We start from the raw sequence: 57,671 nt of genomic DNA, 5'->3' as shown, positions 1-57,671 counted from the left end.
AACAAACCGGATGCACCGGAACTTCAGGCGAAGCTTCAGGAGGTAATGAATCGTCCGGAACAGCCGAGGTGGCAGCACTATATAGCCGGTGTCATGGGCGGTGCCGGATTCGCCGTCTTCTTCAATACTAATTTTATGGACACCATCGTGGCCGTGCTGGCATCCCTGATTATCGTGGCACTGGGCGAAGTGCTGGGGAAATACGAGCACAATCCGCTGATTTTCAATGCGATTATCGCCTGCATCGTGGAAACCTTTATCATTCTGGCAGTGACATGCGGATTGGGCGAACACGTGAACTATATCACCATCGGAGTCGTGATGCTGCTGATTTCCGGAATCGGCTTCACCAACGGTATTCGAGACCTGCTGCACAGGGATACCCTGTCCGGTATTGTGAATATCTGGAATTCCGTGCTGGGTGCGACCGGTATTGCTTTGGGAATCGCATTGCCGATTCTGCTTCTGAAAGGAGTGATGTAAGATGTTGGTACTTGCTTCGAGTTTTACAACGCAGCTGATATCCTGCACAATCGCTTGCGTAGGATTCGCGTATTGGTTCAACGTAAAGGGCATTCAGGTGTTGTACTCCGGAATTGGAGCGTTCTTTACCTGGGCGGTATATTATGTATGTTTTGAAATGACCAACAGCAACTTCCAGTCAACATTGTTCGGCGCCATCTTTGTGGCCATCTTCGCCCAGATTATGGCCAGGGTGAACCGAGCGCCGGCAACGATTTTCCTGTGTGTCTGCGTATTTCCGCTGGTTCCGGGACCGAATCTGTATTACATGATGTACTATCTGGTACTGGAGAATTATAAGGTGGCCAAGGAAGAGGCGGTGACGCTGGTACTCACTTGCGTGGGCATTGCTCTGGGCTTCATCGTGGTGGACATCTTCAACAAGTATATCGTGATCATCTTCAAACGTTTGAAGGGCCAGCGGATATCGGAACACGGCGAACGGTATTAATCTCTTTTTGGGAGAGAAAAAATAAAGAATGCCTTTCGATTTGTTAAAAAAAGGACCGGCCGGAAGACTTGACAGAAATATTGTTAGCTTATACAATAAATACCATGGTTGGTTTATTGTATAAGCTAAATTTTTTTTAACATCTGAACTGTAAGGAAGGAATGGAGATGAAAAACAAGTACATTGCAAAACGCTATTGGAAGGACAGCTCGTCCCCGATGGGTGCAGTAAATGCAAAGGCAAAACAGTATGACGACGTGATTAACCTGAGCCTGGGCGATCCGGACCTTTTGACCGATAAGGGCGTAATCGAACAGGCTTACAAGGATACTCTGGCAGGTCACACCAAGTACACGGAGTTCCGAGGCGATCCGGAGCTGAGAGCTGAGATTTGCAAGTTCTATAAAGACGAATACGATATGGATGTAACGGATGATGAAATCATCATTACGGCAGCCGGCACGCTGGCAATGCATCTGGTAATGGAAACGATTCTGGACGACGGAGACGAAGTGATTCTTCAGGCACCGTACTTCACACCGTATCCGAAGCAGGTGGAGATGTCGAGAGGTATCCCGGTAGAGCTTCCGACCTACGAGGAAGAGGATTTCCAGGTTAACGTGGAGAGACTGGAGTCCCTGATTACCGAGAGAACCAAGGCTGTCGTTCTGAACACACCGAGCAATCCGACCGGCAGCTGCCTCACCGTGGAAACCATGGAGAAGATTGCAGCAATTGCGGAGAAATACGACCTGCTGGTGGTATGCGATGATATCTACACCGCATTCAGCTACCAGAACCCGTTCGTGCCGTTCGCATCCCTGCCGGGCATGAGAGAGCGCACGATTATCATCAACACCGTATCCAAGAACTTCACCATGACCGGATGGCGTGTGGGCAACATCATTGCTCCGGCGGACTTCATCAAGGTGATGACTGACGTGAACATGAGCGTTGCATTTACGGTAGCGGCACCGACTCAGAGAGCCGCACTGGCCGCATATCGAACCTACAAGGATTTCCAGCCGGCAATGGTAAAAGAATACAAGAAGAGAGTGTTCTACGCAGCGGAGAGAATTAATGCATTGAACAACATGCACGTGCTGTATCCGCCAAAGGGTGCGTTCTACCTCTTCATCAATATCAAGGATACCGGCCTGACTTCCATGGAAGTGGCTGAAAAGATTCTGGACGAAGCGCACGTTCTGACCCTTCCGGGCAACGCATTCGGCGACTGCGGCGAAGGTTTCCTGCGAATCGCATGTACCTGCGGCTGCGAGGAGCTGGGCAAGGCCTTCGATCGAATCGGCGCGATGGACCTTTTCAATCCGAACAAATAAGTATTAAAAAACGGTTCGTTACGAATATTTGTGGGATAGTTACCGGTAACTATCCCATTTTTTTTAATGGGGATGTTTTGAATTTTGAAATCGGAGTAAGGTTGAATGTGGAGCTGTTTTGCGGTATATTATTAGCAGTTATGGAGACGACAAAGAAGACAACAGTGAAGATTATCATAGCAAAAGATCCAAAGAAGCGGAAACCTCAATGGACAGGAGTCATAGTGTATGCACTCCTGCTTATTTTCGTGTTTAATTTTTTTGATTGGAACCGGCCCTATGACGGGTACACCCGCTATGAGGTGGAGGTCAACCGGGAAATTGTGGCCCGGGAACAGAAGGGGGATGTGGCCAAGATTGAGAAGGACATTTCCCTGGTGGATGCGAGTCTGAAGAACGGCGACTCCCTCAGTGGGAAGAGAGCTTGGTACATGGAGCGATTCCGGAACTGCGTGGTGGTGGGAGATTCTCTCACCGAGGGTTTGAGTGTCTATCAGTGGCTTTCGAAGAAGCAGGTATTCAGTTCCGTGGGGGGATCCCTGAACAACGATGAAAAATTGTTCCGGAAGGCGGCGGCCACCTATCCGAAGGCGGCGTTCTTTGCATTCGGAATGAACGACACCATCAACTATCGAGGCGATTCCAAAGCTTTCATTAAGCGGTATGAGAAACTGCTGGATGGAGTGCACAAGAAGAGTCCGAAGACGAAGATCTATATCTGCAGCATCTCTACGCCGACAAGTAAGGCCATCAAGCAGAAGAAATCTTTGGGACATTATAAGAAATTCAACAAGGCTCTGCAGAAGATGTGCGACGATAAGGGCTATACTTACGTGGATGCCAGCCGGATTTTGCCGACGCATAAGGATCTCTATGCGGGAGACGGAATTCATGCGGCCAGCGCGTACTATCCGATGTGGATGGATAAAATGATAGAAAAGGCAAATCTATAGATGAGAGGAACGATGGATAAACAATTGAATCGAATCCCGCCGGTGCTGGTACGACTGGCACTGATATTGGTGCTGTTCCTGTTTCTGCGGGGAATATACGCTTCCGCCAGCGCCCGGGATGTGGATATGGCGGATATCCGAAGCGCCATGCTGCAGAATACGGATATCGGCAAAATGAAAGAGTGCAACAATCGGAAGCTGATGCAGTTCATGGGCATCAACTACGAGAACTACGATTCCTATCTGTATTACAAGAGCAAGGAATCCCTGGGTGTGGATGAAGTGCTGGTGGTAAAAGTACGCAGCGCCGCGGATCTGGACGGCCTGAAAGATTCCGCAGAGAACCGGGTGCAGTCTCAGGAGAAGGCCTTCGACGGCTACGGAACCAACCAGATGAAGTTATTAGCCAATGCGGTGATTGAGACAAAAGGAAACTACCTGTTCTACTGCGTTGCCGAGAACCCGGGAAAATACGAGGAGGTGTTCCGACATGCTGTTCAGTAGTATCCTCTTCTTATTGTATTTCCTTCCGGCGACTCTGGCGATTTACTACCTGGTGCCGCGAAAGAATATCGAAGCTCGAAACCTGGTGCTGCTGGCGGCCAGCCTGCTGTTTTACAGCTGGGGCGAACCGGTGTACATCGTATTGATGATCTACAGCGCGTTCCTGAACTACTACAGCGCCCTGCAGATTGGCAGAGCTCAGGAAAAGGGACGTTCCGGCAAAGGGTCCATGCTCTTTGCCTTGTTCATGAACTTGCTGGTGCTGGGATTCTTTAAATACTTCGGATTCCTGATGGATACCTTCAACTCCCTGACGGGATTGCACATCCATTACACGGCGCTGTCCCTGCCAATCGGAATCTCTTTTTATACCTTCCAGGCGCTGTCTTATATTTTCGACGTGTACCGGAAGAACGTGGGACCGCAGAAGAGCTTTCTTCGCTTCACCTTGTACCTGTCCCTGTTCCCGCAGCTCATTGCGGGCCCGATTGTCAAGTACCGGGATGTGGAGGAGCAGCTCAGCGTTCGCTCCACGGACTGGATCGATTTCGGGGAAGGCACAAAGCGGTTTATTTTCGGCCTGGGCAAAAAAGTCCTGCTGGCCAACAATTTCGGCGCCCTGTACGCCGCCATCGGTGCGCTGCCGGACAGCGATGTTTCCGTGGTGACTTACTGGATCGGAATCGGCGCCTATACATTGCAGATCTATTTCGACTTCAGCGGATATTCGGATATGGCCATCGGCCTGGGACGGATGTTCGGTTTTGAGTTCAGCGAAAACTTCAACTATCCGTACATCTCCGACAGCATCACGGAGTTCTGGAGAAGATGGCACATTTCCCTGAGTACCTGGTTCCGGGAGTACGTGTACATTCCGCTGGGCGGCAATCGGGTCACGGTGCCGAGACATATTCTGAACCTGCTGATTGTGTGGTCCCTCACCGGACTGTGGCACGGTGCCAGCTGGAACTTCGTGCTGTGGGGTACCTATTACGGCGTGCTCCTGATTATCGAGAAATACGTGCTGCATCCCTATATGGAGAAATGGCCGGGATGGGTACGGCATCTGTACACGTTGGTCATCGTGATGATCGGCTGGACCTTCTTCAGCATCACGGATTTCGGTGCCATGAAAAAATATTTTGCGGTGATGCTGGGCGTATCCGGTCACGCATTCGCCAACATGAAAACCCTGTATCTCCTGCGCACCCACGGAATTCTCCTGGCGCTGGGCATGTGTCTCAGCACGCCGGCACCGATGAAGTGGTTCCGGGAGCGGCTGGAAAAGGAAGGACACGAGTGGCAGGGCATCGTTCTGCTGATGCTGATTCTCATTCTCAGCATCGCGTACCTGGTGTTCGGATCCTACAATCCGTTCCTGTATTTCCGATTCTAGGGAAAAACGAAGTGCTTTGGCATATCGGGTATAGAATGTATGAAAGGTAAATTATGGTTGACAGAAAAATTAAAATGTCAAAAATATTGGGAATCTGCTTCCTGGCGGTAATCTTCGGACTGCAGCTTCTGGGAATTTTTATTCCGGACCGGAAGACCTCCGCTGCGGAGAACCGGGCGCTTCAGACCTTCCCCGCTTTTCGGGTATCGGAGTATTTGGATGGCCGGTTTGAAAGCAAGATGGACGATTATGCCAACGACCAGATTCCGGGCCGCAACCGCTTCATTCAGGTGAAAGCGGCGGCGGACAAGACCGTGGGGGTTCTGGAGAACAACGGAGTCTACCGGGCAAAAAACGATTATCTGATGGAAAACCTCACTACCCCGGATCCGAAGAACCTCAAGGAGACGGAAGCGGCACTGGCGGACTTTGCGAAGCGCCATTCCAAATTGAAGATGCATTTTCTGCTGGCGCCCAACGCCGGGAACATCCTGTCGGAGAACCTGCCGACCACGGTACAGATGGCCGATCAGAATAAGCAGATGGACGACTTCTACGCTTCTGTGGAGAAGTCCGGAATCACTCCGATTGACATTCGGTCTGCTTTTATAAAAGCAAAAGACGACGTGCAGCTGTACTACCGGACGGACCACCACTGGACGACGGACGGCGCGTATCTGGCGTACCGGAATTCCATCGGCGCCCTGACCGGGGACAAGCCGGAGGATTTTGCGCCGAAGGTGGTGAAAAATGATTTCCGGGGCACGCTGTATTCCAAGAGCGGTTTCGTGAACGGGATGGACGACGCCATCAAGATCTATCTTCCGGCGAATCGGGATTACCGCAAGTCCGTAATCTACTACACGGACACGCAGAAGAAGACGGCGGAATTCTATCAGCTGAAAAATTTGAAGAAGAAGGATGCCTATACGGTGTTCGGTGGAAGCAACCATCCGATGTATACCATCGAAACGCCGGTGACCGGTCGGAAACGCCTGCTGCTGATTAAGGATTCCTACGCAAATAGTTTTATTCCGTTCTTGACGCAGCACTACCGGGAAATCGTGGTGGTGGATCCGCGATACTACTTTGAGAATCTGGAGGATCTGATTCAGTCGGAAAAGGTTACGGACGTGCTGTTCCTGTACAACGCCAACACCTTCTTCGGGGACGATTCCCTGAAGATTATGCTGGGAGATACGGAGTAGCGGACCGATTGGAGTATAATCCATGGGAGAAATTATTATGTAGGAGATCGTGATGAATGAGCAATTGGGAGTGATGAATCCAATTACGGAGGGGCGCATTGGACGGGCGATGTTTCGGTATTTTCTGCCGTTGGTCGCCGGAACTATTTTTCAGCAGATTTACAGTTTGGCAGATGCGGTGATTGTGGGCCGGTTCGTGGGAAAAGCGGGATTGGCGGCGATCGGCGGATCTGCCTCTACTGTTCTGTATATCGTCACGATGGTGTTCGCCTCGATGTTCGCCGGCGCATCCGTGACATTGTCCCAGTATTTTGGGGCTCGGGAAGAGAAGAAGCTGCATGAAGCGCTACATACCATGGTGATATTCGGCATCCTCGCATCCGCCGTGACGACGGTGCTGGGCGTGACCCTCAGCCGGTGGGCGATGGTGATGATGCGGACGCCGGAAAGCCTGATGACCTATTCCGTTCAGTATATGGTAATCTATTTCGGCGGCGTGTCCACGGTAATTCTGTACAATATGGGTTCTTCCATCCTGCGGGCAATCGGCGATTCCAAGCGGCCGTTCCATTATCTGATTGTGTGCTGCGTGCTGAATATCGTCCTGGATATTCTGTTCGTGGTAGTGTGGAAAAAAGAGGTCATCGGTGCGGGATTGGCAACCGTCATTTCTCAGGGCGTCAGTGCATTCCTGGTAATGCGAGCGCTGGTGCGGAACAAGGAAATGGAAGGGATTCCGTTCCGTCTGTCCCTTCGGGCTCGAGACCTGAAGGAAGGTTTCAATGGAATGATTCTAAAGCATCAGATGCGGCTTGGCACACCGGGGTCGATTCAGGCAGTGGCCTACGGCATCTCGAACATACTGATTCAGGCCTGCATCAACGGATTCGGAGAGGATATCGTAGCGGCTTGGGCGGCATACTTTAAAACCGATGTTATTATCTGGGCAATCCTGAATGCCTTCGGCGTGACCGTCACGACGTTCGTGGGCCAGAACTACGGTGCCGGAAAGAAGGAGCGAATATTCCAAAGCGTGCGGATGGGATTGATGCAGTCGTCGCTGCTGGTAGTGTCGCTTGTTGTGCTGCTGATGAGCTGTGCCCATCCGATTTTGTGCCTCTTCCTGACCGATGAAGATGTTATTCAAATCGGCGTGACCATGATGCATCAATTCATGCCGTGGTACGTTCTGTCCGTCATCCTGGAGATTTTCAACGGTGCATTGCGAGGCCTGGGCGATGTAAAAATTCCAACCATCATCACCACAGGCTGCGTACTGGGATTGCGAATTCCGTGGGTGACCTGGATTGTTCCGGCATACCACGAGGTGCTGACGGTAATTCTCAGTTACCCGATGGCCTGGATTCTGGCATTGTCGATGATTATTCCGTATTATCTGCATCGGAAAAAACAAATGGGAAGAGTTGTGGTAAGGTAAAGTAAGGTAAAGTAAGGTAAAGAAAGGTAAGGAAAGGACCGAAACCCGGGAGGTGCGAATGTGCGCCCCGGGTTCCGGTCCTTTCATTTAAAGTCGGCCCGTCCGGCGGCTCGGTTCGCGCCCGGGTACCCGCAAAGCCAATGAAATCGGTTTTCAAGCGCGAACCGCGGGACCGAGAAGAGAAGAAATCCGGCCCAAAAGAGGCGCCGCAGCGAGCCGGGCAGGGAAAAGTTTGCTCCCCTGGACGGAGGAATAAGGGCTAGCGGGGAGTGGGGAGCAAACCTCGGGCCCAGCGGCCGGCACCGGGCAGGAAAAAGTTTGCTCCCCTGGACGGAAGAATAAGGGCTAGAAGGGAAGGGGGAGCAAACCCCCAGGGCCTGAAATTCAGAAAAGGCGGCCCAGTCGCCGGCCCTAACAAAAGCCCCGGCGCCGCTGGCAATGCGATCAGCGCCGGGGCTTTCCTATACTGCTTCCTACACCGGAAATGTGGCACTAATTCGGAGGGACTTCCCGTCCGGTGTGTAGGCGGCAATTTTGCCGCCGTGGGCTCGGACCACCGCCCGGGCAATGGAGAGGCCGATGCCGTGCCCGCCGGTTTCGCTGTTCCGGGAGCTGTCTGCCCGGTAGAATCGGTCGAAAAAGTGAGGGATGGATTTCTTCTGAATCTCATCCACGGAATTGCTCACCGTGAGGAAAATGTTTTTACCCTGACGATAGAAGAAGAGGCGGATATCGCCGGAATCCGAAGAATATTTGAACGCGTTGTCCAAGAGGATGCTCACCAGCTTGCGGAGGGCACTTTCGTCGCCTCGCAGGAACAGATCGTCCGCCACATCGTAGTTGTATTTTTTCTCGGAAACAAGGGCCCGGGATTCGAAAGAATGGGCCACGTCGCCAACGATTTTCGAGAAATTCAATCGCTTCATGTTGACGGAGGTTTTCTGCACCTCCTCCATGCGGGTCAGGTACACCAGCTCTTCGGTGAGGGTGGACAGGCGCCGGGTCTGCTGCCGGATATCCTCCAACCATTCGTTGGGCGCATCGTCCGGCTGTTCCATCTCCAGAACGGACACGTCTGCGTTGATGATGGTCAGTGGCGTGCGAATTTCATGTCCCGCATCGGTGATGAACCGCTGCTGTTTTTCGTAGCTTTCCGCCACCGGCCGGAGAATTTTTCCGGAGAAAAAGGTGATTAGTGCGGAAATGATTGTGACGCCGATGAGGCACACCAGAATGCTGACGTTTCGGAAGGCCCGGAAATTGTCCAGGGAACGGGAGCAATCCAGGTAGACGTAGCGAGTTCCGCCTTTTTCCGTCACTCGGGTGCAGCGGAAGTCTTCAATAAAAGTACATTTTCCGTCTTTCGAAAGCTTCCGTTCCGCCTTTCGCTGAATGGATTCCAGTGCATTCTTATTTACCGCCAGCAGCTGGGAGGAATCCACTTCCCGCAGGGTTCCGTTAGAATTGGTCAGCACCGAAAAATATCGGGTTTCAAATGGCTGCGCGGAAGTGCGGGCCTTGTTGTCCAGCTGAATCCGGAAAATATAGCTGCGGTCGTTGGTATCATCCTTCGGATTTAATTTAGAAAAGCGGCGCTTCTTCTGAACGATGCTGGTGGATTTTTCTTCCAAATCGCCGCTGCCGGAAACCTCCACGGAATCGCGTCTTCCTTTTATTAGCAGGCTTTCCGGAAACGTCCCGTGATTGGCCGACAGAATCGAAAGGGTCCAGTCCGCTCGGTCTACCACGTTTCGGTAGCTGATGCCGTTGATGATAATCGTCAGTAGCGCGATGGTGAAGAATACCGATAGGATGGTCACCGCGATGAATCGGTGCCGTAATTTTTTTACCATATTAGTCCTCTTCCTCCACCACCAGGGAATACCCCACGTTTCGGGTAGCCTTAATCAGCACGTTCGCCCCCAAAGCCTTGAATTTCCGGCGAAGATAGGAAATGTACACCCAGATGATGCTGGTCTCCGCATCGCTGTCCAGCCCCCAAATCCGCTCGAAAATCTGCTCCGTGGACAGCACCTGCCCCGGATTGCTCATGAGGAGTTCCATCAGCTGAAACTCCTTGTTGGCCAGCCGGATGGAATTCTCCCCGCAGGCCAGCTCGTAATTGGTCCGGTCCAGAGTCACGTTCCCCAGCTGCAGCACGGAGCTTGGATTCTTGGTCTGAACTCGGGTAATGGCCCGGATTCGCGCAAGCAGCTCTTTCGGATCGAAGGGTTTCGTCAGATAATCGTTGGCGCCGCTGTCCAGCCCCAGCACCTTGTCGTCCACCTCGGAGCGGGCGGTGAGAATCAGCACCGGCGTCAGGTCGTTCCGCTCCCGCAGCGTGCGCAGCACCGTCAGGCCGTCCACCTTCGGCATCATCAGATCCAGAATGACGGCGTCGTAACTGCTCACGTCCAGAAAATCCAACGCTTCTTCCCCGTTGTATGCCGCATCCACCGAGTAATGGCTGCTCTCCAGAATCCGGGTCAGCGCCCGGGAGAGAGATTTTTCGTCTTCCGCAAGAAGTAGTCGCATAAGCTTTTTTCCTTTCCGCTAAAAACATTTTCGCTAAAAATATCTTCTATTTATATGTCACCCGTTTCCGGCGAATCCCCATAAAGGCGGCACACATCGCCAGTTCCATCAGAAGAAATATCTCTCCGATTCGAAATGCCGTGTCGGAGAAGAAACCTTCCGGCAGCAAGTTGATGAGATTATCTTCCGTCGGATTCAGGATCCACAGGTCGTTATCAAAGAACAAATGATGAAATATCACGAAGTACCGGTCGAAACTTCCGGAAACAATCAGTGCGGTGAGGCCGGTAATCGCCAGCAGGACGCCGGTTATTTTTGGGACCAGTACGATGAAATCCGGGAGCCGGTTCGGATGCTGATTTCGACCGAAGCAAAGCACCCCGAGAATTCCCATGCTGATGAGGGCCGTGATATTTCGAAGACGGAATCCGCCCAGAAAAAGTGCCCGGCAATCCTTCAGATGAGCCTTTTCTCGATTGGAGAAGAATTCCTGTTGCTTGCCGTCGATGGTGGTCATCACGGTGAGATCTTTTCGGTCCCCTTTGAGGTAATCCATCATCTCTTCCGTCACCTGCAGTGCGGATTCCATGGACATCTCGCCTCGCACATCCTCCAGCACCATGTATTTGTCGTATTCTTTTTCGAACCAACCCGGAGTGCGATAGAGCAGAATTTCCGCAGCGGTGAGCAGCAGGCACAGCATCATCGTCAGGCTGAACAGGAGGCTCAGCACCCAAGCGGCTCCGGGGCATCGTCGTTTGTCTTCCATATTATATCCCTTTCCGTATCATACCCGGAATACCTTAAGCGAAGCTGAGTTCCGGCGGGCATCCCGATAAAATATTATATCTTTCAACGGGGAACATATCAACCGTTTGCGGTGGCTGCCGGCGGGGACCGCATCCAATCCGAAGGTATCCGAAATGAGCATAAATAAGTGGTTATATATAATATATCTGTGGTTTAATAAGCAAAAAAGTACTCTTTCGAGTACCCCTTCAATCCGTACCATTATGATAAAATAAATAATCATGGAGATATAATGCATGAATGGTCGGCAAGTACGCAATATCACGGAACACCGGCCGGACATCATCCTTCCCTGGGGGTTGCAGGGGAGAATGAGGAAGGGGGAAAAATGATAGGCTATTTTCGTAAGCGAAAAAGAGTTGCCTGGATCGTGACGCTTTTGATGTCCGTGACCATCCTGTTTGGAATGTCCGGAACAACAGTGTCCGCGGCAACCGGTGCCGTGGCAGACGATGTAACCATCAGCCACTGGCACGATTCTATTGCAATTGATGACACCACAAAGAATATCGGGAGGATTTGGACGGACAAGTCCGTATCTGCCGGAAACATTGTGATGAAGAAGCAGGATAATTCCGGAACGAAGACCATAGAGAAGAAGGGGGATTCCGACTTCCTGGTAGGTCTGTCCGCGCTGTCTTCCGCCGCGAAGATTATGGGACAGTCCACCGTTCCGCTGGACATCGTGATGGTGCTGGACGTATCTGGAAGTATGGATGACAACAATAAAATGAAAACCCTGAAGACGGCGGTGAATTCTTTTATTGACGAGACGGCAAGGACCAACAGCGAGCGGTCCAACGAGAACCTGCGCAGCCGGATTTCTCTGGTGAAATTCGCGGGCAAAAAAACCGACAAAGTAGGAAATGACACCTACCAAGAAGAGGATCCTTTTTTTGGACCATATGGTGAGCATTACAACTACACTCAGATTGTGAGAAAATATAAGACATACACCAACGACAACAAGGCGGAGCTGAAGAACACGGTCAATGCGCTGAAACCGGCAGGTGCCACCGCGGCGGATTACGCCATGGATCACGCGAAGACTCTGGTGAACCAAAGTAAGAGCGACGAGACCACCAATCCGAACCGCAAGAACGTGAAGCGCATCGTCATCTTCTTCACCGATGGTGAACCGAATCACGAGAGCGGTTTTGACAAAAGCGTAGCCAATACGGCAATTCAGACGGCGAAGACCATCAAGAATGACGCCACCATATACTCTATCGGCGTGTTCAAGGATGCGGATGCCGGCAGCACCGGAGATAAGTTCAACTCCTACATGCACGGCATGTCCAGCAACTATCCGAACGCGACCGCGTACAACAATCTGGGCACCCGTGCCACGAATTCGGACGGAAAGCCGACCGCCTTCTACAAGGCCGCAACCCAGGCTTCGGAGCTGAATAACATCTTCAATGAAATTCAGGAAGAAATCATCGCGACGGCCCAGTCTCCGACGGAAGTGGAAGCCGGTGCGGATCCGACGCAGAGCGGCTACGTGACTCTGGTGGATCAGCTGGGGGACTACATGCAGGTAGATGATTTGAATTCCCTGCTGTACGCAGAGAACCAGTACCACTACACAAAAAAGGATGTGACCAAGGAAGGAAACACCACTAAGGTAACCTACACCTTTGAGAAGGAGATTCCGAACACGAATCACGTATATCCGACGGGAAATCTGAGAGATATCAAGATTACCGTAGAGAAAGCCGATGCGGCGACCGCACTGGCGACGGGAGACAAGGTGACCGTAAAGATTCCGGCCAACCTGATCCCGCTGAGATACTATGAAGTTACCAAGGACAATAAGATTACCATCGACAACACTTATCCATGTCGACTCTTCTATGACGTGAGCCTGAAGGCAGCGGCAGAGAAGAAGCTGGAGAGACCGGATGAAGCGATGGAGGCTTATATTGCCGAAAATTCCAACGAAGACGGTCAGGTGGCGTTCTATGCCAACAAGTACGACAAGAAGTCTTCCAATCGGGGTTCGGAAGGCATCGGCGCATATGCCAACTTCACGCCGGCATCCACCAACGACTTCTACTACTTCCAGGAGGACGAGATCCTGTACACGGATGAAGCATGTACCCATCCGGAAAAGGATTCCATCGATACCAGCGGCGACACCACGTACTACTACCAGCGTCAGTACTACGAAAAGGGCGCTTCCGGAAATGCGGTGAAGAAGACATACACCGTAAAGATTCCGGGCAACAGCAATCTTCTCCTGGAAGGCTATGCGAAGAAAAACACCAAGACGGGTGAATACTACATCCCGGCCGGAACACCGAGAACCACCAGTCTGACTTATTTTACCGAAAATAAGGCGGACGGCGCCAATAAGTCCCAGACATCCAATCGGGTAATCAAGCCGGTATGGGAGAACAACTACGCCGGAAAGACCGTGTTTACCTATCTGGGCAACAACGGAAAGCTGGTCAAGGAACTTCCGGGCGAGCTGGACATTCGGAAATCCGTACAGGCGGCAGAGGGCCATCAGGTTCCGGACAGCCTGAAGGATTCGGAGTTCGAGTACAGCCTGACATTTACCGGCGGTACAAAAGAAAAATACACCGCTCAGAAGTACACCGGTGCGGACAAAGAGGGAGACGAGTTCACTGTCAAGTCCGGAGATACCTTTAAATTAAAGGACGATCAGACCTTGAAGATCTACGGTGTGGATGGCGGAACCCGGTACACCGTAACCGAGGCAAAGCCGGAGCATTTCACCGGAAGCGCTGCACAACGGAATGCCGGTGAAGGCAGCGAGACCGGAACGAACAACGACGGCGGAGTATATGCGAAGGGAACCGTTGCCGGCAAAGATGCCGCAGTGGTAGATTACACCAATATCTATCAGGCCGACTCCACCACACTGAAGGGTTCCGAGTCCCTGAAGATTAAGAAGAATTTCGAAACCGCATCCGGTGCATCCGCATGGGATATGGATTATTTGAAGAACGCGAAATTCCAGTTCATTCTGAGCCCGCTGGATAACGAATGTCCGATGCCAAAGGATGCCGCTGTTGTGGACGGCATGAAGGTTTCCCGCCTGAACGTAAACTCCAAGGCTGAAATCGAAAAAGCCTTTGGCGATATCGAATACACCAAGCCGGGAACATACGAGTACCAGATTACGGAAAAGGATCCGGGAGATACGGCGAAGCAGGGTGTAACCTACTCCAGCGCATCGTACCGCGTTACCGTAAAGGTGACCGATGAGAACGGAAGACTGAAGGCAAATGCCACCATGAAGAAAATCCGCAAGGATGACGGCTCGGAAGTGGCAAACCCAACTGCCGTGGACAACAAAACCGCGGCATTTGCGAACGTATATGATGCGAAAGAACAGACCGTTGATCTGGGTGCCGGAAAGGAATTTACAGATTCCACCGGAACCAAGACATTAAAGGACGGCGACTATAAGTTCCGACTCACACCGGTTACCGAAGGGGCACCGCTGCCGGATGGCGCATCCGGACATGTGGACGCGTCGAATATCGGAAATGGCGTGAAATTCGGAAACATCACCTTTACGGCAGAGCATGCAAAGGGTGCAACGCAGGATGAACCGCTCACTTACGAGTACAAGATGAAGGAAATCCTACCGGAAAGTGCAACCGCATCCAACCACTACACCGTAGACGGATTGACCTATGACAACGCGGAATACAAGGTGCGCATTAACGTGTACATCGATGACGTGGATGGTCAGGACACGGTAGTTGCGGATTACAAGTATCTGGATGCAGACGGAAAAGAACTGCAGACCATGCCGATTTTCCGGAACTCCTACAAAGCAGATGCCGTAACCCTTACCGGAAACACGGCACTGGCGGGCGAGAAGACCCTCACCGGAAGAGACGGAAAGACCGACGAAGCATTTAACTTCAAATTGACACCGGACGCAGAGACGCAGAAGGCGATTGAGAAGAACGATGTTTCCGTCGCCGAGAACGGAGATACCGCTTCGGTAAAGAATCTGAAGAACGGCGAGGCAAAGGACTTTAGATTCGGCAATGTTACTTTCCGTAAAGAAGGCGTATATCGTTTTGACATTACCGAGAAGGTACCGGGAACACCGGCCGGCGGAGTGACCTATGACCGCCACGCTGCCAAAGTGACCGTGACCGTAACCGACGACGCGGATCACCCGGGCAAACTCAAAGCCAAGGTGGAATACAACAACGGCACCGCATCGGATCGGACGGACAAATCCGTATTCAAGAACAAATACGAATCCAGCCTGGTATACGGAACCACCGGTGCCCTGAACATTCAGAAGGTGCTGAACGGCCGTACCATGAAGGCGGGAGAATTTGAATTCACCTATGGACTGAAGGACGGCCAGACGGCGAAAATCACCAACCCGAACCAGCACGAATCCGGCGAACCGGACACCATGAATGTTCTGGCAGATCTTACCTTCGACCAGACCATGTCCGGAAAGACCCAGACCTACATCGTTCGGGAAACCAAGGGAAGCATCAAGGGTGTGACCTACGACGAACGAATCGGTACCGTGGAAATCACACCACAGGACAACGGCGACGGAACCATGCACGTGGTCACCAAGGTAACCATGAAGAACGCAGACGGTTCCGGCGAATCGGTAAAAACATACGACAGCTCCAACCACAATTCCGGCACTCCGACCGTTCGGTTCACCAACACCTATGCGGCGGCAGCGACGGATCCGGTACAGGTCATCACCGGCTTCAACAAGAAGCTCACCGGAAGAGAGTGGAAGGACGGCGAAACCTTTACCTTTAAGCTGAAGAACGTATCGAAACCGGATGGCGTGGAAACCGCACCGATGCCGGAGAAGGACGAAGTTACCGTCCGCAAAGCAGATGTGAAGGACGGAAAAGCTCCGATTGAATTCGGCGCACTGACCTTTAAGAAGGCGGGCGAGTACAAGTATCAGCTGAAAGAGCAGGTGCCGAGTCCGGAAGCAGCGGGCATGACCTACGACAAGGCGGTTCGCGACATTACCGTCACCGTTACCGATAACGGAACGGGCAAGCTCACCGCAGCGGTAACCGCTGTCAGTGGAAACAAGACCTTTACAAATGAATACAAGACAGAAGATCTGCCGATGGATCAGGTTCTGGGACTGAGCATGACCAAAGTTCTGACCGGTCGGGATATGACGGAAGATGATTTTAGTTTTACCCTGAAAGGCACAGACGAAGCGTCGGCGAAGAAGCTGAACATTGCGGAAGACGGTGAAACCGTACCGGGCAAAGCCGGTGCGGACGGCGAGACCGTTACCGTACGGAGCGGATTGAACATGACCCTGAAACAGGCGGATATCGGAAAGACGTACGCATACACCTTCGAAGAGGTGAAGGGCTCCGTAAAGGGCATCGTCTACGATGAGAGCCGGTACACGCTGGAAATCACCGCGAAGGACGGCGGCGACGGAACTCTGGAGGCGGAAGTGGTACTGAAGGACAAGTCCGGTAAGGAATTGTTCCGGAAGACCGTAAGCAACGAGGACCCGGCAATGGGCGAAAAGGGCATCACCCTCGCTTTTGCGAACCGGTACGACGGATCCACGGATGTTTCCGGCGGAACCAAGGCGGACATCAACGCTTCCAAGAAGCTGACCGGCCGGAAGCTGAAAGCCGGCGAGTTCACCTTTGAGCTGATGACGAAGCCGGGTGACGGCAGCGAAGGCACCGTACTTCAGACCAAGAAGAACGGCGCAGAGGGCAGCATCCATTTCGACGCGCTGAGCTACCGGACCAACGAAAAGGCGGCAGGCAGCGGCACCGTACTGAAGAAGGCGGTAAAAGACGGATACGCTACCAAGACCACCAAGGATGGCAAGGTGGTATACACCGTGTACTACCGTGTTGCAGAATCGGCAAACAACCTGCCAAAGGGCGTTACCGTGACTGCAGGAAGCTTCGATCTCTCGGTAGAGGTTACCGACAACAACGATGGAACCCTCACCGCGAAGACCATCTATCCGAAGAATTCCGGAGATAAGTGCGAGTTTGTGAACACCTACGGAACCGGAGAGGCAGTTCCGGTGAACGTATCCGGAAGCAAGACTTTGGAAGCAGAGGAAGGATTGAATCCGCCGGATATCAGCGGCAAGTTCACCTTTACGCTGAAGGCGCTGACCGAAGGCGCTCCGATGCTGAAGGATGCAACAGTTACCAACGACGGAAACGGCAACGTAACCTTTGGAACGCTGGAATTCAATATTGACGATCTGGAAGACGTGGATCCGGCAGATGACGGTTCCCGTGAAAAGACCTTCAAGTACAGTGTGACGGAGTCCGGAAGCGTACCGGGCGTTGTGAACGATTCCAAGAGCACCAAGGAATTCGAACTCACCCTCAAGGATGACGGAGAAGGACACCTGTCGGTAAGCCGGAAACCGGAGACCGATAACCTGTTTGCTTTTACCAACACCTATCGGGTGGAGGAACTCTCCTCCAGCGTAACGGATCAGATTGACATCACCAAGAAATTGCACGGAAGAAATCTGAAGGACGGCGAATTCAAGTTCCGTCTGATGGAGGACAGCAAGGTGATCTCGGAAGCGGCAAATGACGCAAAAGGCAAGGTTACCTTCGATAAGATTACCTACACAAAGCCGGGAAGCCACACCTACACTGTCTGTGAGGAGAATGACGGCAAGGGCGGCGTGATTTATGACAGCAATAGTTACACCGTATACACACGTGTTGTGGACAACGGAAACGGCAAGCTGGAGACCCACCGCATCGACAAGGAAATCTCCGGTGACCAGCCGGCTGCGAAGGACATTACCTTCGCCAACAAGTATCAGGCAAAGCCGACAGAGGTAAGCCTGGGCGTGACAAAGCGTCTGGACAACGCAAAACTGAAGAGTGGACAGTTCACCTTCGTGCTGAAGGATGCGAACGGCGAGGAAGTGGAACGTGCTACGAATAAGGCGGACGGAAGCGTTCAGTTCAAGACAATTTCGTTCGACAAGGCCGGAACCTACAAGTACACCATCGAAGAGCTGAATGACAAGCAGAAGGGCATCACCTATGACACCAAGGTTTACCATGTGACCATTAAGGTGACGGATAATGGTGAAGGTTCCCTGAAGGCAGAGCTGACCGGCGACAAGGCGGTATTCAGCAACAGCTATGATAACGGTGACAACGGCGGTGGCGGTAACGGTAAAACACCGGTTGTAACGCCGACCGGCATCCAGACCGGAGACTACACCAGTGGTTTCATGGGAATGGTAGTGCTGTTCCTGTCCGCATGTGCAAGTCTGGCAGTGACCCTTCGCAAGAAGAGAGCATAGCAACAGGGGTTTCGTAACGGATGAAACCGTAAAGGAAATGCATCCTATCAATTAATCCCCAAAATAAAGGGAGCAGCGATTTCGATTTTGAAATCGCTGCTTTCTTTTTTTTGTGCAAGGGATCTGCCGGAGGCCCGGGCTCCGGCATGGGGCACAGGGTTCGCGCTCGCCTGCCCGCAAAGCCAATGAATTCGGTTTTTGAGCGCGAACTTTGAGTCGGGAAAAGGGGGAAATAGAGCCCGGGCGGCGGCATGGTTCGCGCACGGTTGCCCGCAAAGCCAATGAACTCGGTTTCCGAGCGCGAACCCTGAGCCGGAAGAAAGCGAAAAAGCGGCCCGGGCCCCGGTTTGGTTCGCGCACGCCTGCCCGCAAAGCCAATGAACTCGGTTTTCGAGCGCGAACTCTGTGCCGGGAAAAGAGGGAAATAGAGCTCGGGTCCCGGTGGGGTTCGCGCACGTCGGCCCGCAAAGCCAATGAACTCGGTTTCCGAGCGCGAACTCTGTGCCGGGAAAAGAGGGAAATAGAGCTCGGGTCCCGGTGGGGTTCGCGCACGTCGGCCCGCAAAGCCAATGAACTCGGTTTCCGAGCGCGAACCCTGAGCCGGAAGAAAGCGAAAAAGTGGACCGGGCGCCGGGGAGGTTCGCGCACGTCTGCCCGCAAAGCCAATGAACTCGGTTTTCGAGCGCGAACCCTGAGCCGGAAGAAAGCGAAAAAGTGGACCGGGCGCCGGGGAGGTTCGCGCACGTCTGCCCGCAAAGCCAATGAACTCGGTTTTCGTGCGCGAACCCTGAGCCGGAAGAAAGCGAAAAAGTGGACCGGGCGCCGGGGAGGTTCGCGCACGTCTGCCCGCAGGTGACAGCAGCGGTTTGTATTTAATAAGTACAATCTCACAGAAAGTACTGCATTGTGTGAGAAAAAGTTTAAAAGTATGTCGTATGAAATTTTACCTTCTTAGCAGTATGTGCCATACTGAAGAAAATACAAGGAGGCACATATGATTTGTAAGGATATCAGTTTTATTGAAAAGGTTTTGTCAGAACAAGAACTCTTGAAAAGTAAATGTGAGAATAAATTGTATTCCCTCCGGGAATACAAGGGACAACTTTTGAAAGTCGGTTATACAAAAGGACATCCGTATTATTCGGCATATTTTCCGGGAGAAGCAAAGCATTATTTGGGAAAAGAAACGCATCCGGATGTTTTAGGAATTCGAGAATACAGATTATATGAAACTCTATTAACTTTAGCTGAAGGGAATATTGAAGCGGCAGAGTATTTTCTGAGTCATTTTGTACCAATTTCGAACGAGGAACTATTAAAAGTGCTTCCGAAACATTATATTCCATCTACTTTGAATGGTGCTATGGAGTGCAGTGATGCGAAAACGCTTCTGCTTAAAGATTTGCAGCACCTGAAAGATATTTGTCCGGTTCCACATCCGGAATCGTTGCAAGTATCAACGGTAGACGGATCTTTCGTGCGAAGCCGCTCAGAATCATTGACGTACAATTTACTGCATTCATATGGGTTGGATTTTTTCCATGAGCTACCAATATATATAAATGGCCGATATATTTATCCGGATTTCACAATTGTGCATCCGTTTGAACCGATTCTTTACATCATAGAACATTTGGGACTTTGGTTTAAGGATGATATTGGTGAAAAATACAGTTCTTCATTCTATCAAAAGTCTCTTATTTATGAGGAAATGGGATTCTCGCCGGGTGTAACATTGTTGTTGTCTTTTGAAAACTCAAAAAGTGGCCCGGACTTGGAAAGTCTCGCTAAAATCATTGAACAAACCTTCGGAAGAGTTCCGACAGCACAAGCTCGCAAAATTGGAATAACAGCAGAAGATTTTCTGAAATCCCAGACGGAACATTTTCCTGAAAATATAAGAGAATCCTTTGCGACGATTTCTATCCGCTAAAGAGCAGAAAAAGCGGCCCGGGCCCCGGTTCGGTTCGCGCACGCCTGCCCGCAAAGGCAATGAACTCGGTTTTCGAGCGCGAACCCTGTGCCGGAAGAAAGCGAAAAAGCGGCCCGGGCCCCGGTTCGGTTCGCGCACGCCTGCCCGCAAAGCCAATGAATTCGGTTTTTGTGCGCGAACTTTGTGTCGGGAAAAGAGGGAAATAGAGCCCGGGCCTCGGGGAGGTTCGCGCACGCCTGCCCGCAAAGCCAATGAATTCGGTTTTTGTGCGCGAACTTTGTGTCGGGAAAAGAGGGAAATAGAGCCCGGGCCCCGGTTCGGTTCGCGCACGCCTGCCCGCAAAGCCAATGAACTCGGTTTTCGAGCGCGAACCCTGTGCCGGAAGAAAGTGAAAAAGCGGCCCGGGTCCCGGTTCGGTTCGCGCTCGCCTGCCCGCAAAGGCAATGAACTCGGTTTTCGAGCGCGAACCCTGTGCCGGAAGAAAGTGAAAAAGCGGCCCGGGTCCCGGTTCGGTTCGCGCACGCCTGCCCGCAAAGCCAATGAACTCGGTTTTCGAGCGCGAACCCTGAGCCGGAAGAAAGCGAAAAAGTGGCCCGGGCCTCGGGGAGGTTCGCGCTCGCCTGCCCGCAAAGGCAATGAACTCGGTTTTCGAGCGCGAACCCTGAGCCGGAAGAAAGTGAAAAAGTGGCCCGGGCCCCGGTTCGGTTCGCGCACGCCTGCCCGCAAAGCCAATGAATTCGGTTTTTGTGCGCGAACTTTGTGTCGGGAAAAGAGGGAAATAGAGCCCGGGTCCCGGTTCGGTTCGCGCACGCCTGCCCGCAAAGCCAATGAACTTGGTTTTCGAGCGCGAACCCTGTGCCGAAAGAAAGCGGAAAAGCGGCCCGGGCCCCGGTTCGGTTCGCGCACGCCTGCCCGCAAAGCCAATGAACTCGGTTTTCGAGCGCGAACTCTGTGCCGCAAAAAATGAAAAAGGAAAATGCCAACCGTTCCGTGGCATTTTCCTTCTCTTTTTCATATTCCCCCGGAGGGTCGGCACTATTTCCCGGAGGGTCGGCACTATTCCCCCGGAGGGTCGGCACTATTTCCCGGAGGGTCTGCACTAATCCCCGGAGGGGCGGGACTATTCCACCTCAATCTGGCAGACCTTCATGGCGTTCAGTGCATTCCGGTGCTGCTCTGGGGTGACGCCGGCACAGCATTTTTCCAGGACACGGATTGGGGTTTCCGGGAAGGCTGCTTTGAGAATCATGGCGTTGGAAATCACACAGATATCCGTGCACAGACCTACTAGGGTGATGGAAGAAATCGGATCCTCATCGTCCTCCAGGAGTTGGATGCATTTTGGCAGTTCCAGAGAACCGAAAGATGGTTTGTTCAGCTCCATCACGGTGTCCGGCACGTCGGCGGCTTCCGCGATGACCGGGTTCAGCTCCCAGCCCTCTGTGCCCTCCACGCAGTGAATTACCGGCAGATGCTCCCCTTCCTGGGTATGAAGGTAGAACTTCTGGTGCGTGTCCCGGGTGCAGATGACCGGTCCGTTCCAGTTTCGAATGGTTTCCGCCACCGCCGGCACGATGGCTTCCGCCTCCTTGGTGCCCAGCACGCCGTCCACAAAATCATTTTGCATATCTACAACAATCAGAAAATCCATGATATATTCCTCTCTCCATTGAATTGATACCGTTTGCAGCGAGGCCATCGAACAATTCACAGCGCCTCGTTTCCTCTAAATTATATCGAGGGTAAAAAGAAATAACAACCCCCAATCGATTCCGGCATTCTGCAGGGACTTTTCTCCTCAAAAGTTTGACAGCATGCCCCTGCAAGTGGTAAAATCAGCCCGTTGCGGGACTTCACGAAAAAGAATCCCGCCGGAAATCGAGAGGAACTTATATTTATGACAAAAAGTAATTTTTTGCTGATTAATCGGAAGCCGCAGGTGCTGGAGGAAGTGATTCCGGGGGAGAAGGGTCTGATTTTTCTGGGAAAGGACCGGCACATCCTGGATCACGGGGTTTTGGTCATGGATTCGGGCGTTCGGGCTTGCCTGTATTGCGATGACGTGCGCAACCTGACATTCCTGGTGGACCGGCCGGGCGCTTACGGCATTGAGACACTTATTTTTGCCGCAAAAGAAAAATACGAGAAGGTGCGGGATACCATCAAGAAGGATTATCCGAAGCTGGAGATGAGCCCTCAGAACAAGAAGCTGAACCGATACGCGGAACGGCTGATGGAAAAGCTGAAGGACGGTCAGGAAGTGCGAATTGTGGATGCCGTTCGGGCGGAGGATGTGATTATCTGTCCGGAGTGCGGGGTGCAGTGCGCACCGGGGGGCCAATATTGCATGGAGTGTGGCGCGGAACTACCGCAGAAGTAGAGGAAGAGCTAGGAGAGTTGAGAATGAGAAGATTGTATAGAGAAGATAAGCCGAAGTTTTACACCATCGTGATGGCGTTCTGGGTGGCCCTGGGCACATTTGGGATTTTCCGGGGATGGAGCACCTTGAGCTTGGTGATGTGCGCCAGCATGGCGGCGTCAGCCTTCCTGTTCATCGGAACGTCTAAGAAGGATGCGGAATGGATTGCGGAGCACGGCGATCCGGATGAGTATGAGAAGAAGATGAAGCAGCTGGAAAAAGAAGCGGCGCTCCGTGCGGCGCAGGAGGCGGAAGCGGCAGAGGCTGCGCCGGAGTTTGCGGAGATGCCGGAACATCCTTTTGTGGACGCCGAGGGCGAGATTGAGGAAGCCGTGGATGCGGATTTTGAGGTAGAGAAGTAGAGAAATAGGAGAGACGCTGTGGACGAGAGTTCATAGCGTTTTTTTATAAAAAAACGGATAATCACGTCCCCGTGATTATCCGCCCTCTTAACTTGCATCAAAGAAATTACTAAATTACTTTCCGATGTATCTGCTCTCGATGTAGTATCTCTTCTCGTTGGCTTCGCCCATGGAGAAGGTCTTTCTTGGCAGCGCGCCGTCTGCGGCAACTGCCGGGAAGAGCATGAATTTATCCATTGCCGGGAGGTAGAAACCTGCGTTGCCCGCTTCCTTGGACAGGGACTCTACGGCTTTGGAACCGTGGATGTAGTCGATGTCTGCATCCTCTCTTTCCTTAACGATAACGTCCAGTGCGTTCTGGAGTGCACCTACTTCCAGCTTGTTGGCTGGATCGGTTACAACGATGGTTCCGCGCTGCTCGTCGGTAACGTAAGGGATTGCGAACTCACCTTCTTTTGCCTGATATCCGTCTTCTGCCAGGTGCGCACCGCCGTTCTCCTGCTGCAGCAGTTCAACGGTCTCGTTTACCAGATCCATGCCGGACTGGCCCTTCTTTGCGAAGATTACACGGTGAATCGGTTCGAATACGATGCCCTCATCGTGGATATTTTCAATTTCGCACAGCGCATAGCGAGCCGGATGATTCTCCGCTTCTTCCGGAGTCAGGGTCTTCTTCAGGTTCTCCCACATGGTCTTTGCGGTTGCCAGGGAGTGGTTTCCGTCGCCCATTGCTTGGAAAATCACGTTGCCTTCGCCATACTTCTCAACGGCTTTGTCGAAGAGTACGGACAGGGCATCCTTTGCGCCTTCCAAATCCTTCTCTGCGATGAAGGAACCGGTGATGTGTCCGCCCTCCATCATCAGGTCGGTATCATATACCGGAGTCTGAGGTGCGTTCACCAGCGGCTCGATAACGCTCTTGTCCGGGTCGTCAATCAGGATCAGGATGTGCGGCATCTCGATTGGAGCACCTTCACGGATGCGCAGACGAGGTGGGATTCTTTCGATTACGGTGCCTTCGGTTGCGCGGGTCAGGGAAGTGGATCCCTTGCTGAAGTCATATGCTTCCAGATCCGTAGCGATTACCAGACCGGTACGGGTACGTCCCTCAGCGGTTCTCTTGATGAGCATACAGCCCGGCTCCAGAGTGCGGAGAGTACCGTCTGCCAGATACTGATCCATGGTCTTGCGGATGTCTGCGGACTTCTCCGCTTCCGCTTCTTTTCCCAGGAAAATTTCCGGAAGCATCAGGCGAAGAGTGGATGGTGCATCTCCAACGATTTCTTCTACCTGTTTCCAATATTCCGGTTCCGAAGTGTACTGGTCACAAGCAACTACTGCCCACTTGCTGTAGTCGGTGCCTTCCTTTGGAAGCATGATTTCCGGAATATGGAATCCGAACGTTCCCCAATCATATTTAGCCATAATTAAGTCCTCCTGTTAGTTATGAAATCACAATGAGCGTCAAATTGCTCACACACAATATATTATGTATTAAATCGCATAGAATTTCAACTGAAAAAACTCAGTAAAAATAAGGATTTTACGAGAATTTTGTCGCTACCGGCACGGTTTTGTGTTATCATCTACAGTATGCCTAAAGAATACTTATTTCAGGAGGATATATAAATATGAAGATTATTGTTGCCGGTACCGGTAAGGTGGGAAACCTTCTGGCGGATCAGCTCACGAGAGACGGGCACGATCTGGTGGTAATCGATAAGGATTTTGCCGCTTTGGAAGCGGCTTTGGAGCAGTATGATGTGATGTCCATCGAGGGCAACAGTGCATCGATGAGCGTTCTTCGCGCCGCCAACATCGAGCAGACGGATCTGTTGATTGCGGCCACCGGTGAAGATGAAACCAATCTGCTCACCTGTCTTACGGCAAAAGGGTTGAATCCGGACATCACAACCATCGCCCGGGTTCGCTCCCCGGAATACATGGAAAGTACGGATATGTTGGAGGAACAGCTGGGGCTGTCCCTTACCGTCAATCCGGAATTCCAGACCGCTCACGAAATCATCAGTCTCCTTCGGTACCCGGGATTCCTGAGCCGGGAAGAATTCGTCAACGGACTGGTAGACCTGGTGGAACTGCACGTTACCGCCGGCAGCCCGATTTGCGACAAGCCGCTGTACAAGATTGCGGATATCGTGAAATGCCAGATTCTGGTATGCGTTGTGGCTCGCCGGGACGAGGTCATCATTCCTTCCGGTGAATTTGTTTTACAGGAGGGAGATCACGTGTACGTCACCGCTTCCGCCAGCAACCTCACCACACTGCTGCACAACTTGAACATCGTCACCAAGCGCATTCGGAACGTCACCATTACCGGCGGCGGACGGATTACCTACTACCTGGCCAAACGGCTGGAGGACGACCGCATCGGCGTGAAGATTATCGAGCAGCGGAGAGACCGTTGTGAGTACCTGGCAGACCGTCTCCACGACGCCACCATCATTCAGGGGGATGCCTCCAAAGAGTCGGTGCTGGACCGGGAACACATTGAGAAAGCAGATGCTTTTATCTCCATGACCGGAATGGACGAACTGAACGTCATTACGTCTCTGTACGCCAACGAGCTGAAGGTGCCGAAGGTGGTCACCAAGCTGGGCCGGGGAGAGAATCTTTCCCTGATTGCCAACATGCCGGTGGGCAGCGTCATCACGCCGAAGATTCTTTGCGGCAATACTATTCTTCGATACGTGCGGGCCATGCAGAACGGATCCGATGCAGCGGAGACCTTGCACTCCATCGCCGGCGGAAGAGCGCAGGCGTACGAGTTCAAGGTGAACGAGGACACCTTGCATTGCAATGAACCGCTGAAGGATATTGAATTTAAAAAGAACATTCTTCTGGCCACCATCACGAGGGACCGGAAGATCGAGTTCCCGGGCGGAAACAGCTACTTCCAGCCGGGAGACCGTGTAATCGTGGTATCCAACGGATCCATGCCGAATATACAGCTGAACGATATTTTTGAGGAGGATAAAGAGGAAAAGGATGAATTATAAGATAATGATGCGGGTGTGCGCCTGGATTCTCGTCATCGAGATCGGGTGCATGACACCGGCCCTGGGAGTTGCCATCTACACGGGGGATCAGATGGCCGTTATCGGATTCATCGGCGCCATGGCGACGGCCGGCGCCATGTCCTTGTTGATGTATGCCGGCTCCGTGCGGCGCCGGATGAATTTCTACGCCAAAGAGGGAATGCTGGTAACCGCTTTTGCCTGGATTCTTTTGAGTATCGTCGGGGCACTGCCTTTCTATCTGTCCGGACGAATTCCGGGATTTGTGGATGCCCTGTTCGAGATTATTTCCGGTTTCACCACCACGGGAGCGTCGGTGGTGTCGGATGTGGAGGGCCTGGGCAAGGGATTGCTTTTCTGGCGGTCCTACAGCCACTGGATTGGCGGAATGGGCGTGCTGGTGTTCTTCCTGGCCATCATTCCTTCGGCTCACAAAGGCGAGGGATATTCCCTTCACCTTCTGCGGGCGGAATCGCCGGGACCTTCCGTGAACAAAATGGTCCCGAGAATGCGGGATACGGCCACGGCCCTGTATCGAATCTACGTGGTTCTCACCGTAATCAACATCGTGCTGCTTCTTCTTTCGGGAATGAAGCCTTTCGATTCCTTCTGCATCGCATTCGGAACCGCCGGAACCGGAGGTTTTGCGGTACTGAACTCCGGATGTGCGGAATACACGCCGATGGCCCAGTGGATTACCACGGTGTTCATGCTGCTGTTCGGCATCAACTTCAGCGTGTACTACATGATGGCCCACAAGCGGTTCAAAGAGGCAATTAAAGGAGAAGAACTGAGGGTGTACCTGTTCATCGTGTTCGCCAGCATCGCCGGTATCGCGGCCAACCTGATGCGTTCCGGAAGCACGCATCCGCTGGGCAAGAACGTGCGGGATGCGGCCTTCCAGGTGGCATCCATCATCACCACCACGGGTTTTTCCACCGCGGACTTCAACCTGTGGCCGGATTTCTCCCAGGCCATCCTGATCTGCCTGATGTTCGTGGGCGCCTGCGCCGGCAGTACCGGCGGCGGCATCAAGGTTTCTCGAATTTTGATTTTATTCAAATCCGCCAGACGAAACCTCCACAACGTATTCCATCCGGAGGAAATTCGGACCGTGCGGATTGACGGAGAGCGGGTCAGCGAGAAGACCATTCAGCACGTTCAGGCTTACCTGGCACTGTACGTGTTCATCATTATCGTCAGTTTCCTGCTGGTGTCCCTGGACCCGAAGGAATTCTCCATGACCACCAATTTCTCGGCGGTAATGGCCACCTTTAACAACATCGGACCGGGCTTCGATGCGGTGGGACCGATGTCCAACTTCTCGGCGTACGGCGATTTCTCGAAAATCGTCATGTGCATCGATATGCTGCTGGGCCGTCTGGAGATCTACCCGATCCTCACCATGCTGGCCTACAGCACCTACAAGAAAGCGTAGAATACGGCAAAAACAACGAGCGGCGACTCCATACGGGGCGCTGCTCGTTTTCTGTTGCGCCGATTCGAGGGAGCACGTATAATGATGAAAAGAAGCATTGACGAAAGACGGAGGATGACGTTATGTACGAGAATGGAAGAATATATATGGGCCTGGCGGGGGACAAGCGGGTGGAAATGGTGCTGAAAATGTGCAACCGCCACGGGCTGATTTCCGGCGCCAGCGGTACCGGCAAGACGGTCACCATGAAGGTGATGGCGGAATCCTTTTCCGATGCGGGCGTGCCGGTGTTCATGTGCGATGTAAAAGGAGATGTGGCGGGCATCTGTGCACCGGGGCAGAGCACGGAGGATATGGAGAAGCGCATCGACCGTTTCGGCCTTCGGGAGACTTTTACTTACCGGGAATATCCTACCACCTTCTGGGATATCTATCAGGAGGGCGGTCACCCCATCCGGGTCACCGTCAGCGAGATGGGGCCGGAGCTTCTCAGCCGGATTCTGGGTCTGACAGATGTGCAGGAAGGCATCCTTCACATCGTGTTCCGCATCGCCGATGACAAGGGCCTTCTGCTGACCGACCTGAAGGATCTGCGAGTCATGCTGAACTACGTGAGCGAGCACCGCTCGGAATACATGATGACCTACGGAAACATTACGCCTCAGTCGGTGGCGGCCATCTTGCGGGCATTGCTGCCTCTGGAGCAGCAGGGCGGCGACCTGTTCTTCGGAGAGCCGGCCCTGGATATTCAGGATTGGATCCGCACTGATGCCGAGGGCCGGGGCATGATTAACGTGCTGGACTCGGTGAAACTGGTGCAGAATCCGACGCTGTACGCCACTTTCCTTCTGTGGCTGCTGTCGGAGCTGTTCGAAAGTCTGCCGGAATCCGGCGACCTGGACAAGCCGCGCCTGGTATTTTTCTTCGATGAGGCGCACACGCTGTTCCGAGATGTGCCGAAGGTGCTGCTGCAGAAAATCGAACAGACGGTGAAGCTGATTCGCTCCCGGGGTGTGGGGGTGTATTTCGTGACCCAGAGCCCGAGTGATATTCCGGATACTGTGCTGGCTCAGCTTTCCAACCGGGTGCAGCATGCCCTGCGCGCCTACACGCCGGCGGAACTGAAGGCGGTGCGTACCGCCGCTCAGACTTTCCGTGCCAATCCGGAATTCAAGACGGAGGATGCCATCCTGGAGCTGGGCGTGGGGGAAGCGCTGACCTCCTTCCTGGATGAAGAGGGCGTGCCGACGATTGTGGAGCGTACGAAAATCTTCTGTCCCCAGAGCTCCATGGCGCCGCCGGATCCCATGTTCCGTTCCAAAGCCATGTTGCACGACGGCATGGAGAAATACGATGACTACGTGGACATCGAGTCCGCCTACGAGGTGTTGACTGCAGAGGCGGTAAAAGCAGAGACCGCCGCGGAGGAGGAGGCCGACCGCAAAATCCGAGAAAAAGAGGAAGCGGTGGCAGAGAAGCAGCGCCTGAAGGAGGAAGAGGCGGCGAAAAAACGCCTTCAGAAATTAGAAGATGAGGAGCGGCGCCGCCAACAGAAGCTGGAGGATCAGGCCCTTCGCAAGAAGGAGCGCCAACAGGAAAAAGCGGAAGCCGATGCCCGCCGCAGAGCGGATCGGATTGAAGCCGAGCTGCTGGCCGTGGGGGCCAGTGTCCTGACCCGGGGCCTGCTGGGGGTACTGCAGAATCAGTCGAAGAAATAGAAGTTATAGGTGCAAAAACATAGGTGCAAAAAGGCAGATTCCCACACGAAAGGTGTGGGAATCTGTCTTTTTGGGTGTATTGGTTAGACGGCTTTGCAGACGGTGAGAGGTCATGTTGGCGCCTTGCTGCCCGCAAAGCCTTGATTCTTCGTCGAGTCACGCCAACATGAGGAAACAGACCTTTCTTGAGCGCATTACCGGCGCTGTGATATAATAACCCTGTATAACCGTAAAAAATATTTGAACAGAGGAGCAGCGTAATATATGCAAAAGAATGAGAATCGAAATTCAAGTATAGAAGAGCTGCGCAAAGGCTTTCGCACTGCTTTTATCGATGGAGAATACAATTCGAATCTGGCATATCGGCCGGAATTCTTGTCGAACAATGCGGCAGAGGGGAAGAAAGTGCTGTCCGCGATTGAGAGCGAACTTCTGCGGTGCGATGAATTCGCCATCAGCGTGGCGTTCATTACCAACAGCGGAATTGAGCCTTTTATGCAAACGTTCAAGGAATTAGAACACCGAAATATTCCGGGAAAGATTCTGACCACAAATTATCTCAATTTCAGCGATCCGAAAGCCCTTCGCCGTCTGTCAAAGCTGCAGAATCTGGAAATTAGAATGTATGTCACGGACGATGAATCGGAAGGTTTTCATACCAAGGGTTATCTTTTCCGGAAAGATGAAATGTACCGGGTAATTGTGGGCAGCTCCAATATGACTTTAGGGGCGCTGACACGGAACCGGGAGTGGAATACCAAAATGGTATCCACCGAGCAAGGCGAGTTCCTTACCGAAATCCGTCAGGAATTCCAGCAGCTGTGGACCTCGGAGCGGACGCGGAGTTTCGAAGATTTTATTGATAAATATGAACTGCTGTACAGGGAGATTCAGAAGCAGAAGAAGGTGGCGACCCAAGGGAAGGCCATCGATTTGTTGGGATATCAGCTAAAACCAAATTCGATGCAGCTGAACTTCATCCAGAATCTGCAGAAGCTTCGGGAAGAAGGAGAGAATCGAGCACTGCTGATCTCTGCCACGGGTACCGGAAAAACCTACGCCTCCGCATTCGCGATGCGAGATGCGGCGCCGGGGAAAGCCCTCTTTATGGTGCACCGGGAACAAATTGCGAAACAGGCGCTGAAGAGTTATCAGCGAGTATTGGGAAAATACAAGCCGGACGGAAGTCCAATTCGGTATGGCTTATTGTCCGGAAATGAAAAGGATTACGATGCGGACTATCTCTTTTCCACCATGCAGATGATGTCCAAAGAGGACGTGTTGGAGAAGTTCAGACCGGAGGAATTTGATTTTATCTGTATCGACGAGACGCATCGCGCCGGTGCGGAAAGCTACCAGCGGATTTTGGAGTACTTTAAACCTCAGTTCCTGCTGGGTATGACTGCGAGTCCGGAGCGAACGGACAATTTCGATATCTTTGATTTGTATGACTACAATATTGCCTATGAAATTCGACTGCAGCAGGCACTGGAAGAGAATTTGCTGTGCCCGTTTCACTATTTCGGCATTACGGATTTGGAAATCGATGGAGAAACATTTGACGATGAATCCGGCCTTCGGAATTTTGTCAAGCTGGTGAGCGATGAGCGCGTAGATTATATTCTGAAACAGGTGGAATATTTTGGCTACAGCGGGGACCGGGTGAAAGGCTTGGTGTTCTGCAGTCGGAAGGATGAGGGCGAAGAACTGGCTCGGAAATTCTGTCAGCATGGTTATCGCGCCCGGATGCTGTCGGGAGATGATTCTCAGGCGGTGCGAGAAGAAGTGATCGATCGGCTGGTGAGCGATACTCGAGAGGATTACCTGGACTACGTGTTCACGGTGGATATCTTCAACGAAGGTGTGGATATCCCGGAGGTGAACCAGGTGGTGATGCTGCGCCCGACCCAATCACCAATCGTATTCGTGCAGCAGCTGGGCAGAGGCCTGAGAAAGTCGGATGATAAGGAGTTCGTGGTGATATTGGACTTCATTGGAAATTATAAAAACAATTTCATGATTCCGATTGCGTTGTCGGGCGACCGGTCCTACAACAAGGATACGATGCGTCGGTATGTCAGCGAAGGGGCCAGGGTGATTCCGGGAAGTTCCACCATTCACTTTGATGAGATTTCGAAAAAAAGAATCTATCAGGCAATCGATTCCGCGTCAACCAATGATCTGAAAACATTGAAGGAAGCGTACAGCAACTTAAAACAGAAGCTGGGGCGGATTCCAAAGCTGAAGGATTTCTATGATTACGGAACCATTGATGTAACGAAATTCTTCGATAAGCTGGGATCCTATCACGAATTTCTCAAGAAGTACGAGGCGGATTACACGACGGAGATGAGTGCGAAAGAAGAGGAGATTCTGCAGTTCATTTCCCGGAAACTGGCAAAGGGAAAGCGAATTGATGAATTGATTGTCTTAAAGGGGTTGTTGGAAAATGAACCGCGAATTCAGCAGTACTACAAGAAATTTATGAAAATCCGGTACAAAACAGATGTGCAGGATGTGGTAACTCATTCCGTGCTGCGAAATTTAACAAACGAATTCGCAAGAAATGAAGATCAAAAGAAATTTACAGCCTGTGTTTTTTTAAAGGAGGACAAAGAAAACTATGAAATTGCGTCGGAATTCCATCAATTGCTTTCTCACCCGGAATTCCGCTCCGCAGTTACCGAACTGGTGGATTTTGGTATCGAGCGCAGTTATCGAGAATACGGAAATCGATACAAGGATACGGCGTTTCAGCTATACGCAAAATATACCTACGAAGATGTATGCCGTCTTCTGAACTGGGAGCAAAACCTGACTGCGCAGAATATCGGTGGCTATTTTTATGATAAGCGAACGAAAACCCTTCCGGTATTCATCAATTACGATAAAGCGGAAGATGCGATTGCATACGAAGACCGATTTGTTACGCCGGATCATTTGATCGCATTGTCGAAGCGCCCGCGAAAGATAAATTCCAGCGATGCCGATCATATTTATAAACGAACCGCGGAAGATCAAGACAATCGTATTTTTCTTTTTATTCGGAAAGACAAAAATGATAACGAAGCGAAGGAGTTCTACTTCTTGGGCGAGATCTATGCAGAGGGCGATCCGCAGCCGATTCAGATGGCGCAGTCCAAACGCGATGCGTTTGAAATCAACTATCGGTTGGATCGGCCGGTGCGGGACGATATCTATGAGTACATCGTAGAGGAAACGGTGTAAAGGAGAAATCATGAATAAAAAAACAATATCCGTTGTGGCAGCGGTAATCCGGGACGGCGAGCGGGTGTTCGCGACTCAGCGGGGATATGGAGAATTTAAGGATGGCTGGGAATTCCCCGGCGGAAAAATCGAGCCGGGCGAAACAGCGGAAGAGGCTTTGGTACGGGAAATTCGGGAAGAGTTGGATACCGAGATTTCTGTGGGAAAACTGATTGATCGGATCGAATACGATTATCCGACGTTCCATCTGAGCATGGACTGTTTCTGGTGCGAAATCCTGTCTGGAGACTTGGTGCTGAAAGAAGCAGAGGATGCAAAATGGCTGACCAAGGAGACGCTGGACAGCGTGGACTGGCTGCCGGCGGATATCACCCTGATTGAACAGATTCGGGAAGAATTGGACATGGATACGAAGAAGACAGAGACACCAAGGGATATCGACTCGAAAATTATCAATGTAGTAAACGCAATGGATTTTTCAGACAGTTTTGCTGTAGAAGAAATCTCTGAACGCGCACTGAACAAGGCCAAGAAGATTCCGATATCAAATCTTGCGTTGTTGGGGACCGCTTTTTCGCAGATGTCGGAAGCCGCCCGTACAACCGTCACAACGGTCACCAGTGAGATAAAGATGGAGAATTTGTTTGTGGGAATTTGGCCGGAAGGTGCCAATGGGAGATTGTCTATCAATGAAAGTGGTGCTACGGTGGGCAATATTATGGGAGAGAAAGGCATTGATTCACGGATGAGGTTCAAGCCAATCGGAGAAGTCCCTATGGAAAATATAATAACTTCCATTAAGTCAATAGATCCCACAATGATGGCGGTAGCCGTGGCACTGATGGAAATTAACAAGAAGCTGGATGGAATCCAGAGCAGCATCGATGAGGTGCTCCGGTTCCTGGAAACCGACAAGCAGGCGAAGCAGCGGGGCAATCTGCAAACCCTTGCGGAAATCATGGAAGATTTCAAGCGAAAAGGGAACGATGCGGATTTCTGCAAGATCAAAAATCACACGGTACAGGAAATTCAGCGGGACGCGAGACAAGACATTGAATTCTACAAAACGAGAATCGAAACGGCCGTAAAGGAGAAAAAGACCTTTCATTCGCAAAAGGACGTCCGCAAATATGTGGGTTCCATTACGACGAGTTTTGCCGAGTATCAGCTGGCCTGCTATCTGTATGCGTACAGCACATTCTTAGATACCGTTCTGCGAAAAGATTTTGTGGAAGGGTCTATCGACAGCTGCCGCAACAAAATCACTCGCATTGCGGAAGACTATGATGCGCTGTTCCGGGAGTGCCGCGCGCAGATTGCATCTTATCAAAGAAGTTCCGTCGGGAATAAAATGGTGGGCGGCATCGGCAAAACCGCCGATACGCTGGGCAAAGCCATCCGAAGCATTCCGGTAATCGAAAAAGGTCCGGTGGACGAACTGCTGCTGGACGCCGGGGATGTTCTGCGGGATGCGAATAAAGACACCGTCAAAGCCCAAGTGAACAATCTGGAAGTTCTTGAGAACAACCGGATGGGTGATTTCCTGAACGGAATTGGCGTCGTGGGTGCGCTGTGCAACCGAAAGAGTGCAATGATAACGGATGGAATGAATCTGTACGTTTTTGACTCGGAAACTGTGTAGTCGTGTTTCAGGATAGTCATTGAGCCGCCGGCCGGAATCCTGTATAATGAAACGAGTACGGAAACGGTACGAAAGCGGATGATATGATGAATTGTATTTTTAGGAAAAGGAAGGTAATGGTACATGAAAATTGCAGTAACATACGATAAGGATAACGGAACCGTATTCCAGCATTTTGGACATTCCGAAGCGTTCAAGGTATATCAGGTGGAAGATGGCGAAGTGGGTGCCGGTGAAGTGATGGGTACCGACGGTGCCGGACACGAGGCGCTGGCAGGCGTGCTGAAGAATCACGACATTGACGTGCTGCTTTGCGGCGGCATGGGAAGCGGTGCGCAGGCGGCGCTGGCAGAGGCCGGAATCGAAGTGTGCTCTGGTGTGACCGGCGATGCGGATCAGGCAGTGGTAGATTATCTGGCGGGAAAGCTGGAGTCTGCGGGCGTGAACTGCGATCACCACGATCACGAGCACGGCCACGATGAAGAGGGCGGCTGCGGACACTGCGGCGGTGGTTGCGGAAGTTCTTGCGGCGGCTGTGGAAGCCAGGAGCTGCAGATTCTTTTCCCGGGAAAGAATGCCGGCAAGAAGGTAAAAACACATTACGACGGAACCCTGAATGACGGCACGAAGTTCGATTCCTCCTATGACAGAGGGGAACCGCTGGAATTCGTGTGCGGCGTGGGCATGATGATTCCGGGCTTTGATAAAGCGGTTGTGGAAATGAATCCGGGAGACGTGGTGAATGTTCACCTGACGCCGGAAGAAGCATACGGCGAGAGAACGGAACAGGCGATTTTCACCGTGGAGCAGAGCCAGATGCCGGGCTGCGAGCAGTTCAACACCGGCGACAAGGTGTTCCTGCAGAATGCGTTCGGACAGCCGTTCCCGGCAGTAATCGCAGCGAAGGACGAGACGACCATCACCTTCGATGCCAACCATGAGCTGGCCGGCCAGGAGCTGAACTTTAAGATTGAGCTGGTGGAAGTAGCAGAATAGGGATAATTGAAAGTGAAAAGAGAGAAAAGCACCGAGCAGCGATTGCGCTGCCCGGTGCTTTTTTCGCATGCGTGGGGAGAGGAGGCCGCTGGGCGGTCGGGAGGGTGAGGTTGCGCGTCTGCTGGGCTTGAGCCGCCGGATGGCAGAGACTTGGTGCACGAACCACCGCAAAGCCTTGTTCTTCCGTTTCCTTTGCACCAAGTTTTAGGCCATTTTCGACGCGCGGTCGGCGGGGACTTGGTGCACGAACCACCGCAAAGCCTTGTTCTTCCGTTTCCTTTGCACCAAGTTTTAGGCCATTTTCGACGCGCGGTCGGCGGGGACTTGGTGCACGAACCACCGCAAAGCCTTGTTCTTCCGTTTCCTTTGCACCAAGTTTCAGGCCATTTTCGATGCGCGGCCGGCGGGAATGTGAAGAGTTTGCTCCCCGAAACGGAGGCACAAGGCCTAGCGGGGAGCGGGGAGCAAAGAGAGGAGGCCGCCGGGCGCGCATAAAACACCCTCCCTCCTGGGTGTCCAGGAAAGAGGGTACATATCACATTGGCGGCTCGCTTTTGCTATCCTTCTTATTTAATTTTTAAGCCGGGTTCACGTGAACCATGCAGTGTTTTACATTTGGGAAATCCTGTTCGATATCGTCGTGTACCTGCTGAGCGATATCGTGGGCTTCATACAGGGTCAGGGAACCTTCCGCCCGGATTTCCACATCCACGTAGATCATGGAACCGAAATCCCGGGTTTTGAGGGAATCGATGCCTTCCACACCGGGAACGGCGAGGATGGTTTTCCGGAGGGCGTTGACCACCGGATCGCTGCAGGCGTGATCGGTCATCTTGGAGATTGCATCCAGGAAGATATCGAAAGCTGCTTTTAGGATAAAGAAGCTGATGATGACGCTGGCCAGAGGGTCCATGATTGGGAAACCCAAGCGGGCGCCCAGGATACCCACAAAACTTCCCAACGAGGACAGGGCGTCGGAGCGGTGGTGCCAGGCATCGGCCATGAGGGCCGAGGAGCGGATTTTCTTGGCGTTGATTCGGGTGTACCAGAACATGCCTTCTTTGGTGACGATGGAGATGACGGCCGCAGCCAGGGCCAGTTTGCCGGGAACGGTGAGGTGCAGGTAGCTGCTGCCCACGATGTTCCGAAGACCCTCAATGCCAATCGCGGCGCCGGTGAGTCCCAGCATGACGGACAGCACGATGGAGGCCACGCATTCGAAGCGGTCATGCCCGTATGGATGATTCCGGTCCGGGGCTTTGCCCGCCATCTTGACGCCAATCATGACGATGATGGTGCTGATGACGTCCGACGCGGAATGGATGGCATCGGAAATCATGGCGCCGGAGTGGGCGACGATTCCCGCAACCAGTTTGAATGTGGTCAGAACGATATTCAGTGCCATGCTGCGGGCGGACACCCGCATGGCGATGGTTTCGTTTTCTTTCAGTTGAGCCTGATTTCGGCTTTCTTTTTTCATTTAAAACACTTCCTTTTTCGAGCGTATATATAATTATAATTCTTGTATTCTATACCTCGGACACCCTGTTAGACAAGAAAAACCCGAAATTGTTTTTAGAATAGAACGAAATAGAACGAAGAGAAAGGATGCTGCCGAAGCAGCATCCTTTCTCGAAAGGTATGTGTGTTATAGGTAGGTATTTACTTAGTTGTTCTTGGATGGGGATGGAGTCGGTTCGCATACTGCGGTGTAGTGTGCTTTACGAGCCTTGAACTCCGGATCCTTGTACAGGTTCATCAGACGCCCCTCGTTCTCAAAGATATCGTCGCCGTGGGCTTTTTTGCCGGAGATGGTATCGTGAGCGTGCCATTCGGTAGCCGGGTCGAACTCCAGCTTGAACGCGCCATCCTTGATTTTCAGCGTACCCTGCAGGCCGCACAGCTCGCACTCTGCGGTTGTGGTACCCGGATAGATGTAGAACGCATTGCCCTGGCAGTGCGGACATGCACCTTCCTTACCTTTCCAGTAGGACTTTTCGGTCAGCTCTGCGATTGGGAATTCGTGGCAGTTTGCATTGTCTTCAATAATCTGCTGTGCTGCCTCCACCAGGTTGCGGCCGATTTCCTTCATGCGCTCTACCTTGTCGTCCTGCATGATTACGTCCTTGGACCAGGAGAAGAAGTCGTTGTCGATAACCTTCCAGCCCGGACTCATCGCCAGCATTGCGTGGTCGGTCTCAACACGAACGGCCCAGTCGGATCCGCCGATGCCTACGAAAGAGCATGCCTTCTGCTGGAAAAGTCTGTCCGGAAGACCTTCTTTGCCGGCTTCTTTCATCTGCATATTTGCGCCGAAGAGCAGACCGGTATCGTGTCCCGGACCCATACGGTCGGTGATGATGTGGAAGAGACCGGATGCGCCGGATTCGTAGATCGGGTCTACGAACAGGAGACCGTCTGCCTCAACCATCTTCTCATACAGTGCTGCAAAATCATCCTTGCGGGTGCATATCATGCCCTTGCCGGTTACCAGACCTCTGGAACATGCAACGCAGCCGGAGCAAGTCTGGATGTCCCAGTCAAACAGGTGGATAAATTCAATTTCCGCACCCATCTTCTGAGCTTCTTCCAGAGCCACGCGGCACATGGTGTCGTTATTTCCGTTTTTGGTTCCCAAGGATACGCCTAAGATTTTCATATTAATTCCTCCATAGCTCGAATACTGTGTTAAAATATTTACATTTTGTAATATGAATATACATTAAAAAATGTCTGCAAACAAGCGGAAACCCTTGAAATTGCTATACATCATAGGTTATGGAATGCATGATTGAAGGGTTATAGTACAAAACGAGCCGGAAAAGCCGCAGAATTCCGGGAAAATTTAATCAAAAAAATAACGAAATCTATTGACCGGGCGGGTACGCGGTGATACAATCGAGGAAACTGGGAAACCAAAAACGGTTTCCGGGTTTCCGTCAAATATTGCAGGTTTCCGGATTTTGCAGTATTGCGGAGTGGGAGAGATATAGAGGAGGAAACATGACGGCAGAACTTAAGGAACGGATTGTGGATGTGGCTATCGAAGAATTTACGTTGATGGGCTTGAAATTCACGATGAACGACATCGCCAGACAACTCGGAATCAGCAAGAAGACAATCTACACTATTTTTGACAGCAAGAAAGATGTGCTGGAGGGGATTGCCGACCGGTATTCAGCGGATTTTCGCCGCATGCAGGAGGACATCGAGGCGGACCGAAGCCTGAACAACAAGCAGAAATTCGAACGAATTCTGCTGGCCCTTCCGGCGAAGTATTACAACATCGGTCTGAACCGAATCTACGAGCTGTCCGACAAGTATCCGAAGCAGTACAAATATCTCATGGCCGCGGTGAACATGGGATGGCAGATTGCGGAGAAATACCTTCGGGACGGCATCCGGTGCGGGGAGTTCAAAGAGGTGTCAGTTCCGGTGTTCATGTCCATGGTAAGGGGTACCGTTGAGCGCTTCATGCAGAGCAGCGTGCTGTATGACAATGGGATGACCTACGAACAGGGGAAGCAGGAAATGGTGAGAATCTTAATGAAAGGAATTGAAGCAAATGAGTGAGGTTCGAATTATTGAAATCAAGGAAAGCGTTTTCGCCGACAACGACCGGCAGGCGGATGCGCTGCGGCGGGAGCTGAAGTCCGACAAAGTCTTCCTGATGAATCTGATGTCCTCTCCGGGCTCGGGTAAAACCACGGTGCTGGGACGCACCATCGACGGTCTGAAGGACCGGCTGCGAATCGGGGTGATGGAGGCGGATATCGATTCCGATGTGGATGCCCGGACCATTGCGGAAACCGGAGTGAAGGCCATCCAGCTGCACACCGGCGGCATGTGCCACCTGGATGCGGAGATGACCCGGCAGGGACTGGAAGCGCTGGACGTTCGCGACCTGGATCTGGCGATTCTGGAGAACGTGGGAAACCTGGTGTGCCCGGCGGAGTTCGACACCGGCGCCTCCGCCAACGTGATGATCCTCTCCGTGCCGGAAGGACACGACAAGCCTCTGAAATATCCCCTGATGTTCCGGGTGTGCGATGCGGTGCTCATCAACAAAATCGACGTGCTGCCGTATTTCGATTTCGATATGGAGCGGGTGGAGGAATACATCCACATGAGAAATCCGGACGCGAAGATTTTCCCGGTGAGCGCCAAAACCGGCGAGGGAATGGCGGCCTGGACGGATTGGCTGGAAGCCAGAGTTCGGGACTGGAACGAAGTGTAATACAGGGAGGTGCGAATCATGAGCAAAGAATTGGATAAAGAGCTGTATCCGGACTACGAATATCCCGAATATACCCCGAATCCGGAGGAACCCTTCCGCGAACCCATCGCCAAGCTGGGAAAGCTGATTACAGACCGGGTGCCTCAGAAGCTGGGTCTCAAGAAAATCACCCGGGAGGATCCGGAGTACTGGGGTCTGGCCGCCGTGCTCTCCGACGAGGAAGCGGAGCTGGCCCTCAAGCTGGGGGTTCGTCAGCCGAAAACCCTGCCGGAAATCATCAAACTCAGCAAACTGGAGCCGTCGAAGTGCGAAGCGATGCTGGAGGGGATGGCCCGCAAAGGACTTCTGGAGTACAACTATGAGAACGCGGCCCGGGTAAAACAATACGTTCTGCCGATGTACGTTCCCGGCTGTGCGGAGTTCTTCAATATGAACGCGGAGTTGCTGGAGGAATCTCCGGAAGTCGGCATCTTCTTCGAACGGATGTCCCGGCTGCCTCTGGAGAAAATCACTCCTTTTGTCCCGGAAGGCGGTGCGGGAATCGGAATGCACGTCATCCCGGTGGAGAAGGCCATCGAGATGGAGAACGAGTCGGTAGACCTGGAACACATCTCCTACTGGCTGGATAAATACGAGGGCAAGTACGCAGCCAGTCCGTGTTCCTGCCGGCGTTCCCGGATGAAGTACGACGAGGGCTGTGCCGACGACCCGGAAGGTTGGTGCATCGCCGTGGGGGACATGGCGGACTACGTGGTGGAGACCCAGAAGGGCGGCGAATACATCACCAAGGAACAGGCGCTGGACATTTTGAGACAGGCCGAAGAGAACGGGTTCGTCCATCAGATCACCAATATCGACGGCAAAAATAAGATTTTTGCCATCTGCAACTGCAACGTGAACGTGTGCTATGCGCTGCGCACGTCTCAGCTCTTCAATACGCCGAACATGTCCCGTTCCGCCTACATCGCAAAGGTGGACAAAACCAAATGCGTGGCTTGCGGCAAGTGCGTGGAAAGTTGCCCGGCAGGTGCGGTGAAGCTGGGGCAGAAGCTGTGCGACAAGGACGGCTGTGAAATCACCTACCCGAGAAAACCCCTTCCGAGCGATATGCCGTGGGGCGAGCATATGTGGACGCATAACTACCGGGACGTGAATCGAATCAACTGCTACGATACCGGTACGGCTCCTTGCAAAACCGCCTGTCCGGCTCACATTGCCGTTCAGGGCTACTTGCAGCTGGCAAAGGAGGGCCGCTACGACGAAGCCCTCGCGTTAATCAAGAAGGACAATCCGCTGCCGGCGGTGTGCGGTCACGTGTGCAACCGGCGATGCGAGGATGCCTGCACTCGAGGAACTATTGACGAAGCGGTGGCCATCGACGAGGTCAAAAGATTCGTGGCGGAGCGGGATCTGAACGCCGAAACTCGCTACATCCCGAAACCGGTGGTGCCGTCCCTGCGCGGCGGTTTCGACGAAAAAATCGGCATCATCGGTGCCGGTCCGGCGGGACTGAGCTGTGCCTATTACCTGGCGCTGTCCGGTTATAAACCAACCGTTTTCGAGAAAAATGCGGAGCCGGGCGGAATGCTGCGGTACGGAATTCCATCCTATAAGCTGGAGAAGAATCTCCTGGCAGCGGAAATTGACGTAATCCGGGAGCTGGGCGTGGAGATTCGATGCGGTGTGGAAATCGGCAAGGATATCACCTTGGATCAGCTGCGGGCAGAGGGCTACAAAGGGTTCTACGTGGCCATCGGCTGCCAGAAAGGCCGGATGCCGGGAGTTTCGGGACAGGATGCCGCAGGGGCTTCCACGGCGGTGGATTTCCTGAAAGAAGCCGGCGCTCGAGAGGATTTTGATTTCGAGGGCGACGTGGTCGTCGTGGGCGGCGGCAATGTGGCCATCGACGTGGCCAGAATCAGCAGTCGATGCACGGATCATCAAGTGTCACTGTTCTGTCTGGAGCAGCGAGAGGAGATGCCGGCCAGCGAGGAAGAGATTTCCGAAGCGCTGGGAGAAGGTATTCAATTGAATCCGGGCTGGGGCATGAAGGAAATTCTGGAAGAAGAAGGCCGTGTATGCGGCGTGGTATTTAAAAAATGCGTTCGCGTGTTCAACGATGAGGGCCGATTCGCGCCGGAATACGATGAGGACGACACGGTCACCGTGGACTGTCGCCACGTGATTTTCTCCGTGGGACAGACGGCCGACTGGGGCGATATCCTAGACAATACGAACGTAAAACTCCGCCCGAACGGAAGCGCCATGGCCAACAAGCTGACCTATCAGACCGGCGAACCGGATATTTTTGTGGGCGGCGACATCTACACCGGACCGCGATTCGCCATCGATGCGATTGCCGCGGGACGGGAGGGCGCCATTTCCCTTCACCGGTACGTGCACGAGCACTGCACCCTCACCATCGGACGAAACCGGCGGGATTTCGTTGAGCTGGATAAGGAGAACATCAAGGTGGAGGCCTACGATGAATCTCGGCGTCAGATTCCGCCAAAAGGAGATGCGGCGATGCAGGCGGAAACGTTCCGGGATCTTTCCCACAGTTTCACGGAGGAACAGGTTCATGCGGAGACTTCTCGGTGCCTGTCCTGCGGTGCATCGGTGGTAGATCCGAACAAGTGCATCGGCTGCGGCGTGTGCACCACCCGGTGTGTGTTCGATGCCATCCACTTGAATCGGGCGCTCCCAGGCGCGTCGGTGATGCGCACTTCCGAGGAGAAATTGAAGTACATCCTTCCGAACATGGTTAAACAGTCCGTAAAGGTGAAGTTCAAGAAGAAGCCGAAAAAGGAATAAAGGAGAAATCACATGCATGAATTGGGCGTAACCTTTCATATCATGGATTACGTAGAACGGGTGGCAGAGGAGAACGATGTGACCCGGGTGAACAAAGTGGCCCTGGAATTGGGGGAGGTGTCCACGGTGATTGAGTCCTACCTTCACAGCTGCTGGAAGTGGGCGGTGGCCAAAAGACCACTCTTCACGGATTGCGAGCTGGAGGTGGAGACGATTCCGGCGGTGACATTCTGTGAGGATTGCGGAAAGACCTACGGGACGGTGGCCCACGGAAAAACCTGTCCCTACTGCGGAGGAGGGAATACCTTCCTGATTCAGGGCAATGAATTTAACATTAAGGAAATCGAAGTAGAATAGGAGGAACGGATATGTTTTTTCAGCTATATGGAGAGACGGCCGGCTGGCAGCTGCTGGGTTGGCTGATGGTGTTTGCAGGTCTGGTTGTGATGAACGAGGTGGCACGGCGCTCTAAGGCGGGCGGAATCGCGTGCTTCATCGCACTCCCGGCGGCGCTGACAATTTATTTTATTGCAATCTACATTGGCGCGGCCAACGGTGCGGAGTGGGCGCTGAACAACGACACCTACGTGCACATGAACAGCTGGTTCCATTATGCGAAGCTGTACGCAGCAACGGCGGGCTGTATCGGTTTCATGATCCTCAAATTCCATTGGGGCAAACTGGGAAAATCCCAGGCGTTTAAGGCGTTTCCTTTCGTCATCGTGGCTATCAACATTCTGATTGCGGTGGCGTCGGACTTTGAGTCTGCCATCCGTGCCGGCTCCCTGGCCGGCGGCTGGTGGCTTTCCTCCGAGGGCGTGTGGCTGTACGGTGGCTGGTGGAATGTGCTGAACGGAATTGCGGGTCTGTTCAATATTTTCTGCATGACCGGCTGGTGGGGAATTTACTCCTCGAAGAACAAGCAGGACATGCTGTGGCCGGATATGATCTGGGTCTATGTCCTGGCCTACGACGTATGGAACTTCGAGTACACCTACCTGAACCTGCCGACCCACTCCTGGTACTGCGGCCTGGCCCTTCTGCTGGCACCGACTTTTGCGGCGGCGCTGTGGAACAAGGGCGGCTGGATTCAGAACCGGGCCAACACCCTGGCGCTTTGGTGCATGTTCGCACAGGTATTCCCGCTGTTCCAGGATGCCAGCCGTTTCACCACCGTCACCTCGGTATACGGTAAGGGCGGTATTTCCGCGGCCATGGGCAGCACCATGCCGACCACCGCAAATCCGATGGCACAGGGCTTTATCGCCGTTCTGGCAATTGCAGTGAACGTGTTCGTCTTCGCTTACATCCTAAAGAGAGCGAAGGAACAGAAGAAGAATCCGTGGAAGCAGGAAATCTTCACGGATACAAAGGATTACATCGAGGCAATGAATCGGGCCTAAAGGGACACAATCGCCGATTTATTGCGGTTCGACTTGCGGCGTTGGAAATGAAGAATTGAGAAACGAGTGGCTGCGCCGCATCCGGGAGACCGGATGCGGCGCGGGCCACTCGTTTTCTGTTTCTGTGGACCGCTGGGCGGAGCGGGGCTGTTTGAGAAGACGAAAAGCGGCGGCGGGAATGTGAAGATTTTGCTCCTCGAAACAAAACCACAGGTGTTCATTTGGCAATTAGATTTTTCCAAGTAGATATAATTAAATATGCCTAGAGTTTCAGAGCGACTTCACGCTAATTCTATAATTTTAGCTGATTAGCGTGAAGTCTTTTTTTGTTATACACGGTTTCGCCGTGGAATTTCCTGTGTGCAAGTCGCACTTTTGAGAACAGTTCACGCTCATTGGAGGAAATCCTCGTTTTGGCGTGAACCGCCGGTGGTAATCCGTCGTTTCAAAATTAGAATTTTGCAAAAGCGGCGAATTGAGTTCACGCTGAATCGGTGTTTTCTGTCAAAAAGCGTGAACTGCCTTTGAAATTCTAGGCATACGAGATTGCACGAACGAACTCTAGATAATATAGTTAGAGATACGCGCTTCGACCCCGGACTTGCATTCAAGCGAAGAATTATTTTGTTTGATTTGCTTTTATTGATTTGCGCGTAATTCCTGAAATTCTTCGTATGTAAGCAATTCAGATGGATCCATAATTTCAATTTGAGCAGCACCATTGTATTCATAGGGAGAGCCGAATGCGACCACTTCTTTACCAAGCAATGAATCAACGATATCCTCTGTGGTGTCATCTCTGTTTTCGCCCCAAATGACAACGGTTAGCCGGGAAGTATCCGGGTAGTCTGCTCCAATATTTATGAACAATGGATCCCCGTTAACACCGGGGCTGCTCCAGCTGACAACATAACCGCCGTATGGACTGTCCGAACCTAGATGATTGATGGCATCATCATAAGGTATAAAAGTATTTGCGTTATCAATGAGGCCGCCGGCCGCCCGGAAGGCGAAAAGTGGCGGCGTTAAAAACTCCGTCGACCACTTAAAAAAGCACCTCCGCGGAGATGTTTTACTAATCGATTCTATTTTTATCTGCAGATTAATCTAATTCCAACCCCTTTGCTTCGGTTTGTTCTGCAGTCCCTCCGTGATTTCTAAAATAATCCTCAATTGCAGCCGCCGCTTTACGTGCATCATCATAGTTTTCTACATCGGTATGATCTGCCACAAAAGAATCTCCTCCACCGGCGGTTACGTGATAGTGGTCGTCATATTCAATGTCATACGAATACTCTTCGCCATCAAGGGTGCAGGTATATTCCAACCGTCCGGCATAACCCGTATCCGCGCCATCCAGGTTTGAGCTCCACATCATATTGCCTAATATAGTTACGGCCGGAATTACCAGGAAAAATACTATAGCAAGCACAATTGCAGCTTTCCAGACACGCTTTGCTCGTCTGTTCCTTATGCTCAGTTGTTCATTAATTCGTGCGAGTTGATTGGACAGTGAATCTGTTTCCTCTGCCGGAATCTCGTCTTTGCCAAGAAGCTCGCTTACGGAAACATCTAATTCATCTGCAAGCTTTGATAACAAGTCCGCATCCGGGACCGAATATCCCTTCTCCCATTTTGATATAAGTTTACAATTAAACTTACAAAAAAGCAAAAAGAGGAAAACTCGTTTTCAAGTTCTCCTCTTTATAAACTGTAAGTTTATTGCCTATCCAAAACTAAGCGTTTACCTTGTCCTTCAGAGCCTTTCCTGCCTTGAAAGTAGGAGCTACAGAAGCCGGAATCTGAACAGTCTCTCCGGTCTGAGGGTTTCTGCCTTCTCTAGCGGCTCTGTTCTTTGCTTCGAAAGTTCCGAATCCAACCAGGGAAACCTTTTCCTTGGAAGCAAGAGTTTCACTAACGGTTTCAGTAAATGCGTTCAGCGCCTTCTCAGCATCTGCCTTGGAAAGTCCAGCCTTAGCTGCCATCTGTGCAATCAGTTCTGCCTTGTTCATATCAATTCTCCTTAGTAATCTTAATATTTTGGAGGTTCCGAAGTGAACCATCTCAATAGCTTTATCAATAATACCCTAAAATCAATATGGTTTCAAGTGCCTATACTGTGAAATTCGGGCAAAAAAGTATTTTGAGTCAATTTTTCTGCATAGATTTTCCGACAATACGAATTAAGGGTTAATCTCCCGGTCCATAAGTGGTACAATAAAAGTCAAACTGGGTATTAAGGAATAAAAGGAGATTACAAAGGGCAAAATGGTTACAACATTATTACTGAAACAATTGACGATTTTCTTTATCTATATGGCGGCCGGCTTTATGATGGTAAAACTGGGAATCCTGAAAGGGGAGGACAGCAAGGTGCTGTCTCTGCTGTGCATTTACGTGCTGCTTCCCTGCGCCATTCTAAAATCCTATCAGGCGGAGTACACGCCGGAACTGCGGGACGGATTCATGCTGGCCATGGGGGCGGCCGTCGCCGCGCAGCTGATTCTCATGGCGGTGACTTACGGTATCAGCGGGATTTGCCACTTGGATGCCACGGAAAAAGCATCGATTATGTACCCGAACAGCGCGAATCTGATTCTTCCGCTGGTGGCCGGCGTTCTGGGGGATCACTACATGATTTACGCCAGCGCCTATTCCTGCGTACAGGGTATTTTTATCTGGACCCACTGTACGTCCATGATGAAGGGCAGCCGGGACATGAACTGGAAGAAAGTTTTTCTGAACATCAACCTCATCACCGTGGTGGTGGGTATCATCATGTTTTTCGGGCAAATTCATCTGCCAAAGATGGCGCTGGACACCCTGGGAGGATTCTCGGCCGCTTTGGGACCGATCAGTATGATTGTAATCGGAATGCTTTTATATAATGTAGACTGGAAAAACATTTTCCAAAACGTCCGGGTGCACCTGGTGGTGGCTCTGAAAATGGTGATTCTGCCGTTGGGCGCGGCGGTGATATTCAAATGCACGCCGATTCGGACGCTGGCGGAAGACGGAGAGATGATTTTATTGGTGACCCTGTTCGCCATCATGGCGCCTTCGGCAACGCTGATTACACAGCTGGCGCAGATTAACGACCGGGACGAGCGATATGCGGCGGCGATTAACGCCATGACGACGGTGGTGTGCATCGTAAGCATGCCGCTTTTGACAATGTGGTACATGAAGTAAGGAGAGACGATGAATCGGAAACAACAGGCGTACCGAAATGCGGGAATTTATATGGGAGCATTCTTTTTGCTTCTGCTGCTTCTGAGGTTGGATGTGCGGGCCATCGGGGCCGACGGGACGAACGTGGGGCTGTCCCACCTGAACGGGGCGGTGCATTTTATCACCCGGTCCCATCCGTGGATCTATGCGTTTACGCAGCTGCTGGGCTGGGTGGCGCTGGTGGTGGCGGCGTCCTTTATTTTATTGGCGGTGGGCGTGCTCATCAAAAAAAGAACCTTGCGGTCGCTGCGGGGGATCGCGTGCTTGTTTCCGGTGTACGCGCTGATGATTCCGTTTGCTTTTTTCTTTAATGTGTTCACGGTGAACTGCGGGCCGGCGTTCTTCCGCGGGGAGACCCATCCGTCCAATTCCTTTCCATCTATGACGACGGTGTTTTGTCTCGTGGTGTTCGGCACGGCGATGATGGAATGGCACCGGCTGTTCCGGGAGTACAAGGAGCTCCTGGCAAAACTGGAGACGGCCGGGTTGGTGTTGATTGGCCTGAGCCTGGTGGTGCGCGTTCTTGCGGGGATGAACTGGTTCACGGATATTTTGGCGGCGGTGCTGCTGAGCCTGTCGCTGATCAACCTGTACAAGGGCCTTTGCATTCGCGTGGTGAGAGTGTCATCGAAAGGTGAAGAGTAAAGGAAAATTAGTAATCCTGTTCGGATTATGTAGTACCGGCGAACGGGTTATGGTATACTTAGGGCAAAGAAAATGCAAACTATTATGACGAGTTAGGAGATAAAAAAATGGGTTTTTTGGATTCAATCAAGAAGGGTTTTGCAATGGAGGACGAGGATCGTCCGATTCCGAATACGCTGGATGAGCTGGTTCGAACCAGCGGTTCTTCGGAAGCCGGCAGAGGACGGGTTATCGTGGTGGAGCCGATGCGCATGGAAGAATGTAATGCGCTGGTGGAATGCATCCGTCACGGTCTGGTGGTAATCATCAACACCGAGAAGCTGGAGGAGGAATTCTCCCGTCGCATCGTGGACTTCCTCACCGGTGCGACTCGCGCTATTGACGGTCGCTCTCTGAAAATTAACCGCACCACTTATATTTTTGCGCCGTCGGATATCGACGTGGCAATTCGCCGCAAGGACAAAAAGCCGGTGGAGAAGGTGGAGAAGCCGGAAGTTCAGATCCGCAAGGAAACTCCGATGCACCGCGTCGTTCCGGACGAAACCGCCAACATCCAGGAGGATGAGCCGGAAGCGGCAAAGCCGGAAATCGTGAAATCGGAAGAGGTTTCCCATGCAGCACCAAGTGTTGCGCCGAAGGAAGAGGACGCGAAGCGCGTTACCAGCGATACCATCCTCTACGACGGAAGCCGCAACGAATAGGAAGAAAGATAACAAATAACGAAAAAGCCGCAGAGGCCGTCCGGATTTCCGGGCATCCTCTGCGGTTTTCCGTTTGCTTTTGATTATCCTTCAACACTTGAATTATCATATCTTATTTGAAGAAGCGGTGCTCATCATCCTGAAAAACAAAATCCGTGGAGCCGCCGCAATCGTTGCAGAACGCGCCATTGTACTGAAACCCCGGTGCGTAGCCGCCAAATCCCTCTTCCAAATTCTCGGATCCGCAGAATGCGCAGACTTTCGGCGCATTCCCATCGCGGTTATCCACCTTCCGGTGCTTCTTGTAATTCGGAAGCTTCTCGTGATCTCGTCCCCGGAAGCCGGTGGCCGTGTTGTTCAATTCTTTTTCCGTCATGCTCCATCTGCCGTCTGCCATGTATATATATCCTCCTGAATCTCTTATGGCTCCTGAATTATGGTTTTTGAATTATGGTCCCTGAACCGTTTGAGTTCTGCCGATGCAATTATATCACATTTTGGGATTGGAGAATGTTTTTTCGGTTTTCGTGCGCGAACCCGAGGCCGGAAATTATGGAAAAGGCGGCCCGGGTGCCGGCACGGTTCGCGCTCGGCTGCCCGCAAAGCCAAAGAATTCGGTTTTCGTGCGCGAACCCAAGGCCGGAAATTATGGAAAAGGCGGCCCGGGTGCCGGCACGGTTCGCGCTCGGTTTCCCGCAAAGCCAAAGAATTCGGTTTTCGTGCGCGAACCCGAGGCCGGAAATTATGGAAAAGGCGACCCGGATGCCGGCACGGTTCGCGCTCGGCTGTCCGCAAAGCCAAAGAATTCGGTTTTCGTGCGCGAACCCGAGGCCGGAAATTATGGAAAAGGCGGCCCGGATGCCAGCACGGTTCGCGCTCGGCTGTCCGCAAAGCCAATGAATTCGGTTTTCGTGCGCGAACCCGAGGCCGGAAATTATGGAAAAGGCGGCCCGGATGCCGGCACGGTTCGCGCTCGGCTGTCCGCAAAGCCAATGAATTCGGCTTTCATGCGCGAACCCGAGGCCGGAAATTATGGAAAAGGCGGCCCGGATGCCGGCACGGTTCGCGCTCGGCTGCCCGCAAAGCCAAAGAATTCGGTTTTCGTGCGCGAACCCAAGGCCGGAAATTATGGAAAAGGCGGCCCGGGTGCCGGCACGGTTCGCGCTCGGCTGCCCGCAAAGCCAAAGAATTCGGTTTTCGTGCGCGAACCCAAGGCCGGAAATTATGGAAAAGGCGGCCCGGGTGCCGGCACGGTTCGCGCTCGGTTTCCCGCAAAGCCAAAGAATTCGGTTTTCGTGCGCGAACCCAAGGCCGGAAATTATGGAAAAGGCGGCCCGGGTGCCGGCACGGTTCGCGCTCGGTTTCCCGCAAAGCCAAAGAATTCGGTTTTCGTGCGCGAACCCGAGGCCGGAAATTATGGAAAAGGCGGCCCGGATGCCGGCACGGTTCGCGCTCGGTTTCCCGCAAAGCCAATGAATTCGGTTTTCATGCGCGAACCCGAGGCTGCCGGCCGCCCGGCCGGCCACACTCCGGGCCTTGCTCAGGAATATGTACAAGAAAAAACTTGCATTTTTATACACAATCATGTATTATCATACCAACGCCATTAAAAAACCTAGAAGAAGTGGATTCACAGCAATTTCTATCCGTGAAATTGCTGTGAATCCATATTATCACCGTGCGGAAGCGCCCATGCGGGTGTGACCGGTCGGTATTTGTTTTTAGGAGCCGGGAATCCCGGAGGGCTCATAACGGAATCCCGGAGGGCTCATAACGGAATCCCGGAGGGACAGCAAGGAATCCCGGAGGGACCATAACGGAATCCCGGAGGGACAGCAGGAATCCCGGAGGGACGGCAAGGAATCCCGGAGGGTTACAACACAAAACACAACCGCACGCAGTTAATCGCGGAGCGGCTTAGTTAAAGGGGTATTTAGAGATTAAAGGAGGATTGGAAATGAACGAAATCAAGGTTATCGAGGGCGGCGTTACAGCGGCGAAGGGTTTTAAGGCTGCAGGGGCCTATGCCGGAATCGGAAAGAATGCGGAGAAAGGCGATTTGGCACTGTTATACAGTGAAGTGCCGGGAAACGCCGCCGCTGTGTATACCAAGAATAAAGTAAAGGCGGCGCACATCGCCGTGACGAAGGACCACCTGCAGGACGGTGTGGCACAGGCGATTATCTGCAACAGCGGAAATGCCAACACCTGCACACCGAACGGCGTGGAAATCGCGCAGAAGGAAACCGAGCTGGTGGCGGAAGCTTTGGGCATCAAAGCAGCGGATGTTTTGCCGGCAGCCACAGGGGTAATCGGAGTGCCGCTGGAAATCGCACCGTTCGAGAACACCATTCCGGAACTGGCCGAGAAGCTTAGCCCGGAGGGCTCTGCCCAGGCCGCCGATGCCATCCGCACCACCGACACCTACATTAAAGAATGCGCCGTCACCTTTGAGCTGAACGGCAAAACCTGCACCATCGGCGGCATCGCCAAGGGAAGCGGAATGATTCACGTGAACATGGGAACCATGCTGAGTTTTATCGGAACGGACGTGAAGATTTCCAAAGAACTGGTGCAGAAGGCACTGTCCGATGAAATTTTGGACAGCTACAATCAGGTCAGCGTGGATGGAGATACTTCCACCAACGACACCGTGGTGGTCGTCGCCAACGGCTTGGCCGGCAATGAGGAGATTACTGAGCCGGGAGACGATTACAAGAAATTCTGCGACGCACTGCACATCGTAGCTGTGGACCTGTCCCAGAAAATCGCCGGCGACGGCGAAGGCTGCGAGAAGTTGCTGGAAGCCCACGTGACCGGAGCGCCGGACAAGGACGGTGCGAGAAAGGTTGCCAAGAGCGTCATCTGCTCCTCCCTGTTCAAAGCGGCGGTATTCGCATCGGATGCCAACTGGGGAAGAATTCTCTGTGCCATCGGATATGCGGATTGTGATTTTGACGCATCCAATATCGATGTCAGCGTATGCTCCGCAACAGGAACGGTGGAGGTGTGCAAGGGATCCGCTTCCGTGCCGTTCGATGATGATTTTGCCACGAAAGTCATGTCGGAAAAGAAGGTGACCGTGGAAATCGACCTTCACGACGGCGAAGAAGAAGCCTATGCCTGGGGCTGCGACTTAACTTACAAATATGTTGAAATCAACGGTTCTTATCGTTCATAATAGAAAGGCGCAGGAATGGATCTGAACAAATATTTGGAGAAAGCGGAAGTGCTGGTGGAGGCGCTTCCGTATATACAGCGTTTCAACCGCAAAATCATCGTGGTAAAATACGGCGGCAGCGCCATGCTGGACGAATCGCTGATGAATCACGTGATCGAGGATGTGGTTCTCCTGAAGCTTTGCGGCTTCAAACCGGTGATAGTGCACGGCGGCGGAAAAGAAATCAGCCGCTGGATGAAGAAGGCCGGCGTGGAGCCGAAGTTTTACAACGGTTTGCGAATTACCGACGCGGACACCTTGGAGATTGCGGAAATGGTTTTGGGAAAAGTGAACAGCGACCTGGTGACTTTGGCACAGAATTTGGGCGTCCGGGCGGTGGGCATCAGCGGCAAGGACGGCCGGCTGATGGCGGCGGAACAGGCCAAACCCGACGGCAAGGACATCGGATACGTGGGCATCGTGAAGCACGTGGACACGAAAATCATTTACGACCTGTTGGATGATGATTTTCTCCCAATCATCTATCCGATTGGAATCGGTGAAGACGGTCAGAGCTTCAACATCAACGGGGACTATGCGGCAGAGGCCATTGCGGAAGCCCTCAAAGCGGACAAGCTGGCGTTCCTCACGGACACCTCCGGCGTGTACGAGGACATCAACGATGAGGATTCTTTTGTGTCGGAGCTGTATACCGATGAGGCCAAAGAGATGATTGAAGAGGGCATTATCACCGGCGGCATGATTCCGAAGGTGCAGAACTGCCTCAAAGCCATCGAAGGCGGCGTCAACCGGGTGCACATTTTGGACGGCCGGATTCCTCACTGCCTGCTGCTGGAGATTTTCACCGACCGAGGCTGCGGCACGGCGATTATGAATCCGGAAGAAACGAGATACTACAACCAATAGAAAAGGATGTTTTTATGGAAAAAGGAATCGCGTACGGCGTGGGCGTGGGCCCGGGCGACCCAGAATTGATGACGTTGAAAGCGGTGCGAATCATTCGGGAAAATGAGATCATCGCATTTCCGGGGACCGTGCCGGAAGAGTCGGCGGCGTATCGAATTGCGGCGCAGGCGGTTCCGGAGCTCCCGAACAAAATACTTTTGGGGCTGAATCTCCCCATGACACGCGACCCGGAGGTCTTGACCGATGCCCGCCAAAAAGCGGCGGAGACCATCGCGGCCCATCTGGACCGGGGGCGGAACGTGGTGTTCCTGACTTTGGGAGATTCCACGATTTACAGCACTTTCACCTACCTTCAGACGCTGCTGCAGGACATGGGGCACCGGACGGAGCTTGTGAACGGGATTCCTTCCTTCTGTGCCGCCGCCGCGCGACTGAACGTGCCGCTGACGGAGGATCGGGAGACGCTTCGGGTGATTCCCGCCTGGAACGAGGAGTCGGTGAATCTGGAGGCACCGGGCACTTACGTGCTCATGAAATCCGGAAAACATCTGTCACGGGTAAAAAAAGAATCTGCCGCGGCGGGCCTGTCCGTACAGGGCGTGGAAAACTGCGGGATGCCGGGGGAAAGGGTGTATGAAAAAATGGAAGAAATCCCGGAAAATGCCGGATATTTTACCCTGCTAATCGGCAAAAAATAATTCACAAAACAATAGTTGACACCGGATGTGGAGTGTGGTACTATTGCGCCACAAATGAATCGAACCAACTCCGTGAGGGAGTAGCAGGCGCTTCGGCGCAGCAAGTCGTCACCTCGGCTTTCCAGAGAAAGGACCCGGCTTGTTTTAAATTGCAAGACTCATGGCGACAGATGCGCTGTCGTTATGGGCCTTTTTTGATTATTCAGGGAGATTCATTGGAAGCATTTCTCATGTTGATATAGGGAGGAAAAAATGATGATTATTGCTTTAGTTGTGATTATTTTAGTGCTGGTACTGCCGAACGTGCGAATCGTTCCGCAGCAGGCCGTGTATGTCATCGAGCGTCTGGGTAAATACCAGGCATCTTGGGAGGCCGGAATTCACGTAAAGATTCCGATTCTGGACCGGATTGTAAAGAAAATCAGCTTAAAGGAGCAGGTGCTGGATTTTCCGCCGCAGCCGGTAATCACAAAGGATAACGTTACCATGCGCATCGATTCCGTGGTTTTCGCCAAGGTATTCGATCCGAAGCTGTACACCTACGGCGTAGAGGATCCGATTTTCGGTCTGCAGAACCTGTCTGCAACCTCCTTGAGAAACATCATCGGTGACATGGAGCTGGACCAGACCCTGACTTCCAGAGATGAAATCAACGGAAGACTTCAGACCATTCTGGATGAAGCGACGGATGCGTGGGGTTTGAAGGTTACCCGCGTGGAGCTGAAGAACATCACTCCGCCGAAGGAAATCGAAGACGTCATGACCACTCAGATGAGAGCAGAGCGGGAAAGAAGACAGACGGTGCTGGAAGCTCAGGCGCACCAGGAATCCGTGGTATCCCGTGCGGAAGGTGACAAGAAGGCGAAGATTCTGGCAGCGGAAGCGGAGAAGGAAGCGCAGATTGCTCTGGCGGAAGGCCGGGCAAAATCCATCGAGCTGGTGTACCAGGCAGAGGCGGAAGGTCTCAAGATGCTGAATGAGGCCAGCCCGAACGGAAACGTATTGAAGCTAAAAGGAATTGAGGCATTGAAGGAGATTTCCGACGGCCAGGCCACTAAGATCTACATGCCGACGGATATCATGGATTCCGTGGCATCTCTGGGCGTGGCCGGAGAGGCGCTGGGCATTGGGGATAAAACCCCGATTAAGCCGTACCAGCCAAAGGCGGAGGAGAAGCTGGATGACCCGTGCCTGCGGGAAGAATCCAGCGAACAGACCAAGCAGGCGGCGGAAAGCAATTTCCAAATGCAGAAGAACTTGGAGAATAGGGAGTAAAAAATGATTACGCGGCGAACCTGTTTTTAGGGTATTAAAAAAGGTTGACCGATGCATAGAAAATTGTTATAGATGATAAAAACAAATAATAAATTTGGATAAGGTCATAAAAAAGCCTATCATAAACCCGCTCGGTGTGGTACAATTGAGGTAGTTTTGTATCATAGCTACATTTCGTTGTGCGAAATGCTGAGCGGGTTTTAGCGATAGGAGAGGAAATGAAAGAGAAAATTTATCTGACCGATAACATGGTAATTCTGAACTTTGATTTGGCTTATCCGGAGTCGCGTTCGGATTTGCTGAAGTCCAAGGAATTCAAGGCTTTCGTGGCCCATTATCTGGAATACCTGCGGGAGCGGGATCACAGATTGTACGACTGGGCGGTTCGGGACATGTCGGAAAAGAATGCGGTGCAGGCGCTGTGCAAGTTCGCCCGGGAACTGATTGTTTTCGATGCGGATGAGGTGGATATGCCGTATATTGAAGATCGGGAGACGGCACTGGCCTTCGTGGAAGGTATTTACGATTTCTGGAAGAGCCATGCCCGGTACTCCATCACCACAGATCGCCGGAGAGATGTGGAGTCCACGGTGTTCGTTGCCAGCGATTCCCAGCACAACCAGCTGCTGCTGTCCACGTTCCGTCGCCTGGAACAGACTTTGATGGGAAGAGCGAACAAAGTGTATCGTCAGCAGCCGGCGGGCACCAACGCCAGCCTGGCATTGTATCGAAATGATGCTTTTATGTTCGACTCCACCTACGATGCCCTTCGTAAAATGATGTTCATCGATTCCGTCATGCTCCGGACGCCGATGATTCTGTACACCAAGTCCAACAAGCGGGAGTGGCCGTACGAGAAGCTGGATACCAATCCGATGGAGAATTTTGCGGGTAATCGGGAGGAATTCTTCTGCTTCCCGGCAAAAGTGGGCGACCTGACGATTTTCATTTACTTCCACCGGGACTTCATGGCCAGCGGCGTGGCTTGCGCCAACCTGTTTGAGCTGGCAACCAAAAAGGAAGCTTCCAAGAAACCGGACTGCATCCTGATTTTCGGCAATCAGGACGGAAAGGATCAGTGCGGATTCTATTATGACGAGGACAACGCCCTGTGGGTGGGCAGCGTTTCCTACAGCGAAAAAATCACGTATTTCGGCTACATGAAGAAGAGCGTGCTGACCCTTCACAACGTGGCGATGATGCAGCGGGGCTGGCTGCCGATTCACGGCGCCTTCGTCAACATCACGCTGAAGAACGGCAAAAAGAAGGGAATCTGCTTGATGGGGGATTCCGGTGCCGGCAAATCGGAAACCATTGAAGCGCTGAAATCTCTGGGCGACGACAAAATCGCCAACATCGAGGTGGTCTTCGATGACATGGGTACTTTCCACATTCATGACGGACAGGTGTACGCGCAGGGTTCGGAAATCGGGGCCTTCGTGCGGCTGGACGACCTGGATCCGGCAACGCCGTACCGGGATATGAACCGTTCCGTTTTCTTCAACCCGGATAAAGCCAACGCCCGGGTTATCACGCCGGCAGCTCCGTATGCGGTAATTACGGAAAGCCATCCGGTGGATCTGTTCGCCTACGCCAACAACTACGGGGACGGAATCGGTCTGCGGAAGGTGGAGGACCTGGAAGAGGCGAAGAGTATCTTCATCGAGGGTAAAAGAATGGCCAAAGGGACGACACAGGAGACCGGCATTTCCACCACGTATTTTGCCAATCCGTTCGGTCCGATGCAGGAACAGGAAATGTGCCGGGGTATCATCGATCGGGTATTTGATTGCCTGCAGAAAAACGATGTGTTCATCGGTGAAGTGTTCACCCATCTGGGATGCGCACCGGAAGACCGGGGAGGCATCGTAAAGGGAGCCGAAGGCCTGCTTCAGTTTATTGAGGAAAATTAGAAAAGGATTCGTGAGCTTATCACTTACAAGGAGATGATTGAGAACGTACAAAATATTGTGTATAGCGCTTTTCGCTGTGTTGTTATCCGTACTGTATTTCATAGAATCAAAATATGGTGAAATGAGCATGTTCAATGGTACGCCGCCATTTGAGTTCGGAGATACGGGGAGACGATTCGTAGATGTACTGGAAACACCGATTCTGTTTGCGTGGTTCGGAGTGCTGTTTGAGGTATTTCAAATGGCTGTGAAGAAATGGCGGCGGACGGATCGAGAAAACTTGGTATTAGAGGTAGTATGGTCGGCGGCGATTCTGGCTTGGATCGTTTTTCACGGCATAGGGATGGACAAATCTCTCTACACTATAAGCGATTCTGGGGTAGCGGTCGCTGCAGGTAACTATTGGCAGGTGATGATGATTCCATTGGGGATTTTATCGATTCAATTTATCGAGTATATTTTCTGGGGCATCACAGTACATAAAGCTAGCAGAACTACGATATAGATATCGACTGGATCGATATACTGCATAAGAATAACAGTTCGTGAGCTTCCGGCGTCCCGCCGGAAGCTTTCGATTGAGGGAAAGAGGAAAAGGAGAATGGCCGCGGCCATTCTCCTTTTCTGCTTTCAAGGCGCCGGCCGGAAACTTTCCACCGAGTGCCGGCCGGTAGTCGGCAGCCGGACGAGTTGGCGCCCCATTGCCGGCCGAGCGCCGAAAAGGTCCGGAGACTTGGTGCAAAGAGGACGAAAGAACAGGGTCTTGCGGGGGTCTGTGCACCAAGTCCGCGCCGGCCGATCGCTGAAAAGGCCCGGAGATTTGGTGCAAAGGGGACGAAAGAACAAGGTTTTGCGGGGGTTCGTGCACCAAGTCCGTGCCGGCCGAGCGCTGAAAAGTCCCAGAGACTTGGTGCAAAGGGGACGAAAGAACAAGGCCTTGCGGGGGTCTGTGCACCAAGTCCGCGCCGGCCGAGCGCCGAAAAGGTCCGGAGACTTGGTGCAAAGGGAACGAAAGAACAAGGTTTTGCGGGGATTTGTGCACCAAGTCCGTGCCGGCCGAGCGCCGAAAAGGTCCGGAGACTTGGTGCAAAGGGGACGAAAGAACAAGGCCTTGCGGGGGTCTGTGCACCAAGTCCGCGCCGGCCGAGCGCCGAAAAGGTCCGGAGACTTGGTGCAAAGGGAACGAAAGAACAAGGTTTTGCGGGGATTTGTGCACCAAGTCCGCGCCGGCCGAGCGCCGAAAAGGCCCGGAGATTTGGTGCAAAGGGGACGAAAGAACAAGATAATATGAAATGACTGAAGATTCCTGCCAGAATTGCACCACTGTTCCAGTAAACGGGTACCGCAATTCCTGAGATATGGTACCGTTGTTCCTGCAACTGGATACCACATATATAAATCCTTAAAATGAATGTATGCATCTT

The 57,671-nt window shown here is 52.4% G+C and carries 44 protein-coding genes (1 of these 44 running past the window's edge); 33 read left to right on the top strand and 11 right to left on the bottom strand.

Going from position 1 to position 57,671, the window contains the following annotated elements:
• The 8 genes from FYJ65_RS09625 to FYJ65_RS02185 all read left to right on the top strand — a co-directional run.
• Positions 1-483, top strand: the 3' portion of a protein-coding gene (locus FYJ65_RS09625; RefSeq protein ID WP_235898173.1) for a threonine/serine exporter family protein. Its footprint begins 276 nt before the window's first position; the window shows 483 of its 759 coding nt (coding positions 277-759); its start codon lies off the left edge, out of view; it ends in the stop codon at positions 481-483.
• Between the two features lies 1 nt (position 484).
• Entirely contained in the window at positions 485-973 is a 489-nt protein-coding gene (locus FYJ65_RS09620) for a threonine/serine exporter family protein (RefSeq protein ID WP_235898172.1), read from the top strand.
• A gap of 167 nt (positions 974-1,140) precedes the next feature.
• Complete coding sequence (locus FYJ65_RS02210) at positions 1,141-2,313, top strand: aminotransferase class I/II-fold pyridoxal phosphate-dependent enzyme (RefSeq protein WP_154553725.1); 1,173 nt, start codon at positions 1,141-1,143, stop codon at positions 2,311-2,313.
• Between the two features lie 140 nt (positions 2,314-2,453).
• Complete coding sequence (locus FYJ65_RS02205) at positions 2,454-3,266, top strand: SGNH/GDSL hydrolase family protein (RefSeq protein ID WP_206157274.1); 813 nt, start codon at positions 2,454-2,456, stop codon at positions 3,264-3,266.
• A gap of 12 nt (positions 3,267-3,278) precedes the next feature.
• Complete coding sequence (locus FYJ65_RS02200; RefSeq protein WP_206157273.1) at positions 3,279-3,770, top strand: DUF4358 domain-containing protein; 492 nt, start codon at positions 3,279-3,281, stop codon at positions 3,768-3,770.
• Positions 3,757-5,166 carry an MBOAT family O-acyltransferase gene (locus FYJ65_RS02195; protein ID WP_154553722.1) on the top strand — a complete coding sequence of 470 codons (1,410 nt, stop codon included), beginning with the start codon at positions 3,757-3,759 and terminating at the stop codon, positions 5,164-5,166. Before FYJ65_RS02200 ends, FYJ65_RS02195 begins: the two co-directional genes overlap by 14 nt.
• A gap of 74 nt (positions 5,167-5,240) precedes the next feature.
• The gene (locus FYJ65_RS02190) at positions 5,241-6,374 is read left to right on the top strand and encodes a DHHW family protein (protein WP_235898171.1); all 1,134 of its coding nucleotides are present in this window, start codon (positions 5,241-5,243) and stop codon (positions 6,372-6,374) included.
• Between the two features lie 52 nt (positions 6,375-6,426).
• Entirely contained in the window at positions 6,427-7,812 is a 1,386-nt protein-coding gene (locus FYJ65_RS02185) for an MATE family efflux transporter (protein WP_154553720.1), read from the top strand.
• A 473-nt stretch (positions 7,813-8,285) separates the two neighbouring features.
• On the opposite strand, the gene FYJ65_RS02180 is transcribed toward FYJ65_RS02185, so the two are convergent.
• The 3 genes from FYJ65_RS02180 to FYJ65_RS02170 are packed head-to-tail and all read right to left on the bottom strand — an operon-like array spanning position 8,286 to position 11,116.
• Positions 8,286-9,665, bottom strand: a complete 1,380-nt coding sequence (locus FYJ65_RS02180) for a sensor histidine kinase (RefSeq protein ID WP_154553719.1) — start codon at positions 9,663-9,665, stop codon at positions 8,286-8,288.
• Between the two features lies 1 nt (position 9,666).
• Positions 9,667-10,347 carry a response regulator transcription factor gene (locus tag FYJ65_RS02175; RefSeq protein WP_154553718.1) on the bottom strand — a complete coding sequence of 227 codons (681 nt, stop codon included), beginning with the start codon at positions 10,345-10,347 and terminating at the stop codon, positions 9,667-9,669.
• Between the two features lie 46 nt (positions 10,348-10,393).
• Positions 10,394-11,116, bottom strand: coding sequence for a TIGR01906 family membrane protein (locus tag FYJ65_RS02170; protein ID WP_154553717.1), 723 nt, complete (start codon positions 11,114-11,116; stop codon positions 10,394-10,396).
• Between the two features lie 369 nt (positions 11,117-11,485).
• On the opposite strand from FYJ65_RS02170, the gene FYJ65_RS02165 reads away from it, so the two are divergent.
• Complete coding sequence (locus tag FYJ65_RS02165) at positions 11,486-18,472, top strand: Spy0128 family protein (RefSeq protein WP_206157272.1); 6,987 nt, start codon at positions 11,486-11,488, stop codon at positions 18,470-18,472.
• 994 nt (positions 18,473-19,466) lie between these two features.
• Entirely contained in the window at positions 19,467-20,405 is a 939-nt protein-coding gene (locus tag FYJ65_RS02160; RefSeq protein ID WP_154553715.1) for a hypothetical protein, read from the top strand.
• A 1,120-nt stretch (positions 20,406-21,525) separates the two neighbouring features.
• Here FYJ65_RS02160 and FYJ65_RS02155 read toward each other — a convergent pair.
• The gene (locus FYJ65_RS02155; protein WP_154553714.1) at positions 21,526-22,056 is read right to left on the bottom strand and encodes a cysteine hydrolase family protein; all 531 of its coding nucleotides are present in this window, start codon (positions 22,054-22,056) and stop codon (positions 21,526-21,528) included.
• 246 nt (positions 22,057-22,302) lie between these two features.
• On the opposite strand from FYJ65_RS02155, the gene FYJ65_RS02150 reads away from it, so the two are divergent.
• Positions 22,303-22,785 carry a hypothetical protein gene (locus FYJ65_RS02150; protein ID WP_154553713.1) on the top strand — a complete coding sequence of 161 codons (483 nt, stop codon included), beginning with the start codon at positions 22,303-22,305 and terminating at the stop codon, positions 22,783-22,785.
• 23 nt (positions 22,786-22,808) lie between these two features.
• Positions 22,809-23,186 carry a hypothetical protein gene (locus tag FYJ65_RS02145; RefSeq protein WP_154553712.1) on the top strand — a complete coding sequence of 126 codons (378 nt, stop codon included), beginning with the start codon at positions 22,809-22,811 and terminating at the stop codon, positions 23,184-23,186.
• Between the two features lie 114 nt (positions 23,187-23,300).
• On the opposite strand, the gene FYJ65_RS02140 is transcribed toward FYJ65_RS02145, so the two are convergent.
• Positions 23,301-24,611 carry a DUF1015 domain-containing protein gene (locus tag FYJ65_RS02140; protein WP_154553711.1) on the bottom strand — a complete coding sequence of 437 codons (1,311 nt, stop codon included), beginning with the start codon at positions 24,609-24,611 and terminating at the stop codon, positions 23,301-23,303.
• A 206-nt stretch (positions 24,612-24,817) separates the two neighbouring features.
• Here FYJ65_RS02140 and trkA point away from each other — a divergent pair, with 206 nt between their 5' ends.
• The 6 genes from trkA to FYJ65_RS02110 all read left to right on the top strand — a co-directional run bounded on the left by trkA (position 24,818) and on the right by FYJ65_RS02110 (position 35,243).
• The gene (gene trkA / locus FYJ65_RS02135; protein WP_154553710.1) at positions 24,818-26,203 is read left to right on the top strand and encodes a Trk system potassium transporter TrkA; all 1,386 of its coding nucleotides are present in this window, start codon (positions 24,818-24,820) and stop codon (positions 26,201-26,203) included.
• Entirely contained in the window at positions 26,193-27,659 is a 1,467-nt protein-coding gene (locus FYJ65_RS02130) for a TrkH family potassium uptake protein (RefSeq protein WP_154553709.1), read from the top strand. The genes trkA and FYJ65_RS02130 overlap by 11 nt, the downstream gene beginning before the upstream one ends.
• A 122-nt stretch (positions 27,660-27,781) precedes the next feature.
• Complete coding sequence (locus FYJ65_RS02125; RefSeq protein WP_154553708.1) at positions 27,782-29,377, top strand: helicase HerA-like domain-containing protein; 1,596 nt, start codon at positions 27,782-27,784, stop codon at positions 29,375-29,377.
• A 264-nt stretch (positions 29,378-29,641) separates the two neighbouring features.
• The gene (locus FYJ65_RS02120; protein WP_154553707.1) at positions 29,642-32,605 is read left to right on the top strand and encodes a DEAD/DEAH box helicase; all 2,964 of its coding nucleotides are present in this window, start codon (positions 29,642-29,644) and stop codon (positions 32,603-32,605) included.
• Between the two features lie 10 nt (positions 32,606-32,615).
• Positions 32,616-34,247: a (deoxy)nucleoside triphosphate pyrophosphohydrolase gene (locus tag FYJ65_RS09830; RefSeq protein ID WP_154553706.1), complete on the top strand. Its 1,632-nt coding sequence runs from the start codon at positions 32,616-32,618 to the stop codon at positions 34,245-34,247.
• A 123-nt stretch (positions 34,248-34,370) separates the two neighbouring features.
• Positions 34,371-35,243 (top strand): FKBP-type peptidyl-prolyl cis-trans isomerase, encoded by an 873-nt coding sequence (locus tag FYJ65_RS02110; protein WP_154553705.1) that lies wholly within the window; start codon positions 34,371-34,373, stop codon positions 35,241-35,243.
• A gap of 577 nt (positions 35,244-35,820) precedes the next feature.
• Here FYJ65_RS02110 and FYJ65_RS02105 read toward each other — a convergent pair.
• A complete protein-coding gene (locus tag FYJ65_RS02105) occupies positions 35,821-36,723 on the bottom strand; it encodes a cation diffusion facilitator family transporter (RefSeq protein ID WP_154553704.1) in 903 nt (300 codons plus the stop codon).
• A 186-nt stretch (positions 36,724-36,909) separates the two neighbouring features.
• Positions 36,910-37,902 (bottom strand): flavodoxin family protein, encoded by a 993-nt coding sequence (locus tag FYJ65_RS02100; protein ID WP_154553703.1) that lies wholly within the window; start codon positions 37,900-37,902, stop codon positions 36,910-36,912.
• 344 nt (positions 37,903-38,246) lie between these two features.
• Between FYJ65_RS02100 and FYJ65_RS02095 the strand changes: the two genes are divergently transcribed.
• The 5 genes from FYJ65_RS02095 to FYJ65_RS02075 are packed head-to-tail and all read left to right on the top strand — an operon-like array spanning position 38,247 to position 43,697.
• On the top strand, positions 38,247-38,816 hold the full coding sequence (locus tag FYJ65_RS02095) for a TetR/AcrR family transcriptional regulator (protein WP_154553702.1): 570 nt from the start codon (positions 38,247-38,249) through the stop codon (positions 38,814-38,816).
• Positions 38,809-39,480 (top strand): hydrogenase nickel incorporation protein HypB, encoded by a 672-nt coding sequence (gene hypB / locus FYJ65_RS02090; RefSeq protein WP_154553701.1) that lies wholly within the window; start codon positions 38,809-38,811, stop codon positions 39,478-39,480. The genes FYJ65_RS02095 and hypB overlap by 8 nt, the downstream gene beginning before the upstream one ends.
• Positions 39,481-39,498: 18 nt before the next feature.
• Positions 39,499-42,294 carry an FAD-dependent oxidoreductase gene (locus tag FYJ65_RS02085; protein WP_154553700.1) on the top strand — a complete coding sequence of 932 codons (2,796 nt, stop codon included), beginning with the start codon at positions 39,499-39,501 and terminating at the stop codon, positions 42,292-42,294.
• Positions 42,295-42,306: 12 nt separating this feature from the next.
• On the top strand, positions 42,307-42,651 hold the full coding sequence (locus tag FYJ65_RS02080) for a hydrogenase maturation nickel metallochaperone HypA (RefSeq protein ID WP_154553699.1): 345 nt from the start codon (positions 42,307-42,309) through the stop codon (positions 42,649-42,651).
• A gap of 11 nt (positions 42,652-42,662) precedes the next feature.
• Positions 42,663-43,697, top strand: a complete 1,035-nt coding sequence (locus FYJ65_RS02075; protein ID WP_154553698.1) for a DUF5692 family protein — start codon at positions 42,663-42,665, stop codon at positions 43,695-43,697.
• A 639-nt stretch (positions 43,698-44,336) separates the two neighbouring features.
• Here the strand turns inward: FYJ65_RS02075 and FYJ65_RS02070 are convergent.
• From FYJ65_RS02070 to FYJ65_RS02060, 3 genes are all read right to left on the bottom strand, one after another.
• Positions 44,337-44,567 carry a hypothetical protein gene (locus FYJ65_RS02070; protein ID WP_154553697.1) on the bottom strand — a complete coding sequence of 77 codons (231 nt, stop codon included), beginning with the start codon at positions 44,565-44,567 and terminating at the stop codon, positions 44,337-44,339.
• Positions 44,568-44,799: 232 nt separating this feature from the next.
• Positions 44,800-45,369 carry a helix-turn-helix domain-containing protein gene (locus tag FYJ65_RS02065; RefSeq protein WP_154553696.1) on the bottom strand — a complete coding sequence of 190 codons (570 nt, stop codon included), beginning with the start codon at positions 45,367-45,369 and terminating at the stop codon, positions 44,800-44,802.
• Between the two features lie 64 nt (positions 45,370-45,433).
• Complete coding sequence (locus FYJ65_RS02060) at positions 45,434-45,709, bottom strand: HU family DNA-binding protein (protein WP_154553695.1); 276 nt, start codon at positions 45,707-45,709, stop codon at positions 45,434-45,436.
• Positions 45,710-45,965: 256 nt separating this feature from the next.
• Here FYJ65_RS02060 and FYJ65_RS02055 point away from each other — a divergent pair, with 256 nt between their 5' ends.
• From FYJ65_RS02055 to sepF, 3 genes are all read left to right on the top strand, one after another.
• A complete protein-coding gene (locus FYJ65_RS02055; protein WP_154553694.1) occupies positions 45,966-46,889 on the top strand; it encodes an AEC family transporter in 924 nt (307 codons plus the stop codon).
• Positions 46,890-46,898: 9 nt separating this feature from the next.
• Complete coding sequence (locus FYJ65_RS02050) at positions 46,899-47,573, top strand: phosphatase PAP2 family protein (protein ID WP_154553693.1); 675 nt, start codon at positions 46,899-46,901, stop codon at positions 47,571-47,573.
• A 107-nt stretch (positions 47,574-47,680) separates the two neighbouring features.
• Entirely contained in the window at positions 47,681-48,274 is a 594-nt protein-coding gene (sepF, locus tag FYJ65_RS02045) for a cell division protein SepF (protein WP_154553692.1), read from the top strand.
• 112 nt (positions 48,275-48,386) lie between these two features.
• Here sepF and FYJ65_RS02040 read toward each other — a convergent pair whose 3' ends face one another.
• Positions 48,387-48,671 (bottom strand): hypothetical protein, encoded by a 285-nt coding sequence (locus tag FYJ65_RS02040; protein WP_154553691.1) that lies wholly within the window; start codon positions 48,669-48,671, stop codon positions 48,387-48,389.
• A gap of 130 nt (positions 48,672-48,801) precedes the next feature.
• Here FYJ65_RS02040 and FYJ65_RS02035 point away from each other — a divergent pair, with 130 nt between their 5' ends.
• The 7 genes from FYJ65_RS02035 to FYJ65_RS02005 all read left to right on the top strand — a co-directional run bounded on the left by FYJ65_RS02035 (position 48,802) and on the right by FYJ65_RS02005 (position 56,752).
• Entirely contained in the window at positions 48,802-49,884 is a 1,083-nt protein-coding gene (locus FYJ65_RS02035; protein ID WP_206157271.1) for a hypothetical protein, read from the top strand.
• A 347-nt stretch (positions 49,885-50,231) separates the two neighbouring features.
• The gene (gene argJ / locus FYJ65_RS02030) at positions 50,232-51,455 is read left to right on the top strand and encodes a bifunctional glutamate N-acetyltransferase/amino-acid acetyltransferase ArgJ (RefSeq protein ID WP_154553689.1); all 1,224 of its coding nucleotides are present in this window, start codon (positions 50,232-50,234) and stop codon (positions 51,453-51,455) included.
• Positions 51,456-51,470: 15 nt separating this feature from the next.
• Positions 51,471-52,361, top strand: coding sequence for an acetylglutamate kinase (gene argB, locus FYJ65_RS02025; RefSeq protein WP_154553688.1), 891 nt, complete (start codon positions 51,471-51,473; stop codon positions 52,359-52,361).
• 14 nt (positions 52,362-52,375) lie between these two features.
• Complete coding sequence (cobI, locus tag FYJ65_RS02020) at positions 52,376-53,059, top strand: precorrin-2 C(20)-methyltransferase (protein WP_154553687.1); 684 nt, start codon at positions 52,376-52,378, stop codon at positions 53,057-53,059.
• Between the two features lie 252 nt (positions 53,060-53,311).
• Positions 53,312-54,334, top strand: coding sequence for an SPFH domain-containing protein (locus FYJ65_RS02015; protein WP_154553686.1), 1,023 nt, complete (start codon positions 53,312-53,314; stop codon positions 54,332-54,334).
• A 218-nt stretch (positions 54,335-54,552) separates the two neighbouring features.
• The gene (locus FYJ65_RS02010) at positions 54,553-56,247 is read left to right on the top strand and encodes a hypothetical protein (RefSeq protein ID WP_154553685.1); all 1,695 of its coding nucleotides are present in this window, start codon (positions 54,553-54,555) and stop codon (positions 56,245-56,247) included.
• 37 nt (positions 56,248-56,284) lie between these two features.
• A complete protein-coding gene (locus tag FYJ65_RS02005) occupies positions 56,285-56,752 on the top strand; it encodes a hypothetical protein (RefSeq protein ID WP_154553684.1) in 468 nt (155 codons plus the stop codon).
• The last annotated feature ends 919 nt before the right edge of the window (positions 56,753-57,671 follow it).

Origin of the sequence: Mogibacterium kristiansenii (assembly GCF_009695905.1) — a bacterium.
Taxonomy (GTDB): Bacteria; Bacillota; Clostridia; order Peptostreptococcales; family Anaerovoracaceae; genus Mogibacterium_A; species Mogibacterium_A kristiansenii.
Note: the sequence above shows the minus strand (reverse complement) of the source record. Positions and strands in the feature narration are given on the sequence as shown.

Excerpts from the sequence above, each read along its gene's own strand:
- FYJ65_RS02145 (WP_154553712.1), top strand. The coding sequence starts at position 22,809 with ATGAGAAGATTGTATAGAGAAGATAAGCCGAAGTTTTACACCATCGTG.
- FYJ65_RS02110 (WP_154553705.1), top strand. The coding sequence starts at position 34,371 with ATGAAAATTGCAGTAACATACGATAAGGATAACGGAACCGTATTCCAG.
- FYJ65_RS02210 (WP_154553725.1), top strand. The coding sequence starts at position 1,141 with ATGAAAAACAAGTACATTGCAAAACGCTATTGGAAGGACAGCTCGTCC.
- FYJ65_RS02095 (WP_154553702.1), top strand. The coding sequence starts at position 38,247 with ATGACGGCAGAACTTAAGGAACGGATTGTGGATGTGGCTATCGAAGAA.
- argJ (WP_154553689.1), top strand. The coding sequence starts at position 50,232 with ATGAACGAAATCAAGGTTATCGAGGGCGGCGTTACAGCGGCGAAGGGT.
- FYJ65_RS02180 (WP_154553719.1), bottom strand. The coding sequence starts at position 9,665 with ATGGTAAAAAAATTACGGCACCGATTCATCGCGGTGACCATCCTATCG.
- FYJ65_RS02100 (WP_154553703.1), bottom strand. The coding sequence starts at position 37,902 with ATGAAAATCTTAGGCGTATCCTTGGGAACCAAAAACGGAAATAACGAC.
- FYJ65_RS02105 (WP_154553704.1), bottom strand. The coding sequence starts at position 36,723 with ATGAAAAAAGAAAGCCGAAATCAGGCTCAACTGAAAGAAAACGAAACC.
- FYJ65_RS02150 (WP_154553713.1), top strand. The coding sequence starts at position 22,303 with ATGACAAAAAGTAATTTTTTGCTGATTAATCGGAAGCCGCAGGTGCTG.
- FYJ65_RS02190 (WP_235898171.1), top strand. The coding sequence starts at position 5,241 with ATGTCAAAAATATTGGGAATCTGCTTCCTGGCGGTAATCTTCGGACTG.
- hypB (WP_154553701.1), top strand. The coding sequence starts at position 38,809 with ATGAGTGAGGTTCGAATTATTGAAATCAAGGAAAGCGTTTTCGCCGAC.
- FYJ65_RS02060 (WP_154553695.1), bottom strand. The coding sequence starts at position 45,709 with ATGAACAAGGCAGAACTGATTGCACAGATGGCAGCTAAGGCTGGACTT.
- FYJ65_RS02050 (WP_154553693.1), top strand. The coding sequence starts at position 46,899 with ATGAATCGGAAACAACAGGCGTACCGAAATGCGGGAATTTATATGGGA.
- sepF (WP_154553692.1), top strand. The coding sequence starts at position 47,681 with ATGGGTTTTTTGGATTCAATCAAGAAGGGTTTTGCAATGGAGGACGAG.
- FYJ65_RS09620 (WP_235898172.1), top strand. The coding sequence starts at position 485 with ATGTTGGTACTTGCTTCGAGTTTTACAACGCAGCTGATATCCTGCACA.
- FYJ65_RS02160 (WP_154553715.1), top strand. The coding sequence starts at position 19,467 with ATGATTTGTAAGGATATCAGTTTTATTGAAAAGGTTTTGTCAGAACAA.
- argB (WP_154553688.1), top strand. The coding sequence starts at position 51,471 with ATGGATCTGAACAAATATTTGGAGAAAGCGGAAGTGCTGGTGGAGGCG.
- FYJ65_RS02075 (WP_154553698.1), top strand. The coding sequence starts at position 42,663 with ATGTTTTTTCAGCTATATGGAGAGACGGCCGGCTGGCAGCTGCTGGGT.
- FYJ65_RS02010 (WP_154553685.1), top strand. The coding sequence starts at position 54,553 with ATGAAAGAGAAAATTTATCTGACCGATAACATGGTAATTCTGAACTTT.
- FYJ65_RS02085 (WP_154553700.1), top strand. The coding sequence starts at position 39,499 with ATGAGCAAAGAATTGGATAAAGAGCTGTATCCGGACTACGAATATCCC.
- FYJ65_RS02040 (WP_154553691.1), bottom strand. The coding sequence starts at position 48,671 with ATGGCAGACGGCAGATGGAGCATGACGGAAAAAGAATTGAACAACACG.
- cobI (WP_154553687.1), top strand. The coding sequence starts at position 52,376 with ATGGAAAAAGGAATCGCGTACGGCGTGGGCGTGGGCCCGGGCGACCCA.
- FYJ65_RS02125 (WP_154553708.1), top strand. The coding sequence starts at position 27,782 with ATGTACGAGAATGGAAGAATATATATGGGCCTGGCGGGGGACAAGCGG.
- FYJ65_RS02195 (WP_154553722.1), top strand. The coding sequence starts at position 3,757 with ATGCTGTTCAGTAGTATCCTCTTCTTATTGTATTTCCTTCCGGCGACT.
- FYJ65_RS02175 (WP_154553718.1), bottom strand. The coding sequence starts at position 10,347 with ATGCGACTACTTCTTGCGGAAGACGAAAAATCTCTCTCCCGGGCGCTG.
- FYJ65_RS02155 (WP_154553714.1), bottom strand. The coding sequence starts at position 22,056 with ATGGATTTTCTGATTGTTGTAGATATGCAAAATGATTTTGTGGACGGC.
- FYJ65_RS09830 (WP_154553706.1), top strand. The coding sequence starts at position 32,616 with ATGAATAAAAAAACAATATCCGTTGTGGCAGCGGTAATCCGGGACGGC.
- FYJ65_RS02080 (WP_154553699.1), top strand. The coding sequence starts at position 42,307 with ATGCATGAATTGGGCGTAACCTTTCATATCATGGATTACGTAGAACGG.
- FYJ65_RS02185 (WP_154553720.1), top strand. The coding sequence starts at position 6,427 with ATGAATGAGCAATTGGGAGTGATGAATCCAATTACGGAGGGGCGCATT.
- FYJ65_RS02140 (WP_154553711.1), bottom strand. The coding sequence starts at position 24,611 with ATGGCTAAATATGATTGGGGAACGTTCGGATTCCATATTCCGGAAATC.
- FYJ65_RS02015 (WP_154553686.1), top strand. The coding sequence starts at position 53,312 with ATGATGATTATTGCTTTAGTTGTGATTATTTTAGTGCTGGTACTGCCG.
- FYJ65_RS02055 (WP_154553694.1), top strand. The coding sequence starts at position 45,966 with ATGGTTACAACATTATTACTGAAACAATTGACGATTTTCTTTATCTAT.
- FYJ65_RS02120 (WP_154553707.1), top strand. The coding sequence starts at position 29,642 with ATGCAAAAGAATGAGAATCGAAATTCAAGTATAGAAGAGCTGCGCAAA.
- trkA (WP_154553710.1), top strand. The coding sequence starts at position 24,818 with ATGAAGATTATTGTTGCCGGTACCGGTAAGGTGGGAAACCTTCTGGCG.
- FYJ65_RS02205 (WP_206157274.1), top strand. The coding sequence starts at position 2,454 with ATGGAGACGACAAAGAAGACAACAGTGAAGATTATCATAGCAAAAGAT.
- FYJ65_RS02170 (WP_154553717.1), bottom strand. The coding sequence starts at position 11,116 with ATGGAAGACAAACGACGATGCCCCGGAGCCGCTTGGGTGCTGAGCCTC.
- FYJ65_RS02130 (WP_154553709.1), top strand. The coding sequence starts at position 26,193 with ATGAATTATAAGATAATGATGCGGGTGTGCGCCTGGATTCTCGTCATC.
- FYJ65_RS02200 (WP_206157273.1), top strand. The coding sequence starts at position 3,279 with ATGGATAAACAATTGAATCGAATCCCGCCGGTGCTGGTACGACTGGCA.
- FYJ65_RS02165 (WP_206157272.1), top strand. The coding sequence starts at position 11,486 with ATGATAGGCTATTTTCGTAAGCGAAAAAGAGTTGCCTGGATCGTGACG.